We start from the raw sequence: 44795 nt of genomic DNA, 5'->3' as shown, positions 1-44795 counted from the left end.
AGATAAGTATGATTTGCGTATTTGCGCGCACCGGCGGAAACCTGAAGAATGAGCGGAGCCTTCAGTTCCTGGCAGGCTTCGGTAATTCCCTGCACAATCTCCATGTTGTTGACGTTGAACGCGCCGATCGCGTATCCGCCTTCATATGCCTTTTTGAACATCTCCCTAGTATTGACCAGTGGCATTTTTTAACCCCCAATTATAATTTTCTGCGTATATTATATCGCAATTATTTGAAAAGATAAAGATAAATAGTTAAATATATATTTCCCACGGTTGCACCTTTTTTATGAATCCTGCATAATGTTTCCTTTTTTGAAAATGTTCCCCTTCTCCACACTACTGAAAAAAGAATCTGCGATTGCCGCACTCAAAACGAAAATAGGCGCGCGGCTTAAAAGCCGGCGCTCTCTCCGAACCGGGAATCCGAACCGGATGGCATCCTGCGGAAGCGGTCGCAAAATACAACAGATTTTTACGAAAATTGCAGAAAACTCCATAATCGTATTTCTTCCTCAAGCCATCAAGCGGGTAGCCCGTCATCCTGCGTGCTGCCTTTCCTGCGCAAACAGCTCCGGGTTGCAGCGGCTGTAGTGGAAAATATACTGCTGTGCGATCCCAGCGTAGCAGCCGAACGCTTCGGGGCTTCTTCCGGGGAAAAGGGTCTGCATCGCGCGTTTCATCCACACATCCATCGGAAACGCTTCCAACCGGTGCAGGCCGTAAAGCAGGGTACAGTCCGCCACCTTCGGACCAACGCCGTGAATTTGCATGAGCTGTTCGCGTGCGTCGGAAAGCTCCGCGGTTTTCAGCCTTTCCAAATCAATCACCCCGGAGGCAACCTTCCGCGCCGCGTCCACGACATATTTGGCCCGGAAGCCACAGCGGATCTCGCAAAGGGCCTCCGGTTCCAGCGCGGCAATCCGCTCGGGAGTGGGAAACGCGAAAAAGCCGTCCCCGATCGGTTCACCGAACTGTTCGCAAAGCCGTTTCACAATTCCCCGGATGCGCGGGATATTGTTGTTCTGAGACAGGATGAAAGAGCAAAGCGCCTCCCACGGCTCCTGATTCAGGATGCGCATTCCAGGCGCGAACTGCGCCGCCCGCGCGAGCGTCCTATCCGCGGCCGACAAATCCGCGCGGATTTTTGCGTAATCCCGCTTCAGGTCAAAATAATTCCCCCAGAATTCATCCTGAGCGATCTGTGGTATATTTTCTTCCGAAATGTTTAAAATATGTCCGGAAGCCACGCCCGTATACGAACCGTCGGGCTGTCTTTCCCAACGGAAGCACTGCCCGCATTCCAGCGTCTGTTCCAAATCAAAATCTAAAATTTTCTGCATCCTTTGCCCTCTGCTTTCCGCACATTCGCCCGCTTTTCATTATCATTATTATAACATGAATCGTAAAGGTTGGAATACTGAGTGTTTTAAAAAGTTTTTACCTTCGGTTTACATAAACAAAAATATACATTTCACATGCAAAAGTGGAAAAGCCCGGTAGTTTTGCACACTTATTAACATTTTCCACAGAGTTTTCAACAGTTAAAACAGAGTATTCCACGGTGTTATGTAAACTTTTGCAAATACTAACCGTATAAATCGCTCTAAGAAAAGCGTTTTTTGGCTGTATAATTCTATAATTTCAAAAAGTTTTCCACAATCTGTATAAAATACCTTTCCACAAGATTCAACCGGCAATCTTTCCATCGTACAGCGTAATCTTACGGTTGTGGATTAAGTACGTCCCGTTTTGGACATAGGTAATTTTCGGAACACGGAAATAATGCTCCCATCCGCGCCCCCAAAGCCGGGTTTTCACCACGCCGTACGCGCTTCCTTCCGCCTCAATTACCTCATCCCCGCCAATGTATATGCCCACATGCCCGTCCTTGTGAACCCCCAGCCCTGGCGTTTCGGGCATTTCCGAAATATTCCCCTTTACCTGGGCAAGGGCGTACAGGTCGTTTGCGGTACAGTCCGGGATGGCATCCGGGCGGCCCCGGACAATCTCCCCCGTGGATTCATCCAGCCAGGAATACGCCTTGATCAGCCCGCCGCAGTCGAACGAGGGGCGCCCGCCGAAGCGAAGCAGGATGGAATCGCACTGCTCTTTTGAAAGCCCCGCCCGTTCCACCCCCGCAAAGCGGGCCTTCTGCTGCTCAAGGAAGCTCCCGTCAACGGTCTGGCCCGCCGCGCCGAAAATATATCCGCTTTTGCAGGAAAGCGCGTTCCACGCGAAGTTCACAAGGCCGATATTGTTTTTCGCCCCGTCCCCGCTTTTCAGGTTTTTCCGCAGTAGATCGGCAGCGTTTAAATACCCCGGCGCAATTTCTTTGGAAAGATTCACAATTTCCCGCCTCAGCCCGCTGTCAACGGTAACCGAAAACTCCGCCTGTATGTTGTTGAAAATTTGGTCGGTGTCGGAAACCGGAACGGGTCCGTCCTTGCCCTCCGTATAAAAGCTGCGGAGCAACCGCCGGCGCACCTCCGCCTTATCGTCGTAAGCACGGTTGTCAAATAAGGTCATGTACGCGGCATAGAGGAGCTGCGTGTTGATGGAATTCTCGGTTTTCTGCCTTTGGAGCACCGAGGTTACCAGCGGCGAAAAATCGCGCGAAACCGTATTCAGCGCGTAATCAAATCGGTTTTCGCGCCGGGCGTTGCAATTTTTTAACAATAGAAAAAGCAGAACCATGCTAAAAAATATCAGAAGAATTCTGCCATCGAAACCTCTTTTCCACCGCCTATACCCAAGCCGGGAACGAATTCGAAGCATTCGGCACACCCCCCGTTCTTACCTATTCGCCCGCGCGGCAAAATATGAACGGACCATGCAATTTTAAACCGTAGCGGTGTATTGACGGACATTCCCATATCTGCTAAAATGAAAAATGAATACATAATTTGAAATTCAAAGTGTTAAAGCCGTCCGTAAAGCCTTTGGACGGTTTCAAAATTTATATAGAGAAAAATAAGGAGACGGAAAATTGATGAACGGGGAAAAAAAACAGCGCGGAGAAGGCGTTATTGCCGGAAGAAATGCGGTAAACGAGGCTTTGCGCAGCGGCCGCGCAATCGACAGCCTTTATGTGGCGCGCGGCGAGCATACGGGAAGCCTGAGCGCGCTGATTGCCAAGGCGAAAAAGATGGGAATTTCCATCAAGGAGGCCGATGGCAGGAAGCTGGATTTCCTCTGCGGCAACGCGAATCACCAAGGCGTTGTCGCGGTCGCAGCAGTAAAGGAATACGCTGCCGTAGACGATATTTTCCGCCTTGCAGAAGAGCGCAGCGAGCCGCCGTTCATTATCATTGCAGACGGGCTGGAGGATCCCCACAACCTCGGCGCCATCCTGCGTGTGGCCGAATGTGCGGGCGCGCACGGGGTCATCATCCCCAAACGGCGCGCCGCGGGGCTTACCTACGCGGTCGGTAAGGTGAGCGCCGGCGCAGTAGAATATGTTCCCGTCGCGCGGGTGACGAACATCGCCGCCACGGTGGACGAGCTGAAAAAACGCGGCGTATGGGTTTACGCGGCCGATATGGACGGAGAAAATTGGTGCAACGTGGATTATTCCGGCCCTGCGGCTGTTGTCATCGGTTCCGAAGGCTTCGGCGTAAGCCGCCTGATAAAAGAAAAATGCGACTTTGTTATATCCCTGCCGATGAAGGGTAAAATAAATTCGCTTAATGCTTCGGTTGCCTGCGGTATCATCTGCTATGAAATCGCACGGCAACGCAGCGGTATTAAGACAAAATAATACAGGAGCGGATAGATATGGGCGACAAACAAAAAGCTCCGCGTGACCGCTTTTCCTTAGATGAAATTCTGGCGGAAGCGCGCACCTTGGATCAAGCGGAAAAGGAGCCGGCGCCCGCAAAGGCAAAAGAGAAAACGGTTCAGCAAAAAGTTCCCGTTACCCCGGAGGAAATTGCAGCTAAGGCAAAAAGCGCCCTTGACGCGCAGCTCGAATCGCAGCCGTCCCCGCCTTCCCAGGCAGAGGATCCCCCCGGGCCGTCCGAAAAGAAAAAGGGGCTCCGGGGGCTTTTCGGCCGCCGAAAAAGGGAAATCCCCGACCTTGACAATGAAAACGACATTTATTATGGGCTTCAGTTGAAATCCATTGAGGAATACCGTGAAGATTATGAAAAAGCAATGCAGGTAACGGCCGCCCGGCCGAAAAGCGGGCCGGGAAGTTCGGTTTTTTCCTACCTGTTTGAGGAAACCCCGGACAATGTGGTCGACGATGAGATTGCCGAGCATTTTGAAAAGCTGCATGACGATCGGAAAAAGCGTGTGCAGGGTATCATGAAAAAAGCCGGCCTGGAACAGGAGGAGCTGTATTCTTCGTCTGATTTTGCCGTACCGGAAGCAAAAGAGCCGGAGAAAGTGGAAGCTTCCGCTGCAACCCCCCCGGCCCCGCAGCAGGTTCCGCCCGAACCCATCCCCGAACCGAAACAGGATCCGATCCGCACACCGGAACCCGGCCCTGAAATCAATCCGGTCCCGACGGTCATACCGGAAATAACGGAACCGTATCCGGCGCCGATGACGCCGTCCACACCGCTTCAGCCGGAAATTGTCCCTCCCATCCGGGGAAGGATGTCCGAGGATCCAGTAAAGGAACCCGTTCATGAACCGAAGGTAAAAGAGGAGCTTCCGAACGCACCCGCTGTGGAGGAGCCCGTGCGTCCGGTGCCGCAGTCGGTAAAACGCCCGACTTATCGGGCGTTTGGGCCTCCTGTCCATATTCTTGCCCTCGACAACATGGAGGAAATCCTGTCCCATGCGGCAAAAAGGCTGCCGCCTGTGAATCCGAAGCCCGCTCCCCCGCCGATTCCTCTTCCGGTTGTGGATACCGGGGAACCGGCAGCAGATACAGCCGGACCGGAGGGCAGCCCCAAATCCGAACCGAACGGCATCACTTTGGCACCGGAAGAACGGAACGAAGAACAGAGCCCGGAACCGCCAATCCCCTTCCCGGAACCCGCCGCCATGGAACCGGAGCCGGAGGAAGAAGAAACGCAGAAACCGGTTAAGAAAAGGCGGTTTCATCTTTTCGGAAACGAAGAAGAAGACAATGATTCCAGCGATGACCTGCCCGAAGAGCAGGAAGAACTGGACGATTACATAAGTCCGGACGACGCAGCCTCCGTTCTGAACGAACTCAAGGGCACCATGCACCGCCTGCTCCTTCGGTTCGCCGTTACGGGAATCAGCCTCCTTCTGCTTCTGGGCTTCGGCCTGCTGCGGGAGATGTCCGGTTTCCTGCCGCCGGAGTTGTTGCTCTGGCTCACCCCGCAGGCGTATCTGATCGTGAATCTGGTATTCCTTCTGATCGCCGGGGCATTCTGTGCCGTTCCCATATCGAACGGCCTGAAAGCGCTCTTAACGTTTCAGGCAAATGCCGACAGCGCCGTAGCTGTTGCCACGGTTGCAGCCGCCGCGCAGAATATTGCGCTGCTGTTTTCCGCGCACGACGTACAGGCGGGGAATTATCATGTGTACTCCGTCCTTGTCGTGCTGGCGCTGTTTTTTAACACCTTCGGCAAAACGGTTATGACACAACGGATTCTCCGGAATTTTCGTTTCGTTTCCGCGCCGGACCAAAAGCAGGCCGTCCTGCTTTTCGACGACTACAATACCGCCCTGCAAATGGCAGACGGCTGCGTCATCGACGCGCCCGTAATTGCCTATCAGACAAAGACAAAATTCTTGAAAAATTTCCTTCGTCTATCCTACGAACCGGATCCGAGCGAGCAGGCTTCGCAGACAATGGCGCCGATCGGCTTTGTTTTGTCGCTCATTCTGTGTATCGCGTCCGTGATCCTTTATAAGGATGTCTTCAGCGCCCTGACCGCTTTTGCGGCGGCGGCCTGCATCTGTGTCCCGTTCGTCAATATGCTTAGTGTGAACCTGCCGGTCAACCGGGTGTGCCGCGTGGCCTCGCGTTGCGGCGCTATGTTGGTCGGCTATTCCGCAATCGATTATTTCAGCAATGTCAACGCCGTTATGGTGGACGCAAAAGACCTTTTCCCGAAGGGTACGGTCGTTCTGAACGCGATTAAAACCTTCGGCGGGCAACGCATCGACGACGCCATTGTGGACGCGACGGCGCTAATGTGCTGCGTAGGAGGTCCCCTGAGCGACGTTTTTGAGCAAATCATCAAGAGCAGCGGCCTGCTTCCCAAGATTGACAATCCGGTTTTCGAGGACGACAGGGGCGTTACCGGCTGGGTATCCGGCCGCCGGATTCTGGTCGGAAGCCGCAAGCTTATGGAAGCACACAGTATTCAGCCACCCTCGCGCGATTACGAGGAAAAATATATCCACACAGGAAGAAAAATCATTTATCTCGCTTCCGGCGGGGAACTCGTCGCCATGTTCGTCGTATCCTATATTTCCGACCGGCGGCGCGCCATGGAGCTTCGCCGACTGGAGGACAACGGCATCAGCCTGATCGTGCGCACCTGCGACCCGAATATCACGCCGCGCATGCTGGCCGAATGCTTCGGGCTAGACGAGCACTCCATCCGCGTCCTTCCGGAACGGCTCGGAAGCGTATATACCGATCTGACGGCCGAACCGCAGGACCGTTCGCCCGCCATGCTGGCAACAAAGGGTCGTCCGGCGGCCATGATGCGGATGCTGAGCGCGTGTGTGCGCCAGCGCAGCAATATTTCCATGGCCGTCGCCATGCAGACCGTTGCGGTCATCCTTGGGTTCCTGCTCGTTTCCTTCTTAACCTGTTATTCCGGCCTAGGGCAGCTTTCCGTTGCAGCGCTTCTCATCTATGAGCTGTTCTGGGCTGCGGCAATCTTGTTTGTTCCTAAGCTTCGCAAGCCCTGACTACATAATAGAAAGAGAAATTCGAATGGATAAAACCTTAATCAAACGGATGGCGATGGTTCTGATTGGCACGGTTATCATGACCATTTCCATCTCGCTCTCCATCTACGCCGGCTTAGGCACCGACCCGTGCACCTGCCTGGTCTTGGGCATATCCCGAAAGCTTTGCCGGGACTTCGGTTTCATGCTGCTTATTGTTAACGGAATTTTCCTTGTTCTCACGTTTTTTTTTGCAAGGAACCTCATCGGCTTCGGTACTGTCATCAATATGAGCGTCATCGGATTGCTGGTTGACCACTTCAATAGAATTCTGTCTTCCTTTCTTCCGCAGGAGCCGGAGCTTTGGCTTCGGCTCCTATGCATGGCATTGGGGGTTCTGATCCTCTCCTTTACGGCCGCCCTGTATATGTATCCACAGCTTGGCGCGTCGCCCTATGACAGCGTTACCCTGATGGTTACAAAGTATTCGAAAAAGGAATTCCGCTGGTGCCGCATTGCCTGCGATACCCTTTCCGTGCTGATCGGATGGCTCTGCGGCAGCACAGTCGGATTGGGTACGGTTATTACCGCATTCTGCCTCGGGCCTTTTATTAAATATTTTAGCGAAAAACTGAAAAAACACTTCCCCCTATCGAATATTTCCTGACGGCGATTAACAACATTTTGCGAGACGGATTCGGTAAGAGTCTATGGAACCTGTTACCGTTGATATGAATAATATAAACCAGGTAAAAGCTCTATAATTTTATAAATAGGAGTGTATTACGTGGGTTATACAAATAACGGCATTTATTACTGCGACGAAAGTAAAGACAGGGAAAAGGAGCGGGTGAAATACAAAGAGAAGGGAGAAAACTTCTGTTCTGCCCCAAAACACCCTGCGCCTAAAAAAATATTACTTGAATGCGGAAACCACCCGGAAGACGCGATATTTGAAATTGACGGCGGGCGCGTAGAAGAACATCAGTTTTTTGTTTTGGATTCCGTTCTGGTGGATACCACCTGCTTATTCCGACCCATTGTGAAAATTGAATTTTCCAGCATTATCTATCTGGATGCGGAAACGGAAAAACATTGTGGGGACAATATTGATGCAAGGCCATTCGGCCAAAAAGAGCTTGAAGCCGACTTATTGTTTGAGTTGATAAGGATTTGCGACGGCCAGAAGGAATGTGTCCAGAGCTGGAGATATTTAAAGAGATTTGAAATTGAAGGGGACGACCGGCTGGAAGTGGAATTCAGCGAACCCTTTACGGTAACATTCTGTGACAAGGTTTGTCCGGGTTGCTGTGAATATAAAATGGTCGTAAGCGGCAGAGAATTTGAAGGCGATTTTGATTCATTAAGAGTCGTTAAGCCCGATTTAAGCGCCCTTGCGCAAGGGCTGTGCGACGACTGATCCTTCCGATTCTGGCATAAACCCTATATGGAAAGCAAGCCCCTTCGTTAACTGCACCCTTTTCGTTATTTCGGTTCGGTTACTGTCTAACGAAAAGGGTGTTTTGCAGCCCGCAAACAGCCCTGTATCCGCTTTAACCCATCAAAACAAAAGGAAGAGTTCATTCCCGTGCAATATGGGATTTAAACTCTTCCGTTTTTTTATTTTATATAGCTGTCAATGATTTTCTGTGCGGTGCTGTTTTGATCAGATACGCAGAGAATCACATATTTCCCGCTGGTTACCAGAACAGGGGATTTCAACTTCTCCATTTCCTTCGGCTGATAGTCCTTAAACCCTTCCCGCTGGTTCTCAATCCGCTTTTGGGCGGCTTCCTTTACCTTTTTCGCGGTTTTTTCGTCTTTTGCTTCAAACACCGCAACCTCCTCGGCGGTTGCCCCTGTGCTTTCATATACGGCTGATTTCGCCACCGTGCTTTCGTCCAGCCCGTAAAGCTGAAGCGCGGTTTCCGATTCGATCTGCGACATCTGGTCGGCAAATGGAACGGCCGAAAGCAGCTTGTTGGCTACCTCCTGGGTATCCAGTGTTTTCACCGCTTTGGAAGCGCAGCCCGCGCACAGTAAAATCGCCGCCGACAATGCAAACAGTAAAATTCTTTTCATGTTGTTTTCCAATTCCTTTCCCCGGCGCTGGCGATTAAATACCCGCACCACTTCTTGCAATATTCCTTGTTTAGGTGTACCCCGTCGGTGGAAGCGTCCGCAGGCAGATTTCCGTTTGGGTCGCTGACCGCCGTATCCACCGCAAGATACTGTACACCCTTTTTCTTTGCCATTTCTTGAATCTGTTTATTAAAGGAAGCAATTTTCTGGTTATTATAGACCTTGTCCGAACTGGATTTTTTCTCGGAAACCGGCAGGATGGACTGAACGAATATCTCCGCCTTTGGCTGGGATTTTTTTATGGCGTCGATCAGTTTTCCATAATCGCTGATAAAGGCTGCCGAACTGCTCCAGCCAAGCTCGTTTATGCCAAACATGATGTACACTTTCCCGAACTTCTTTTTCTGGAGCGCCTGCACAACCGTCAGCTTCTTTCCGCCCACATCAATTGCCGGTTTTGTAAACGCTGTATTTACCATCAGCCCTTTTGCCGCATAATAGGTCGCGCCGTCAAGCACGTCATAGTTGCGCAGGCCTTCCGTGCGGCTGTCGCCGATCAGCACGGCGTCACGGAAATACCCGGTCGGTGCGCCGGGCGCGCTTTCGCCGGCAGCGAACGATTGCTGCCTGGAATCCGCCGCCCTGCTGCTTTCGGCGGATTCCGCCCCAGAGCTTGCCTTCCCGCCGCTTTCCGGCTTTTTGCTGGAAACCGGTCTGGAAACGCCTTCCGTTTCGGAAGAACCGGTTTGTCCGCTTTGCTGAAGCAAACTGTTGATTTTTCTAATGGAAGCTGCCGCTCCCAGCCCCACGATATAAAGAATACCCGCTAGAACGACGCAGACAATCGTCCTGCGGATAAACAGTCTTACCCGCCTTTTCCTCCTGTATACCTGCATCAAAAGAGCACCCCGTGTTATGTCCCCATTTATGTAAATACAACAAGCCGTTTATAAAATTGCTTTCTATAATAAATATATTACAGATACCTGTCTATTATAACCCCAATTGCACTCGTTTAAAAGACAAAAATAAGGGTATGACAAAACTGTCATACCCTTTTCAGACTAATTACAAATTTGTTTCATCCGGCACCGCCGGATAAATAAAATTTCACAGTCTTTTTGCTTATAAGAATTATTTTGATGCTTCGTAAACCGCAACCGCACAGGCAACTGTAGCGCCAACCATCGGGTTGTTGCCCATGCCAATCAGGCCCATCATTTCAACATGCGCAGGAACGGAAGAGGAACCCGCGAACTGCGCGTCGCCGTGTACGCGGCCCAGAGAGTCGGTCAAGCCATAGGAAGCAGGACCGGCGCCCATGTTGTCCGGATGCAGGGTACGGCCTGTTCCGCCGCCACTTGCAACGGAGAAATACTTCTTGCCGTTTTCCTGCGCCCACTTCTTGTAGGTGCCTGCAACAAGGTGCTGGAAACGGACCGGGTTGGTGGAGTTACCGGTAATGGAAACGTCAACCCCCTCGTGCTGCATGATGGCCACGCCCTCGCGGACGTCGTTTGCGCCATAGCATTTTACAGCCGCGCGCTCGCCATCGGAGAAGGCTTTCTCCTCAAGGATATTCAGCTTGTCGTTGAAGAAATCAAAATCCGTTTTAACATAAGTAAAGCCGTTAATTCTGGAAATGATATACGCCGCATCCTTGCCAAGGCCGTTCAGGATAATGCGGAGCGGCTCTTTACGGGCACGGTTCGCGGTACGGGCAATGCCGATTGCGCCTTCCGCAGCCGCGAAAGATTCGTGGCCCGCGAGGAAAGCAAAGCACCTTGTTTCATCGCGAAGAAGCATTGCGCCAAGATTGCCGTGGCCAAGGCCGACCTTTCTCTGTTCGGCAACGGAGCCGGGAACACAGAAAGCCTCCAGGCCGATTCCGATTTTCTCGGAAGCCTCTGCGGCGGACTTCACATCCGATTTTAGTGCGACGGCACAGCCAAGGGTATAAGCCCATGTCGCGTTCTCAAACGCGATCGGCTGAACGCCCTTTACGATTTTCTCTACATCTATATTTTTCGAAAGGCAAAGATCGCGTGCTTCTTCGAGGCTGGCAAGGCCATACTCGGCAAGGCACTTTTCTATTTTGGCCATTCTTCTTTCTTTACCTTCAAACTTGACATCGTTCGCCATCTAGTTTCGTCCTCCTTTATGGTCTTTTTATTCTTCACGCGGATCAATGTACTTTGCCGCGTTGTCGAAGCGGCCGTACTGACCGATGTTTTTCTTGTATGCCTCGTCGGGGCTCATGCCGTGACGAATATCTTCCATCATCTTACCAAGTTTGACAAACTGATAGCCGATAACTTCGTTATTTTCATCCAGAGCGATTTTTAAAACGTAGCCCTCCGCCATTTCCATATAGCGGACGCCCTTCTTGCCGGTGCTGTACATGGTGCCGACCTGGGAACGAAGGCCCTTGCCCAGATCTTCAAGACCTGCACCGATCGGAAGCCCGTCCTCAGAGAAAGCAGTCTGGCTGCGTCCGTAAACGATCTGCTTGAAAACTTCACGCATGGCAACGTTGATCGCGTCGCAGACAAGGTCGGTATTCAGGCACTCAAGTAGTGTTTTGCCCGGCAGGATTTCGGCGGCCATAGCGGCGGAGTGGGTCATGCCGGAGCAGCCGATCGTCTCAACCAGAGCCTCCTGTACAATACCTTCTTTTACATTTAATGTAAGCTTGCAGGCGCCCTGCTGCGGAGCGCACCAGCCAACGCCGTGGCTCAGACCGGATATGTCTTTAATTTCATAGGCTTTTACCCATTTCCCTTCTTCCGGGATCGGTGCCGGACCGTGTTTCGGGCCTTTAGTAACAGTACACATTCTTTCCACTTCTGGGGAATAATTCATATCGGTACTCCTTTCGGTTTCAGTATCCTTTGGTTAAACCAACGTATCAAGGTTTATTATAGAATATTTTCCCGCTATTAGCAATAGGAAACCCTTTAATAATTAAAAATTTAACATGCACCAAAATGTCCCGCCGGATTTAACCGGAACGCGTTCTGCGGCGTTCATTGTTCACGAAATATTCTTTCTTTTTATACTTCTCTATGCTATAATGCTTTTGTCTATGGTTTTAAATCAGAAACATTATTCTTATAAATATTGAGGTGGATTCCATGAATAATATTCTCACCGCGTTCTTTGGCAATTACAGCAAGCGCGAGATCAAGCGCATTCAACCTCTGTGCGACGCTGTACTCAAGCTGGAGGATAAGTATAAAGCAATGTCCAATGAAGAACTGAAGGCGCAGACGCCCGCCCTAAAGGAGCGGCTTGCCAACGGCGAAACCCTCGACGACATCCTGCCCGACGCGTTCGCGGTTTGCCGCGAGGCTTCCGACCGCGTCCTTGGCATGCGCCATTTCCCAGTACAGATCATCGGCGGCATCGTGCTTCATCAGGGCCGCATCAGCGAAATGAAAACCGGTGAAGGCAAAACGCTGGTCGCGACTTTGCCCGCGTACCTGAACGCGCTTTCCGGAAAGGGCGTCCACATTGTAACCGTCAACGATTACCTTGCCCGCCGCGACTCCGAATGGATGGGCAAGATTTACCGCTTCCTTGGGCTGACCGTCGGCCTGATCGTCCACGATCTAGACAACGAGGAGCGCAAGATCGCATACAACGCCGATATTACGTACGGCACGAACAATGAATTCGGATTTGACTATCTGCGCGATAACATGGTCATTTATAAGGAAAACAAGGTACAGCGCGGCCACAACTACGCCATCGTCGACGAAGTGGACTCCATCCTCATTGACGAAGCCCGTACCCCGCTGATCATTTCTGGACAGGGCGATAAGTCCACGGAACTGTACAATGTCGCCGACCGCTTCGCCCAGACCCTGCGCATGGTCAAGGTTGCGGAGCTGAACGACAAGGAGGACAATGACGAGCTCTATAAAGACGCGGATTACATCGTCGATGAAAAGGCGAAGACCGCTACCCTCACCCAATCCGGCGTAAAGAAAGCCGAAGCGTATTTCAAGATTGCAAACCTGACCGACGCCGAAAACATCACCCTCCAGCATCACATCAACCAAGCCATCAAGGCGCGCGGCGTGATGCGGAAGGATATTGACTACGTGGTCAAGGACGGCGAAGTCATTATCGTTGACGAATTCACCGGTCGCCTTATGTACGGCCGCCGCTATAACGAGGGCCTGCATCAGGCAATTGAGGCAAAGGAAGGCGTTAAGGTCGCGCACGAAAGCAAAACCCTCGCCACCATTACTTTCCAGAACTTCTTCCGCCTTTACAACAAGCTTTCCGGTATGACCGGTACCGCGATGACGGAAGAGGACGAATTCCGTGAAATCTACAAGCTCGACGTTATTGAAATTCCAACCAATAAGCCGATGATCCGGAAGGATCTCCCCGACGTGGTTTATAAAACGGAAAAGGCAAAGTTCAACGCCGTAATTGAAGATATTATCGAGCACAATAAAAAGGGACAGCCTGTTCTGGTCGGCACTATCTCCATTGAAAAATCTGAAGAGTTAAGCGCCCTTCTGCGCCGCCGCGGCATCAAGCACGAGGTGCTGAATGCGAAGTACCACGACAAGGAAGCGGAAATCGTCGCGCAGGCCGGCCGCAAAAACGCGGTAACCATCGCGACCAACATGGCCGGGCGTGGGACCGATATTGTGCTCGGCGGCAACAGCGAATATATGGCGAAAGCCGAAATGCGGCGGATGCAGTTCTCCGAAGATCTGATCAGCGAAGCCTCCGCATACTCGGAAACAAACGATGAAGAAATTCTGAACGCCCGCAAAATCTTTGCGGAACTTAATGAAAAATACAAGGAACAAACAAAGGCGGAAGCCGAAGAGGTCAAAGCCGCGGGCGGCCTTTACATTATCGGTACGGAGCGCCACGAATCCCGCCGTATCGACAATCAGCTGCGCGGCCGTTCCGGTCGTCAGGGCGACCCCGGTATGAGCCGCTTCTACATCTCACTTGAAGACGATTTAATGCGCCTGTTCGGCGGCGAACGCATCAATAACCTGATGGAACGCCTGAAAGTGGACGAGGACACGCCCATTGAAAACAAGATGCTCAGCAATACCATTGAAAGCGCACAGCGCAAGATTGAAGGGCGCAACTTTGCTATCCGCAAAAACGTTCTCCAGTTCGACGACGTTATGAACCGCCAGCGTGAAATCATTTACAGCCAGCGCGACCAGGTTCTGAACGGTGAGAATCTTAAGGATCAGATCATGAAGATGATCGAGCAGGCAATTGAGACACAGGTGCACCAGTACCTGCCGGAATCCGTACCCCGTGAGGAATGGAACCTGCAGGGACTGCGCGACCATTACATGGGCTGGTTGCTCACCCCGGAGGATCTGGCTTATACAAAAAGCGAAATTGAAGATCTGGAACCGGATTATGTAAAGGAACAAATCTTTAATAAGGCGAAAGAACTTTATGAAAAGCGGGAGGCCACGTTCGGCGAGGAAATCACCCGTGAGCTGGAGCGTGTTGTCCTTCTGAAAAACGTCGACTCCGAGTGGATGGACCACATCGACGCAATGGAAGAGCTACAAAAGGGTATCCGCCTGCGCGCCTACGGCCAGCATGACCCGGTTGTCGAGTACCGTCTGGAAGGCTTCGATATGTTCGACCAGATGATCGCCACCATCCGCGAAAACACCGCACGCATGATGCTTACCGTACAGCTCCGTACGCAGGAAGAACCCAAGCGCGAACAGGTCGCCACGCCGACCTCCACCAGCGCTTCGGACGGCTCCGAAGTGAACCGCACCATCCGCAAGGGCAAAAAGCCCGGCCGCAACGACCCCTGCCCCTGCGGCAGCGGCAAGAAATACAAGAAATGCTGCGGCAAGGACGAATAAAGGGATAAAATAACAGCGGATCGCCCGTTTTGGGTGATCCGCTGTTTTGCTTATTTTCCCGTACTCCGCGCGGCGGTCAGGGTTTTCACCAGATCGCAGACATAGTTGCTTCCGCGGCTGATTAAAATTCCGGTCAGGATGCTGCCGATATACGGGATGCCTGTTTTCATACCCAGCATGGCCAGCATATCGACCCCATACGCCACAGCCACAAACACGCCGAGCAGAATCGAAATCAGCATTTCCCATTTGAAATTCCCATTTACAAAAAACTCCTTTACATAGGTAATAACACCTTCCACAACAACTGCCAATAAAAACAAACCGAAGTATTCCATTTTTCAGCCTCCTAAAAGCATGTGCATGGCGGCGGCCACCAGCGCCCCTACCACGCCCGCAAGCGTGAAATTCACCACGGAATTCCAGCGGTCCCCCGAAACGGTTTCCAGCTTCCCGATTCTTTTGTCATGATTTAAAATTTTTTCATCATGATTTTTCAGGATTTCCCCCATTTTAATATTGAGTTCCTCCAGCTTCTGGCTCCGTCTTTCACCTTCTTCCTGCTTTGTTTCCAGCTTTTCAATATCTTTTCGCCCGCGGCGGCAGCGCTCGTCAATCATTTTCTGCCGCTGTAAACAGATTTGTTCATTCAGCATTTCCATGGCCTACCCCTTTGAAAAGCCGTTCAACCCAACTTTTCGCATCAGCTGCGGGTAATTCCGGTAGGCGATATCCATGTCTACCCATGTTTTCACTCCGTCCACCTTTCCGGCGTTGGTGTACTGCCACATTCCCGCCGTACCGGCAGCCGGTTCCCTTCCGTAACGCGCAATCCACAGGTCATACCGTGAAAGGTACTTCATGTCAAGCCGGTTCTTCATCCAATCCGGATTGGTATAAAGGCATACATAATAGCCCGCCTGCTCCATTTTCCTGCAAAACGCGTCCGCAATACCGGTCAGCGCCGTACGCCCCAGCCCCGCTTGCGTCGGATCCTCCAAATCGAACGCAGCGGGGTATTCCAGCCGGCAGCCCTTGATGATATTCAGGAAAAAATCCGCCTCCTTCTGCGCGTCGCTGATGGTTTTTGCATAGCTGTAATGATACGCCCCACAGGGCAGCCCCGCCGCCACGGCATTTTTGTAATTCCTGTAAAACATCCTGTCGGTCTGCTTCGGCCACTTCTCCCAACCGTACCCAGCGCGCAGCATGACAAACCCGATTCCGGAAGCCTTTACTTTCCGAAAATCAATGACCCCCTGATGATGGGAAACGTCAATTCCTTTCGTCCTTTGCATTTTTCTCCCCCGATGTTAATTCATTTTATGCGAGGAAACTTCCTCTCAATACACCGGTGTTCCATCCCGTAAATTTCCCTCGAAAGAGAAAATAACAAAAAAGAAAGCCCGCAAATGCGGGCTTTCCCTTTTTCGGATTATTCTCCAAACATATCTTTAATCTTATCAAAAAAGCTCTTGCGCTTTTGGTAATTCTTATCCTCAGCCACATTGTCAAAATCCTGTAACAGGGATTTCTGCCTTGGAGAAAGGTTCTTTGGAACTTCAATCGTCATACGGACATACTGGTCGCCGCGCCCGTGGCCGCCGATGCGCGGGATTCCTTTGCCTTTCAGCTTAAATACATCGCCCGGCTGGGTTCCTTCCCGTACCTGATAACTAACGCGTCCGTCGATGGTTGGTACGACGACCTCCGCGCCGAGCGCGGCCTGTGTAAAGGTAATCGGAACCTCGCACCAAACGTCGTTGCCCCGGCGCTCAAAAATCGGGTGGGGGCGGACATTCACATATACATGCAGGTCGCCGGCAGGGCCGCCGTTGCTTCCTGCGTTTCCCTGTCCGCCCACATTCAGAATCTGTTCGTTGTCAATTCCCGCCGGAATATTGATTTCAATGGTTTTGGATTTGCGCACTCTGCCTTTGCCGCCGCAGGCCGAGCAGGGGGTATCGATAACCCGGCCCGTACCACCGCACCGGTCGCAGCTCCGGCTGGTCTGCACCACACCGAACGGCGTGCGTTGGCTGATCCGCACCTGCCCGGTTCCGTTACAATTCGGGCAGGTTCTAGCGGAAGTACCCTTTTCCGCTCCGCTACCGCCGCAAATGTCGCAGGTGTCAATCTTCTGGAAAGTAATCGTTTTCTTACAGCCCTTCGCCGCTTCTTCAAAGCTTATGTTCACGGTGGTTTCGGTGTCGCTGCCGCGGCGCGGCGCGTTGGGGTTTACGGTACGCCTGCCGAATCCGCCGAATCCGCCGCCGAAAAAGCTGTCGAATATGTCGCCCAGGTCAATATCGCCGGTGAACGGGCTTCCTCCGCCCGTGCCGCCGCCAAAATTGGGGTCCACACCCGCGTGACCGAATTGGTCGTACCGGGCTCTTTTATCCTTATCGGAAAGCACTTCATATGCTTCATTTAATTCCTTAAATTTTGCTTCCGCCGCTTTATCCCCCGGGTTCAGGTCGGGGTGATATTTTTTCGCCAGTTTGCGGTACGCTTTCTTAATTTCCGCATCCGTGGCATTTTTGGGTACACCCATCACCTCATAATAATCCCTTTTATCAGCCAATCCTAATCACTCCTAAAAAAATGAAAAATGACAAATGAAGGATGACTCTGCGGCGAAAACTGCCTTTCAATCCATGATTGCCAGCTCCCCTTTCGGGAAGCTGGCTGCCACAGATTCATCAATCAAGAATCATTCTTCATTGCTAAAAAGACGATTACTTTTTATTGTCGTCATTTACATCCTTGTATTCTGCGTCGTAAACATTGTTTCCGGCTGCATCCTGTGTCGGCTGACCCTGAACCGGCTGCTGCGGCGCGGCCGTTTTGTACAGCTTTTCGCTCACCGCATACATGGCCTTTTGAAGCTCTTCGCTCTTCGACTTAATCTCCGACATATTGTTCGAGCTGATGGATTCCCTCAGGGAAGCGACCTTTGCGTTCAGGTCGGTCTTGTCGGCTTCGTCAATCTTGTCGCCGCTGTCCTTTATAAGCTTCTCAACCGAGTAGCAGAGGTTTTCCGCTTCGTTCTTCTGCTCAACCTCTTCACGGCGCTTCTTATCCTCCGCCGCATATTTTTCCGCTTCCTTAACAGCTTTATCGATATCCTCTTTGCTCATATTAGTGCTGGAAGTAATGGTAATTTTCTGCTCCTTGCCCGTACCTAAATCCTTGGCGGATACGTTTACGATACCATTCGCGTCGATATCGAAAGTAACTTCGATCTGCGGCACTCCGCGCGGCGCCGGGGCTATGCCGTCCAGCTTGAACAGACCGAGCTGCTTGTTGTCGCGGGCAAATTCACGTTCACCCTGCAAAACGTTGACTTCAACCTGTGTCTGTCCGTCCGCCGCGGTGGAGAAGATCTGGCTCTTCTTAGTGGGGATGGTGGTGTTGCGCTCAATAATCTTTGTCATAACGCCGCCCATGGTTTCAACGCCCAGCGAAAGCGGGGTAACGTCGAGAAGCAAGAGGCCTTCGACTTCGCCACCGAGCACGCCAGCCTGAATCGCTGCACCGATGGCTACGCACTCATCCGGGTTAATGCCCTTGAACGGCTCTTTGCCGGTAAAGTTTTTAACAGCTTCCTGAACCGCCGGGATTCTGGACGAACCGCCGACAAGCAGAACCTTGTTGATTTGTTCGATCTTCAAGCCGGAGTCGGAAAGCGCTTGGCGAACCGGGCCCATGGTCTTTTCCACAAGGTCGGCGGTCAGCTCGTTAAACTTCGCTCTGGTAAGGGTAAGGTCAAGGTGCTTCGGGCCGCTTGCGTCCGCTGTAATAAACGGCAGGTTGATCGCGCTGGTGGTCATGCTGGAAAGCTCGATCTTCGCCTTTTCGGCGGCCTCCTTCAACCTCTGCATCGCCATTTTATCGCCGCTGAGGTCGATCCCTGTTTCCGCCTTAAAGGAGGAAATCATCCAATCCATAATGCGCTTGTCGAAGTCATCGCCGCCCAGCCGGTTGTTGCCGGCTGTTGCCAAAACTTCTTGTACGCCGTCGCCCATTTCGATAATGGAAACATCGAACGTACCGCCGCCAAGGTCGTAAACCATGATCTTCTGGTCTTCTTCCTTGTCAACACCATAGGAAAGCGCAGCAGCCGTAGGCTCATTAATGATACGCTTTACATCAAGGCCCGCAATCTTGCCCGCGTCCTTGGTTGCCTGGCGCTGCGCGTCGGTAAAGTAAGCCGGAACAGTAATTACCGCCGAGGTGACCTTTTCGCCTAGGTAGGCTTCCGCGTCACTCTTCAGCTTTTGCAGGATCATCGCGGAGATTTCCTGCGGGGTAAAACTCTTTCCGTCAATATTCACCTTGTAGTTTGAACCCATTTCTCTTTTAATAGAAGAAATCGTGCGGTCCGGGTTGGTAATTGCCTGACGCTTTGCCACCTGACCGACCATGCGCTCGCCTGTTTTTGAAAATGCGACGACGGACGGGGTAGTTCTTGCTCCTTCCGCGTTTGCAATAACGACCGGCTCACCGCCTTCAATAACCGCAACACAGGAATTTGTAGTGCCTAAGTCAATGCCGATTGTTTTTGACATAATCATACCTCCAATGTTTCAATTCAGTTCAGTTCAATAAAAAATTCATGGAAACTTCTATATAAAAAGGTTAGTTTGCAACCTGAACCATCGCGTGGCGAATTACCTTATCGCCGATTTTATAGCCTTTCAGGAACACCTGGGTAATTGTGTTTTCCCCGGCGTTTTCATCCTCAATATGCGAAACCGCGTTGTGCAAATCGGGGTCGAATGTTTCCCCAGCCTTGCCCATCGGCTCTACACCCAGCTTGGAAAGCGCTTTTATCAACTGTGTCTGGACCATTTCAACGCCCTTGCGCAAATCCTCAACGCTGCACTCCTTTTGTTCCAGCGCCCGCTCAAGGTTGTCGGCAACCCCAAGGAATTCCGTAACCGCCGCTGCTGTCGCGTCGGTGTAAACCGCCGCTTTCTCGCGCTCCGTGCGTTTGCGGTAATTGTCGTATTCCGCGGCTGTACGCAGCAGGATTTCTTTCTGCTTTTTCAATTCTTCCTGCGCTTTTTCAAGCTGTTCCTTTGTTTCGTCCGCCGGTGCCTTTTCTTCCGGCTTACTGCCTTGCTTTTCAGACGTTTTTTCTTTCGAAGCCTTTTTTTCTGAAGCCTCTTGCGGCTGTCCGCCCTGCGTTTCAACCGTCTTTTCCTGCGAAGTATCTTTTCCTTCCTGTACCTCTGCTTCATGATTCTGCGGCTGCGCCGCTTCTTCTCGCTTATCCTTTTGGTCTATACGCTCTTTATCCAAAACCGTAGCCCCTTTCTATTCCATATCCAACAACTCCGTCAGCATTCTTCCGACAGAGCCGGAGAGATACTCTATATTGGACATGATTTTTCCGTAGTTCATGCGCGTCGGCCCGATAATTGCAATCGCGCCCGCTTCCCGGCCTGCCACGTTATACCGTGAAACGATTACGCTGGATTCGCTCAGCTCCGGGCGGTGCGTTTCTTTGCCGATTAAAACCTTTAACCCGTTTGTCTGTTGCAATAAAAGGCGGGAAAGCTCCTGCGGCCGGGAGAGAAAATCCATAATGCGCCGGATTTCCGACTGCCCAAGGTCGTTGTGGTACAGCAGATTCATTTCCCCGTCAAGGCAAACCTCGGTCTGCATTAAATCCTGCGCCACGTCCAGCACCGCCATCAGCGCGTCGCTCATCAGCATAGTCATTTCGCCGAGGGACGCCGCAAGCGACTGGATATACGCGGGCGTGACCGTTGCCACCGGAAGGCCGGCAAGCTTTTCGTTCAGCACCCGGAAGAACACGCGCAGGATATCGGGTGTAAGGTCAAAATCGCAGTGGAAAACACGGCTTTTCATGGTGCCCGTCGAAGTCATGATGATTGCCATCGCGGTGCGCCGGCTGGTCTGCACGAACTGAATCGCGCGAATATCGGCGCCGCTGCCGCCCGGCTTTGTGGAAACCGCCGCGTATTTGGTCATCCCCGCCAGCGCGCGGGCCACGCCGTCGAGCAGCTTTTCCGGGTCGTATGCGCTGGGGAGCAGCAGACTGTCAATGTAGCGCTGTTCCTCTTTTGTAACCGGACGCTTTTTCATCAACGTGTCAATGTAAACGCGGTAGCCTTTCTGGCAAGGCACCCTTCCGGCCGATGTGTGCGGCTGCTCCAGCAGCCCCATTTCGGCAAGCTCACTCATTTCGTTGCGAACCGTTGCGGAGGAAACGGTGAAATCAAGGTTGTCGCAAAGCGCCTTGGATCCAACCGGTTCCCCGGTTTCAATGTATAGTTCCACTACGGCCGCTAATATTTTTCTTTTTCGTTCGCTTAACTCCAACCTTTGCACCTCTATCCTGATTTTAGCACTCTTATGTCTTGAGTGCTAAATCTATTTTATAATTTACCATTACTTTACCCCATTGTCAATATAGTATTTGTAAACTAATTGTGAAATCACCAAATATTTTAAAAAACCACGTTTCCATAGCAAGGGATATTTTGGCAAAACGCAAGATGGCTTCCTGAATAAAAAAAGGTCGGGCTTACTCCCGGCGAATGGAAACGCCGGGATGCCGACAGATTAAATCTTCTCTCCGGGGGAAAGAAGGGGGAACGCTTATGATCAGGCGATGGGTAACGAAGCACCCAAAAAACCGTCTCGTTAAAGTGGTGAACGCCCCGCCGCCCGAAAAAGGCACAAAAAAAACGCTGTACACGGATTTTTATCCATATACAACATTACCCGCACAATGCGAATTTCGAAAATATCCCTGTACAAAAGTCGAAACAGGCGGTATAATAGAAAACGCAATGTGCTGATTTTATCAGTTGCGTATGGAGAGTTCCGTTCTCCGTATGCAGGGGGCAGGTGTTAGCGCGCCTGTTCCTGCATTGCACTTTTTATTCTTTATGCCTTTTAAGCAAATTATAGCCCTTTTATTCGAATAATTCAACAGATATTATGAAATTTTATGTCAGAATCGAATACATTATAGAACAAGCTACCGAAACCCGGGTTTGGATTTCGGTAGCTTGCTAAAAAAATCTCGTTAAAGAAATGGGTAACTTCCGTATTTGGCGCGAAGTACGAAAAATTGAACAATCCATAGGAAAATCAGAGTACCAAGCATGCAATATAAGTCTGTTCGGACATTTCGATTGTTCCAAGCAAATCTATTTTGCTCCCGGCACTCCTGTATGATATCCGCCACAAAATAGTTCTCTACCAACGGAACGGCTGCAAATGTCATCAAAAAGGGAATCCATGTATAAGGGAAAAAAAGAGATAATCCCACTCCGTACACGATTGCTCCTGCCACTGAAATGATGCCCTGTACTAGTTTCAAGTAGCCTTTCATATCTACACTTCTTCCCAATAGTGTTTCGTACTAAAAAACAACAAAGAATAAAATATAAGCATTAAAAGCAGAAACAAACATTTTTTTAGAAGATTATCACTTTTAAGAAAATTTTTTCTTCTCCTTGCACTCTTTAATAATCGATATAATAGTCGCATTGTGGAAAATTATAACTGTGATTAAAGGTAAAATATAAATTAACTGTGAATGTGACCTAATAAAAGGCATAAAAAGTACGAGAAAAAGACTTCCAGCAATATAAATGGTATTTTCTAACGCTCTAGAATTTTGCAAAGTGGATCCCCTTTCAAAGTAAACCTCTACATTTATTGTTTAGCAATCATTAAAACACTACCTTCAAAGATCTCTGTGGTTTTTCCGACATGTGATTTTTTGCCGTTATGACAATAATATGCGTCAACGGTAACTTCATTTTGATAGTATGCAAATTCTCCCCCTACGTAAACTTCTCTATAACGTTTATAGACGGTACCATAAGTGTAATCAGCCGTTGATAAATTAACATTAGCTAACGAACCGGATACGGCGGCGGCAAGAGCTCTCGCTTTAGGTTCATCCACAAACGTAACTATAGCGTCAGCAATTGCCCTTACCAATGTTATTGTAATATTATATTCATCTCTTGTACTATAGGTGTCGCTATGCCCTCCGAACCATGGTCCATATTTTTTACCACTAGCTTTTACTTCGGATTTGCTGGTAAGCGGGTTAACATTATTTTTTTGAGCTGCGAAAGCTTCAATATTACAAGAAAGGATTATTGCAATAACTAATGCAAATGACATTAACTTAATCAGGATAGACTGTCTCTTTATAATTCTCCTTTATATTTAACAGTTATATATCAAACCAATTTAAATCTGCAATGGAATCTCTTTCTTTTTTATTTCTTTATAGTAATTCTAGCCGGTAAATATTTACATGTCAAACAATATCATCAAAAAATTAATTCAATTTTCAAATTTCTGCATGATAAATGATCAAACTGTTTCCCAGCGACTTAACCATGGGTGGGAACTGGAGAACCATTATATTTGGGAAATTAAAGTTGTTGCCCTGGCAAAACACTCTCTGCTTGATTGGGATGCTTCAACACTTTGCCGTCTAGCCTAAGTTAAAATGTAGAAAAGCTGTCCAGCGAGTTTTCACCGGGCAGCTTATTTCGCAAACAAAATTTCCGAAGTCAGCATATTGGAAACCAAAAATCCCTTTGGGGTAAAGTGAAAGCCGTTTTCGTTGCAGACGGTCAGCCCGCCCTTTTCATACAGCTTTGCGGCGCGGACGATACGTTCCGGTATGCCGAACCCGAAACGCGCGCGGCACCCTTCGTGGGTCAGCCCTTCGGTAAGACGCAGGGCAAGCATGGCGTATTCTTCAAAGCCGCCGCCCTCACCGTCCTGCACCGGTGGTTCGCCCGAAAGAAAGCCCTTTAGACTTCGGTTATAATAGAACCGTTTCCCATTCAAAAAGGAATGGGCCGCCGGGCCGATCCCAAGGTATTCGCGGCAGCGCCAGTATTTCAGGTTATGCCTGCTTTCAAAACCCGGCTTCGCAAAGTTGGAGATTTCATACTGATGGAACCCATGCTTTTCCAGTTCGGCACAGGCAAGAAGATAGAAATCCGCCGCCTCCCCCTCGTCTGGCAGGGCAAGCTCGCCCTTTTTACGGCCGTAGGCCGTATACGGTTCAACTTTCAACAGATACGCCGAAACATGTTGAATTCCCGCATCCACACAAAACGCGATGGAGCGTTTCAGGCTTTCCGGAGTCTGCTTCTGGATAGCAAGCATCAGGTCGAGGGAGATATTTTCAAAGCCTGCTTTCTGCGCGTCGCACACAGCCTTTATCGCTTCCATCGCGGTGTGCCGTCGTCCCAGAAGCCGCAGCTCGCCCTCATCCGCGGACTGCAGGCCGATGGAAATCCGGTTTGCACCCGCCGCGCGCAATTCCTCAAAAAAACCGCTTAAATCCTTCGCGGGGTTTGCCTCCGCCGTAATTTCCGCGTTTTGCAGGCCAAAGCATTCCCGCGCTTTTCCGATTAAATAGGCAAGCCGTTTCCCGCCGAGCAGGCTGGGGGTTCCCCCGCCGAAATACAGCGTGTCCACCCGATGGCTTTCCTTCCGCGCAAAGGCTCCCATCTCCTCCGCCACGCGCTCGGCGTAGCGGTCCATAGTTTCCTCATCGGCAGGCAGGGAATAAAAATCACAGTACGGGCATTTCCCGTCGCAGAACGGTACATGAATATAAAGGCCGATCGGCTCCGCGTTATTCATCCAGCTTCAACACGCTCATAAACGCCTCCTGCGGCACTTCTACGGTGCCGAGCTGGCGCATGCGCTTCTTGCCTTCCTTCTGCTTTTCCAGCAGCTTCTTTTTCCGCGTGATATCGCCGCCGTAGCACTTCGCCAAAACATCCTTGCGCATCGCCCGGACGGTTTCGCGCGCAATAATCCGACCACCCACACAAGCTTGAATCGGAATTTCGAAGAGCTGGCGTGGAATTTTTTCCGCAAGCTTCTCCGCCATTTTCCGCGCCCGCGGGTAGGCCTTGTCCGAATGGATAATGAAGGACAGCGCGTCCACCACTTCGCCGTTGAGCATAATGTCCAGCTTCACAAGGCTGCTCTTTTTATAGCCGCTCAGCTCGTAGTCAAACGAGGCGTAGCCACGCGTGCGGGATTTGAGCGCGTCGAAGAAATCGTAAATGATTTCATTCAGCGGCAGCTCATAGTGGATATCCACGCGGTCGGTGTCGATATAGTTCATATTTTTAAAGGTACCGCGCCGCTCCTGGCAAAGCTCCATAATATTGCCCACGTATTCGCTCGGCGTGTAAATATGCGCGTCGGCAATCGGCTCCTCTGCCATCGAAATCAGCGAAGGGTCGGGGTAATTGGTCGGGTTGTCAATAAAAACAACCTCTCCGTTTGTTTTCGTAATGCGGTACACAACGCTCGGCGCGGTAGTAACCAGGTCGAGGTTGTATTCCCGCTCCAGCCGCTCCTGGATGATTTCCATATGCAGAAGGCCCAGAAAGCCGCAGCGGAAACCAAAGCCGAGCGCCACGGAGGTTTCCGGCTCAAACGAAAGCGCAGCGTCGTTCAGCTGAAGCTTTTCTAACGCGTCGCGCAGGTCAGAATAATGCGCGCCGTCCGCGGGATAGATGCCGCAGAAAACCATCGGTTGCACCGCGCGGTAGCCGGGCAGCGCCTGCTTCGCTGGGTTGTCCGCAAGCGTAACGGTGTCGCCCACGCGCGCATCCTTTACGGCCTTAATGGAAGCGGCAATATAGCCGACCTCGCCCGCGCTTAACCCGTCGCTCGGTTCAAAGCCGGTAGCGCGCCCGTAACCGCATTCCACAACGGTGAACCGCGCGCCCGTCGACATCATAAGGATGGTGTCGCCCGGATGCACCTGCCCGTCCATCAGGCGGACATGGATAATAACACCCTTATACGCGTCGTAATAGGAATCGAAGATCAGCGCCTTGAGCGGCGCGTTCTCGTCGCCCTGCGGCGGCGGCACGTTTTTCACAATCTGTTCCATTACCTGATCGATGTTGGTGCCCAGCTTCGCGGAAATGCAGGGCGCTTCGTCGGCAGGAATACCGATCACGTCTTCGATTTCCGTGCGCACCCGATCCGGCTGGGCGCTCGGCAGGTCGATTTTGTTGATAACCGGCACGATTTCCAGCCCCGCATCCACCGCCAGATAGGTGTTGGCAAGGGTCTGGGCCTCAATGCCCTGCGACGCATCCACAACCAGCACCGCACCCTCGCACGCAGCGAGCGAGCGGGAAACCTCGTAGTTGAAGTCAACGTGGCCGGGGGTGTCGATCAGGTTGAATACGTAATCCTGCCCGTCCGCCGCGCTGTAAACCAACGTGACCGCGTGCGCCTTAATCGTAATGCCCCTTTCGCGCTCCAGATCCATGCTGTCGAGCAGCTGATTTTCCATGTCGCGCAGCGCGACCGATTTCGTCTGCTCCAAAATGCGGTCGGCAAGCGTGCTTTTGCCGTGGTCAATATGCGCGATAATGCTGAAATTCCGAATTCTCTCGCGTGGTACCGACAAATTTATCACCTAATTCAATGGATTTTTTCTATGGATAATAAGTTATTATAGCATAGAAAACAAAAAATGAAAATCGCATTTCCCACCGGAACAAAACAAAAAAAGGATGTGCGAAAGCACATCCCTCTGCGTTTTCAATATTTCAAATCCCGATAATACTTATCGTTCAGCAAGCGCTTCTTGCGCGGTTTGGAGGGCCGGCGGTAGCGTTTGCGGCCCGGGCCTCCGCGTGGCGGACGGCGGTTGCTTAACACAACGATCAGAACAACGGCGATACCCAGCGCAATACACGCCCAGGAAAGAATCCCGAGCCAGTTCATCTTCCTGTTTGCGGCAACGTCAACGGCTGGGGAACTCAGCGGATCATTTTCTACAATGCTGTCCACGCTTGGCAGGACAATTTCGCTCGACGCTTCACTGCTTTCAAGCTCGCTGGAAATATCGCTTGAAGACATACCGGAAGGGAGGGAAGAAGGGGCGGACGAAACATATTTCTTCTTCCTCTGGGTTTTCGGTTTTGACGACGCGGACGGCAGGCTAGAGGATTTATTGCCGGAGGGGCTTTGCGAAACCAAATTGCTTGCAACCTGCTGCTGTTGCTGCTGAATCGCCTTTTCTACCTGTTCGGGCGTAATTTCGGTTGCCATTGCGGTAATAGGATAACATGAAAACATAAATGTCACAAGCAATAGCATCAGCCACGACTTTTTATGTTTTTTCATGATCCGATTCCTCCGCAGCATGTTCTTGAAATGAGAATTTGAAATTATTATACCATACTTTTGCTACATTGCAAGTCTCCTGCCACGTTTTACCAGTAATTTGGTAAAGGAGGGTTTTGTCGTCGCCAAAGCCGATACGGCGCGAATTGTAGTCCACAACGGCAAGGCCGATTAACAGTATCAGCACGTAGAGGGTGCTGAAAAACGATCCCCAAAAAATTCTTCTGTTTCTTCTTTCCATTTATTTTACACATCCTAAGAAATCTGCTTATCTATGTCAGCTTATTCAAAACGGCGGCAAGTGCCTTTCCGAACAGTTCCCCGGAATACGTCGCCTCGTCAAGCGTATTGACTTCTGTTCCGAATTCCACCAGCAGGGAACCCTTCGTTAAATTCTGGTTGTACTTCCGGTTGCAGAAGTTCAGCGGGCGCCCAAGGCCGGGGTACTGGTCGGCCATGGATTGCTGAATCCGCACCGCAAGTCGCAGATTGTATTCCCAGTTCGGGTGGTTCAACGTGCCGTCGTCGTCGCATCCGGCAATAATCATCACCTGCGCGGCCTTTTTCCCGTTCACAACTGCCGTCGGCTTAATCCGCGTACCCCCGGAAGTCCCCATCGCGTCGCGGTGAATGTCCAGCGCCACCTGGATCGAGGGGTATTTTTTCAGGTTGTTCAGCACCGTCACCTTGGAGCGTTCGTAGGAACCGTTGTAACTCGGATAATCATGCAGAGTGGCGTCGTGAATGGTGTTGATGCCCGCTGCCCGGAGTTGCGCCGCGATGCGTTCGCCGACCGCGACAACGTTTTTGGAGGCGTCCCGGCTGCGCGTATCGCCTGCGAAAGCTTCGGTGGTATGCGTATGGTAAATTAAAACCTGTGGCCCGGCATTCTTTGCGATTTTTACCGCCGGCTGCTTTTTCAGCTCGCCCGGAATGTCGATTCCATGGTTTTTGTTGGAATTTTTCACCCAGATATTTTTATATTGTACGCCGGCGTTCACAATGCTCATTTCCTTCACATCCGCCTTCTGCGTTGTGGAAACCGTCCCCTGCTGCGCGTTCGCCGCGGAACTGTTTTGGCTTTTCTGCGAAGAGTTTTCCGGCACGGACGAAACCGGCCGGCTGTCCGCGCCGGACGGCGGTTCGATATGGGACGCTCCGTCATCCTCCTCGTCCTCTTCCAGAATATCGGTCCTCAGCGCTTCGGCCGCGCCGCCCGGCATTATAAACCCTGCAGCGGTAAACGCCGCGTCCCACGGGGGCAGCACCGACAGGCGCCCCAGAACGCACACAACCGCCGCGAACGTCAGTGCAGCGGAGCATAACCCCGCCGCCTTTTGTCCCCATTTTTTCATATCCTGCCCCCATTAAAATATATTCATTCTTATGCGGGCTGGACAAATTTCATGATGACTCAGGTTAAATCTTCAAAATCGGCAATCGTCATGGAAGGGTTCAAAGCCACGTTAATGCCCATTCCCAGCACCCTTGCGCCCCTTGAAATAATCAGGTCGATTTCCCGCGGCGTAACCATCATCTGCGCGCCGCGCGGCGCAATTTTCTCCTCTTTCCCGTCCATATCGCCATCCAGCAGGTCATACGCCAGCGTGGCCGCGTCGACCACAGTCGGTATCCCCATGCTGATGACCGGCACGCCCAGCGTGCTTTGGTCGATGCGTGGGCGGGAATTCCCCACCCCCGCGCCCGGGGAAATCCCCGCCGAGCAAAGCTGAATGGTGCAGCCCAGCCGCGAAGGGCTGCGCGCCGCCAGCGCGTCAATCGCAATGACAAAATCCGGTTTCAGTTCCTTTACCAGCGCCTTTAAAAGCTCAAAGGCCTCAATGCCCGTGGAACCTAAAACGCCGGGGCTTACCACCGAAACGGGGCGCAGATCCCCCAGCCCCGTTACCCTTGCCAGCTCGCCGCGGATGTGCCGCGTGGCCATGACGCGCTCCGCGACAAGCGGGCCCAGCGCGTCCGGTGTAATGTCGCGGTTGCCCAGCCCCGCCACCAGCGCGCTCCCCTTTTCGGGAACCAGCTTTGAAAGCTCCTGCGCAGTCAGCGTTAAAAGGCTGTTGTCGCTGTCGATCCGGTCGGAAATCGATTTTACCTCCAGCGTAACATAGGTATTCTCCCCTTCTTCAATGTTTGTGATTTTGCAACCTTTTTCCTCCCTGACGATATGCCTTTCGGGATCGGTATTTTCCAGCGCCAGATCCGTGCGGAAGATCATAAGAATCAACCCCTTGTTTTATTTTTTTAAATACTTGCATTTCTTGCTTTTTGATGGTATTATTATTTGTATGTGACAACACCAAAGGAGGTGGAACGATGCCGAACATTAAATCTGCGAAAAAACGTGTGAAGGTTATTGCTACGAAAACGAATATCAACAAGTCCCGTCTTTCCCGACTGAAAACAGATATAAAGAAAGCGAACCTTGCAATCGAGTCCGGCGAGGCCAGCGCGGATGCCGTGAAGGTTGCCATTAAGAGGCTGGATCAGGCCGTCGCAAAAGGAATCCTGCACAAGAATACGGCCGCCAGAAAGAAATCCAGTCTTGTGCGCAAGCTGAACGCGGCAAATGCATAACCCTGAATAACACGGTTTAAATGCAAAAGCAGAGCCCTGTGCCCTGCTTTTTTACTTATCCGAAAGCAAACAGTTTTTTCCGCTGGATTGACTTTTTGCTAAGAAATGGGTATGATAGAAATAAGATGAATACGGAGGTGCTCGTTTTGAAAAAATGTAATACGATTACGATATTAATTACGGTCGTTTCGTCTGTAATCGCGGTTTGTGCCGCTGTTGTTGCGGTTGTCCTCTTTTTCGAAAAGAAAAAGAAGGATGAAGAAGAGCTTGAGCACTACCTGGATTGTTCCATTCAATAGGAACTTCCTCCGGCGCATAACAGGATACGGGCAGGATTGGAACCCTGCCCGTTTTTCATGTGCTGGTTTTCAAAATATTTTTCATATATTTCTTCAGATAGATACGGTAATACAGTTTCCAAAGCTCCCATAGCAGAATCCCCAGTATTTGCCCGTTTATGATCCGGAAAATGCGGTAAACAATCTTCAGCCAGTAAAAAACCTTGCTTTCGCTTACCCTAGTTCTTATCTCCCGGCTTTGAAAACAAGGCAGCGACATAGCCGAAGAATACGGCCGCCGCAATTCCCGCGGCACTAGCCGCAACGCCGCCCGAGAATACGCCGATCAGGCCCTTTTCCCTGATCGCCTCCAGCGTTCCTTTCGCCATGGTGTAGCCGAATCCCGTCAGCGGAACGGTGGCACCCGCGCCGGCAAACTGCACAAGAGGCTCATACAGCCCCAATCCCGTCAGCACAACACCCAGCGTAACAAAAGTAACGAGGATTCTGGCAGGGGTCAGTTTTGTAAAGTCGATTAAAAGCTGGCCCACCGCGCAAAGTGCGCCTCCGACTAAAAACGCCCATAGATACTCCACGATTTTCACCTCGTTTCTAGTTTCGCCGGATTTGGAAACAATATACATATTAAGAAACAAAATTGTGAATGAAAGCAAGATGTTTTTCCTTGAAGGAGGGCCATCCCAATGATCTTATCTGGGAAACAGATTCGCGAAAAATTAGGGAAGGAAATCATTATCGAACCCTTTTGCGAAAGCCAGTTAAACCCGAACAGCTACAACCTGAAACTACATAATGAGCTACTTGTGTACGACGAACCTGTTCTGGATATGAAAAAAGAAAACAAATTCCGAAAAATTCTCATCCCAGAGGAAGGCCTTGTGCTGGAACCCAATAAGCTTTATCTTGGCCGAACGCAGGAATATACCAAAACCGACAAATTCGTCCCCATGATCGAGGGCCGGTCGTCGGTCGGAAGACTGGGCTTGTTTATCCACGTAACCGCGGGCTTCGGCGACGTTGGCTTCAGCGGTTACTGGACATTGGAGATCCACTGTATCCAGCCCGTCCGCGTCTATGCGGGGGTTGAAATCTGCCAGATTTACTACCATTTGATCCAAGGCGATTATGAGCGGTATTCGAGCGGAAAATATCAGAACAACACGGGCATTCAGCCCAGCTTGCTGTTTAAGGATTTTCAGAAATAAGCAGATATTTGAAAGAATCGGAAAGCAAAATGGACAACGATATAAAGACGATAGAAGAAGCTTTGTTCAATTCCATTCCCGCGCTGCAAACGGTATTGCTGGGCGGATGGGTCATCCGGCTGAACCGGAATTACACCTACCGGGCGAACTGCGTCTGCCCGCTGTACGATACGGGCGGTAATGTCACCGAAAAAGTAAAAAAATGCGAAGAACTGTTCCGCCGCAACAAACTCCCTTCGGTTTTTAAAGTGACCCCTGCCCTGCAAAGCGGCCTTTCAGATGTTCTATTATCGTTGAATTATCAAAAGAAGAAAATCATCAAAAAGGAACCTCACCGAAAAATTCGGCGCGGTTCCTTTTTTTAGGGTTTATATCGGTGCTCAGCGGTTTTAATGCACAATCGGCATGTCGCCCGGTTCGTGCGAAGCGTTGTTAAAGTAAATATCATACCATACGAGAAAGACAAAAACCGTCCAGATTTTGCGGTTGTTGTCCCGCTTCCCGGCATAATGCTCGTCCAACAGCTTCACCAGCACGTCGGTATTAAAGAACTGCCGGGCAATCTTTCCGGTAAACGCTTCCTTGACGATTTTGTAATATTTTTCTTCCCTAAGCCAGACTCGAATCGGCACCGGGAAGCCGAGCTTCTTCTTCTGCGCCGTTGTGTCCGGAAGATGGCGCATCGCGGCCTGGCGCATCGCGTATTTTGTATTTTTCTTATTTACCCGCAGCTTCCTCGGCAGGCGTGAAGCCACCTTGAACACTTCCTTGTCAAGGAACGGCACGCGGAGCTCCAGCGAATTGGCCATGCTCATACGGTCGGCTTTCAACAGGATATCGCCAACCAGCCAAACGTTAATATCGAGGTACTGCATTTTCGTAACGTCGTCTTTGCCGCGGACGCGGTCGTAATACTTTTTGGTAATCTCCTGCGGGTGGGTTGCCGGGACATCCTTTTTCAGCAGCCTGCGTTTTTCCTCCATCGTAAACATACTGCAATTCCCGATAAAGCTTTCCTCTATCGGCAGCGCGCCGCGGATGAGGAAATTCTTGCCCTTAAAGGAGAACGGAAACGCTTTTGCAACCGAAGCCAGCGCACGGCGCAGGCCGAGCGGCAGCTTTTTGTAGGCCGCAAAGTCGTCCGGCTCATGATAAATATTGTATCCGCCGAACAGCTCGTCCGCTCCCTCGCCGGAAAGCACCACCTTCACGTATTCGCTCGCCATTTTGGAAACGAAGTACAGCGCAATGCAGGAAGCGTCGGCAAGGGGCTGGTCCATATGGTACTGCACCTTGCGGATATTGCCCCAGTATTCCTCCGGGGAAATCACCTTGTAATGATGATCCACCCCGACTTTTTCGGAAAGGCCCTTCGCCCAGTCAATTTCATTGTACTGTTCGCCGTAGTCAAAGCCGACCGTAAAGGTTTTCTGCCCCGCGAAATACGTGGAAACATAACTGGAATCCACCCCACTAGAAAGGAAGCAGCCGACTTCCACATCGCTTATTTTATGGGCGTTTACGGAATTCTCAAAGACCTTTTCAATTTCGTTAACCGCCTGTTCCTCCGTCATTCTTTCGTCCGCGTTGAACTTCGGCTCCCAGTAGCGGCACGTTTCCACCTTGCCGTCCTTGTACCAAAGGTAATGGGCAGGCATCAGGCAGTAAACCCCTTCGAAAAAGGTTTCGGGCGGCACGGAATATTCAAAGGAAATGTAATTGTCAAGCGCGCGCTTATTGAATTTCTTCTGAAAGCCCGGGAAATTGAGGATGCTCTTGATTTCGGAGCCGTAAACGAAATGATCGCCGACCATGGTGTAATGCATCGGCTTGATTCCGAAATAATCGCGCGCCAGAAACAGGCTTTTCTCAATGGTATCAAAAATAGCGAACGCAAACATGCCGCGCAGCTTTGTCAAAAGGTCTTCGTGCCACTCCTCGAAGCCGTGAATCAGCACTTCGGAATCCGTATTTGTATAAAACCGGTGTCCCTTTGCAATAAGCTCGTTGCGAAGGTCGCGGTAATTGTAAATTTCTCCGTTAAACGTAAGAACCAACGTCTTGTTTTCATTGTAAATCGGCTGATCTCCAGAGGAAGCCACGTCGATAATACTTAACCGCCGGAAGCCCATGGAAATATCGCGGTTTGTAAAAAAGCCGCTGGAATCCGGGCCCCTGTGGGTTATTTTATCCGTCATGGTTTTAATAATATCGTCGCGGTTGATAATATTTCCGGTAAATCCGCACAATCCGCACATATTGAATTATTCCTCCTCGCCGCGGTACACCCGCAAAATCTTTTCGGCGACGGCAGAATTCACCACCATAAATTCATCCTGCTCACAAACGCCGACGCTCTGTATAATCTCCAAGGATTTCCGGTAAACATCCAGGCGCGTGCCCTGCTGCACCGGTTCTTCCGCTCCCTGTAAACGGAAAGAAAAACCGATCCGGTTTTCCGCCTCGTCCGCATAACAGAAATACCCTTCGGTTACTATATTGCCGTGCTTTTTTGCGGCCACATCGGTAAGCGCTAGTTTTACCAGCTCAACCGCAAAATCATTCATCCCGGCTTCAAAAATTAAAATTTTTTCCTTCAGCTCCGCAGGGGACACAACAACCCGTTTTGTTACGCCGGAAAGCTGCGGAAACGCCTCGCTCACTTTTACCGGCTCAAGGCAGCGGCAGCCGCCGTTCGGCACAACATACACCATAAAGTTTCTGATCTTATCGTGGTAAAGGCAAGGATAAACAAGTTGCGCCTCGTAGCCGCATTCGGGACATTTCCAATCGAAAAGCGTTTCGTCCAGCACGCGCAGCCGGAGTTCCGGGTCCTCCTCCGCTTCCATCTCCGGATTTATCTGTGTATTTACTACTGCGCCGCAGTGCGGACAGCTCACATCCCGGTTGTCTTGGATCGCCATTTTTTTACATCCTCCTTAGCCTTTGCGTATTTGCACATTATATCACAATCTGATAAAAAAAGGAACAGGATTAAATAATACTGTTATTTTACGGGAATTTGCGATATAATAACTGCAAAGAGAAAATGCCCTAAATTAAGCCGTATTTTCGGCAGGAGGTAAGCTTATGAGTATTTTTAACAACGTATCAGAAAAACTTGCGAAAGCTGTCGACTATGTCGTTGAAAAAAACCGTAAAGCCGCGTTGATAAACCGGATTCGAATTGTCATTAAGAATGAAAGGGAAAATGAAGCGCGCGCATATATCGCGCTCGGTAAATATTATTTCCACAATTTGCGCGATGAGAACAACGAGGAAACGGAGCACCTGTGCCGCGCCGTGGAAGAGTCCGAGCGCCGCATGAAGAAAGCGTTTGAAAAGCTGGATGAAATCACTTCCTCTGGGGAAGAAGCCGAAGACGAATGTACGGACTGCGGCGACGACTGCTGCTGCCCCTGCGGCGTAGACGACGGAGAAGACGATATCCCAGTGCAGGAAAAAGACGAAGAAGAAGAGTTCACAAACTACCCCATGCATTTCCCCATCGTTGACAAAGCAAACGAACGAGGCTATGCAAGCGACGAGGCGGCGGAGGAAGCGGCGGAGGACTGCCCAGAAAATCCTTCGTTCCCGGATGAACCATGAAAAAAAGAGTAATGCTTGGCATGAGCGGCGGCGTGGACAGTTCCGTAGCCGCCCTTCTGCTTTTAAAGGCCGGATACGACGTAACCGGCGTCACCTTGCGCCTGCGTCCGGACAAATACATGCAGCAAAGCGCTGCGGGCGGCTGCTGTTCGCTCGACGATATCGACGACGCGCGCAGGGTCGCCTACAAGCTGGGGATTGACCATCTGGTTCTGAATTTTACCGAACTCTTCGAAAAAAATGTCATTGATTATTTCGCCGCTCAGTACGAGGCCGGGCTAACGCCCAATCCCTGCATCGCCTGTAACCGCCATATTAAATTTGACGCCATGCTCCGCCGCGCGCGAGAGCTGGATTTTGATTATATCGCCACCGGGCATTACGCCGTAATCGAGCAAAATGCCGCAGGGCGCTGGATTTTACGCAAGGCTCCCGCCAGCAAGGATCAAAGCTATGTCCTGTATTCCTTTACGCAGGACCAGCTCAGCCACACGCTGATGCCTCTGGGCCGCTACACCAAGCCGCAGGCGCGCGCACTAGCGGAGGAGGCCAGGCTGCCCGTTGCCCACAAGCCGGACAGCCAGGAAATCTGCTTTGTGGAAAACAACGATTACGCTGGATTTATTGAGCGCTATACGGGAAAAACCGCGCCGCAGGGCAACTTTGTCGACGCGGACGGTAATATCCTGGGCCGCCACCGTGGTATCACGCATTACACGATCGGCCAGCGCAAAGGGCTGGGCGTTTCCTTCGGAAAGCCGATGTACGTTACGAAAATCGACACGGTACATAACGAAGTGACGCTCGGCGAGGAAGGAAGCCAATACCGGTCTTCGCTTGTCGCCGCAGATTTGAATTTTATCCCGTTCGACACGCTGGAAACCGAGATGGACGTTACCGCGAAGGTACGGTATCAGGCCGCGCCCGCGAAGGCCCGCCTTATCCCGCTGGAGGGCGGCCGGATCCGCGTGGATTTCAAAGAAGCGCAGCGCGCGGTCACACCGGGACAGGCCGTTGTGTTTTACGACGGGGATCTTGTCGTCGGCGGCGGCACGATTCAAGCGGACGAATAGCGCCCTTTGGCTGTTTCCCGCGCACAGCGGGCGGTGCGCATTTCTGTACGATCCGAAACAGAAAACAAGGTGCAGTCCCAACCTCCGGGAACCCCGGAGGGGCGGAAACTGCACCTTGTGTTTCGAACAGGTTAAACCTAAGCTTTCTTGCCTTCCGGTCACCCGAAAGGAAGCAAAGTACGGCGGCTTAGCTCAGCCTAGGGAAAGAATACCCCATGATCTTTCCCAGCCTCGCGCGGGCTTTTTTCAGATGCTTTGAAGCGGTTGAGGGCGTAACACCCAATATTTCGGCAACTTCGCTAACGCTCTTCTCTTCAAAATACCGGAGCCGTACACAAGCCTTCTGCCTTTCCGTCAATTCCCCCTCCATCGCGCTGCGAAGAACCCGCAGCATTTTTTTGCGTTCCGCCCCGTCGTCGTCCGTCTGGATCGGAACATTCAGCCTGTCCCCAAAAAGGTCAAGGCTTAAATTGTTTTTCCTTCTCATCGTCTCGCCCCGCTTTGCGTTAAATACCGGCCGGTATGCAGACAGTCCAAGTACATATCGTTCAGCAGCGCGGCCCTGCGGTATAGCTGAGCGGCTGTTTCATGGTCCGCGGTTCGGGCCATCTTTCGCAAAGGAACCAGCCGCGCCTTCAGCTTTTCTGCTTCTTCCAAATAATTCATTCCCCACTCCTTATAATTCATAATACTCCTTTCAGTTTCCCCGGTGTGACCTAGTTGTCAACCAGTGTTCTCTAATTTTCATATTATCCAAGGAGAATCATAATTGCAATGCATTTTCTTGTGGGGATTCATTTTTCCCGGGTCGGTGTGACAAAATTGTCACACCGGTTTCTGTTTTTCCTATATTTTTGCTTTTGCGGTCTTGTTTCTTAAGAATAAAAATGGTAGAATATTGGGGAAAAACGGACGATATGGAGAAAGCGCGGAAAGGGGAAACCAGAATGGGCGGCGTGGGTTCTCTTTGCATTATAGTGGGGCTTTTGATTTTATTGCATTCCTTCGGCAGGTTTAACCGTAATCGTCAGCATTTTCGTTGATAAAAAAGAAGGGAAGTTTCCGCTTTCCCCTTTATAGAAAGAAAACCTCCGGCTACCCGGAGGTTTCTTTTTTATCTCTTAACTTTTTAAAAAAATCCCGCAGTACCTGCGCACATTCCTGTTCCAACACACCGCCTACCAGCTCGGGCCTATGGTTGTACGGCAGTTCAAACAGGTTCACAATGGAGCCGCAGGAACCGGCTTTTCCATCCTTTGCCCCGTAAACGACACGCGGAATCCGCGCGTTGATAATCGCCCCGGCGCACATGGGGCACGGCTCCAGCGTTACAAACAACTCGCACTGCCAAAGCCGCCATCCGCCCAGAAGGGTGCACGCCCTGTGAATTGCCTCCAGCTCGGCATGACACAGCGCGTTTTTCCCGTTTTCGCGGCGGTTGCGCCCCGCGGCGATAATCTGGTCATCCTTCACAATCACCGCGCCGACCGGGACCTCGCCTTCCTCTGCCGCCGCGTATGCGTATTTTAAAGCCTCCCGCATAAAGGCTTCGTCCCTGCCCGTCATTGTGTCAGCGTATATACGGAGGACAGAAAAGCGTAAATCAGCAGGACGATTCCTCCGAAATTCAAGAACAGCGTCTTTATCTTTTCCGGCGTGCGGAACACCGGGTTCACCGCGCCGCCCTGAAAGAAGTTGCGATCCTTCGCCCAAAGATAGACCAGCGAACCGATTCCCAAAAGCACGGCCGCGCCGAACACCACATTATTTACATAGCCCATCGTAGTTTCCCCGTAAAGCCGTTGGACAACGGTGAGCACAAAGGAAATCGCATTGTTGCAGAAATGAATCAGTATGGACGGCAGAAGGGAATCCGTGCGCACATCCACCAAAGCCATCACCAGTCCGGCGATAAACGCAAACACAATCTGCACCAAATTCCCGTGGAACAGGCCGAACAGCAGAGCGGAACCCACAATGGCGAAACCGTCGCCGAATTTCCGCAGGCTTTGCAGGACAATTCCCCGGAAGATCAGCTCCTCAACAATCGGAGGGGCGACCGCTATGGTAATGAAGAACAGAACCAGTACCGCCGGGTCGTCCGTCAACGGCATGGAGAGATCGGTGTCAAATCCAAACATATTTTCAATATTAGAAATAATACTGGCGGGTATGTTCGCAAGCATGCATACTGCCACGCCGAAAAGGACACACGCGCCGGTTTTCAGAAAGCCGTTTTTTTGAAACGGGAGCACCTCCGCAGGCGGAATGCGGAAAATGGATAAATACAAGAATGCGGGGATCGCCAGCCCGGCTGAATACGTTACGCCGTTCAACAGATAATACAATACCGGCGTAAAGCCGTGGAAATCCGGGTTGGTGTAATCGGCCGTATAGCCGACCGCATTTAAATACACCCTGCCGACGATGGAAATCGCATAGAGAAAAACTGTCGATGCGATCAGCATCCAGCACAGGGCGTTCGATGTTCGTTTTAACTGACGCTTTTCATCCTGCGCCATCATATACAGCGAAGGGTCGAAATATGGATTGTACGGACCGTAAGGTGAACCAATCATAAAATACTCCTTTATGTTATCCCTATGTTATCCCTGTTTCCACACATTTGCCGCTATAAAGCAGACCGCGCTCGGAAAACTCCGGGCGCGGACTCATACCCAGCGGGTGCCCCCTTTTTTCGGACTACCCGCGTTTTGGCGTCCCCGGCGCGATTCGAACGCGCGGCCTTTCGCTTAGGAGGCGAACGCTCTATCCTGCTGAGCTACGGAGACATATCAGAATTTCGGGTGGGGCAACGCGCCGGCTCCCCTTGTAAAAGCGGCGCTTTTGGAAAGGGGGACAAGCAAATAACTTATTTATTATAAAATATCGCAGCGGGTTTGTCAATTCTTCCTTTTCGCGGCACCCTCTGGGGTATCCATAAAAAAGCCCCGGATCAGCATGACTAAGGAAAGGAGGGACACCAGAATGATCAGATTCGGAAGAATCGTCATGGTCGCATAATCGACCATCTTTGTTTTCGCCGCAGAGTAAAAACACGCGGAAGCCGTCGCATAAAACGCACTTAAGATAATCCCGGCCTCAAAGTTTTTCCGCTCCTTCAGCACCAGAAGCAAAACGATAACCGCCGCCGGGAAAAGGCCGGCAAAAATCATATAAAACCGCGCGTCGTCGGCAAATCCCATCCCCGCGTAGCGATCCATCATGCGGAACACGCTCAGCGTTGCGTCGTCCTGGTTCTTCGCGCTCCCAATGATGGTACCCGCCGGAAGGAACAGCGCCCCGATTAAAAACAATTGCAGCAGGATAACAATTCCCTTGACCTGTTTCTTACTCATAGCGTACACCATCCCATAAAAATTCCGAAAATCAAAATTTTAATCATTCTAACATTCCTTTTAAATAAGGAACCAAGCAAAGACAGAGGCCCCATTCCGTGCTTCGCAGCACTTTTTTGGATCCTTTTTATAAGCTTATTTGTATTCATTAGCATATTCCATGTTCTTCTATTTGTCAAGCAGCGGATTTTCCCGCATACGCTCCGTCGAAGCGTGCAGTAAGCCTAAAACAAAGCGCCGGCAGGTAAAGGAGTAAAGGGGGGCGTTTGAGCATGTTAAAGAGGAAGTCCTCGTTATCAATACAGAACCCCCAGCCACAGGAAATCCCGCGGTTGGGGGTTCTTCATTCCTGCCCGCTGAGCAGGCAGGGCGTATTTCAATTTAAGAAACGAGAAACTTATTTTGCTCTCTTTTCTTTAACAGCAGCCTGTGCAGCGGCCAAACGTGCGATCGGCACGCGGAACGGTGAGCAGGAAACATAATCGAGGCCGGCCTGATGGCAGAACTCGACGGAAGTCGGGTCGCCGCCGTGTTCGCCGCAGATGCCCAGGTGGATTTCGGGTCTTGTCTTGCGGCCGAGTTCAACAGCCATCTTAACAAGCTTGCCAACGCCATTCTGGTCAAGGTGTGCAAACGGATCGGACTCGTAAATCTTGTTCTCATAGTAGTAGTCGAGGAACTTGCCGGCATCGTCACGGCTGAAGCCAAAGGTCATCTGGGTCAGGTCGTTGGTGCCGAAGCTGAAGAATTCGGCTTCCTTGGCAATTTCGTCAGCGGTCAGAGCGGCGCGCGGAATTTCGATCATGGTACCGACCTGATATTTCAGATCAACGCCGGCCTCCTTAATGATCTTGTCCGCTGTCTCGGTAACAACATCCTTAACAAACTTCAGTTCCTTTTCCTCGCCTACGAGCGGAATCATAATGCGTGGCTCAGTCTTGAATTCCGGATGCTTCTTATTCACAGCAATTGCTGCGTTAATAACCGCCGCTGTCTGCATCCTTGCAATTTCCGGATAGGAAACGGCAAGACGGCAGCCGCGATGACCCATCATCGGGTTAAACTCATGCAGGCTTGCGATAACATTCTTAAGGTCTGCGACGGTGATATTCAGCTCGCCGGCGATCTCCTTAATGTCCTCTTCCTTGGTCGGGAGGAACTCGTGAAGCGGCGGATCGAGGAAGCGGATAATAACCGGACGGCCCTCCATGACTTCGTAGATGCCCTCAAAGTCGCCCTGCTGATACGGCAGGATGCGTGCAAGCGCCTTTTCGCGCTCTTCCGTCGTCTTCGCAACGATCATCTCGCGCATTGCCTTAATGCGCTGGCCCTCAAAGAACATATGCTCGGTACGGCAAAGGCCTATGCCCTGCGCGCCGAATTCCTTGCCCTGCTTTGCGTCTCTCGGGGTGTCCGCATTGGTGTAAACTTCAAGCCTGCGGACAGAGTCGGCCCACTTCATAAAGCGGCCGAAATCGCCGGAAATGGAAGCTGCAACCGTCGGGATTGCTTCCGCGTAAATATTGCCGGTGGAACCGTCAATGGAAATATAGTCGCCCTCTTTAATGGTCTGGCCTGCGAGGGTGAATTTCTTTGCGTCGTAATCAACAACGATTTCGCCGCAGCCGGATACACAGCAGGTGCCCATGCCGCGCGCAACAACAGCCGCGTGGGAGGTCATGCCGCCGCGAACGGTCAGGATACCCTCTGCAACTGCCATACCTTCAATGTCTTCCGGAGAAGTTTCCAAACGGACGAGAACAACCTTCTCGCCTCTTTCATGCCATTCTTTTGCGTCTTCCGCAGAGAAGACAACCTTTCCGCAGGCAGCTCCCGGGGAAGCAGCAAGGCCCTTGCCGATTGCCTTGGCCTTCTTCAGAGCCTCGGCATCAAACTGCGGATGGAGCAGAGCGTCGAGCTGCTTCGGCTCAACTCTCAAAACAGCCTCTTCCTCGTCAATCATGCCTTCGTCAACAAGGTCAACGGCGATTTTCAGAGCAGCGGCAGCTGTTCTCTTGCCGTTTCTGGTCTGAAGCATATAGAGCTTGCCGTTTTCAATGGTGAACTCCATATCCTGCATGTCTTTATAGTGCTTTTCAAGTTTATCTGCAATTTCAGCAAACTGATTATAGACTTCCGGCATATCCTGCTTGAGGTGGCTGATCGGGAAAGGTGTGCGGATACCCGCAACAACGTCTTCACCCTGCGCGTTAATGAGGTACTCGCCGAACAGAGCTTTTTCACCGGTGGCCGGGTTGCGGGTAAACGCAACGCCTGTGCCGGACTTCTCGCCGGAGTTGCCGAAAACCATCGCCTGTACGTTAACGGCGGTGCCCCAATCGTAGGGGATTTCGTTCATGCGGCGGTATACGTTTGCACGGGGGTTGTCCCATGAACGGAAAACAGCTTTTACAGCTTCCATAAGCTGAACCTTCGGATCGCTCGGGAACTCCTCGCCCTTCTTCTCCTTATAGAACGCCTTAAACTTCTGAACGAGTTCCTTCATGTCGTTCTCGTCCAATTCAATATCCTGTTTTACGCCCTTCTTTGCCTTCTGCTCGTCGATGATTTTTTCAAACTCCGACTTCGGCAGTTCCATAACAACGTCAGAGAACATCTGGATGAAACGGCGGTAGGAGTCGTATGCGAAACGCGGGCTGTTTGTAATTTTCGCAAGACCCTCGACAACGGTATCGTTCAAGCCGAGGTTCAAAATAGTGTCCATCATGCCCGGCATGGACGCACGCGCGCCGGAACGGACGGAAACAAGAAGCGGGTTCTTCGGATCGGCAAATTTCTTGCCGCAGATCGCTTCCATTTTTTCAAGGTATTCATAAATTTGAGCCTGGATTTCCGCGTTGATTTCGCGGCCATCTTTGTAATACTGGGTACAGGCCTCTGTGGTAATTGTAAATCCCTGGGGGACAGGCATGCCGAGAACGGTCATCTCAGCTAAGTTTGCACCTTTTCCGCCTAAAAGCTCTCTCATTTTGCCGTTGCCTTCGGAGAAAAGGTAGACATACTTGTGGCTCATGAAAAGTACCTCCTATAATCAGTTGTAATATCGAGCTATTTTAATATAATAATTCTTTAACAATCGCTCAAAGTGTATTATAGCAAAAACATTTGAAAATTACCATATGTTTTCTTAGAAAACCAACTGATATTTTAAATAAAATTAAACAAAATCCCAGTAACTTTCACAAATCCTGGACAAAACTTAAATTTTTCCTTGAAAATTCTATTTCTTATGAGATAATAGAGATAATAGATAGATTAAGTTAAAATGTTATTATTATGCTCTGATGCATCGCAATATATTCACGGAGGAAAGAACATGCCAGAACAATGCTGCGCTGTCATTCTTGCCGCCGGCGAGGGGAAACGGATGAAATCCAGCCGTCCCAAGGTGCTTTCGCCGGTACTTTTCAAACCCATGCTGCAATGGGTTATCGATTCCGCCGAAGAAGCCGGTGTTTCCAGCATCTGCGTCATCACCGGCTATATGCACGAAAAGGTGGAACAATACCTTTCCAGTCTTGACAATACCGGCGTAAAAATCAGCCATGCTTTTCAGGCTGAGCGCAAGGGCACCGGCCACGCCGTCATGATGGCGGAAGAGTTCCTGCGCGCACACCACGGGAAAAGCGTATTGATTTTAAACGGCGACGCGCCGTTTGTAAACGCAAAGGTTATTGAGGAAGCGCGCCGGGCCCATACGGAGAACAGCAACGCGGTTACCGTGATTTCCGCCGTGTTGGACGACCCGACCGGCTACGGCCGCATTGTACGCGATCCCCAAACCCACCTGCTCCGCGCCATTGTGGAACAAAAGGACGCGGACCGCGAAACCCTGTCCATCTGTGAAATCAATTCGGGCGCCTACTGGTTTCAGGTAGACGACCTTCTAAGTATCTTAAATAAAATTCAAAATAACAACGCCCAGGGGGAATACTACCTTCCCGACGCGGTCAAGCTATTGATCGAAAGCGGCAAAAGGGTCGCGGCGCACACCACCAGCGAAGCCAACGCCGTACTGGGCGCAAATGACTGCCTTCAATTAAACGCCTTGAATTCCATCGCGCGCGAAGAAATTCTTTCCCGGCACATGAAAAACGGAATCGAAATTCCCTGCCGCGACGGCGTCATGATCGGCCCGGACGTAAAAATCGGCAGCGATACCTGCATTTTACCCGGCACCATTCTGCGCGGCAAAACCGTTATCGGTTGCGGCTGCACGGTGGGGCCGAATTCTTTTGTCTCAGACTGTACTGTGGGCGACGGCGTATGCCTGCGTTATGTGCAGTGTGAAAACAGCGTAATTGAGCCAAATCAGGCGGTAGCGCCTTTTTCGGTTATAAACCACTGAGAGAATATTTAGGGGGATATGCAAATGAATTTTCACGGCAAGGATATTAAAATTTTTGCTGCAAATGCGAGCCAGCGCGTGGCAAAACAGATTTCGGAGTGTTTGGGGCTTCCGATGGGAAAAAGCGACGTTAGCACCTTCAGCGACGGCGAAATTTCTCTTTCCCTATTTGAATCGGTTCGAGGCTCAGACTGCTTTATCGTTCAGTCCACATGCGCCCCGGTCAACAACAACCTGATGGAGCTTCTCATCATGATTGACGCGATGAAACGTGCTTCTGCCGCCCGTATCACGGCCGTTATGCCGTATTTCGGCTATGCGCGCCAAGACCGCAAAGCCAAGGCCCGCGACCCGATTTCAGCAAAGCTCTGCGCCGATCTGATCACGACTGCGGGTGCAGACCGTGTGCTGACCATGGATTTGCACGCACCCCAGATACAGGGCTTCTTCAACATACCTGTTGACCACCTTCTCGGCGCGCCCATCCTTTCTTCTTTCCTGAAGGAACGCATCGGCGACAAAACCGACGAATACGTCATTGTTTCCCCCGACCTCGGCTCCGTTACCCGCGCCCGCAATTTTGCAGCGCGCATCGGCTGCCCGCTTGCCATCGTGGACAAGCGCCGCCAAAAGGCCAATGTATGCGAAGTCATGAACATTATCGGGGACGTAAAGGATAAAAGGGTTATCCTTGTCGACGACATGATCGATACCGCGGGAACGCTCTGCAACGCCGCCTGCGCGATCATGGAAAAAGGTGCGAAAGAAGTCATCGCCTGCGCGACCCACGCCGTTCTTTCCGGTCCAGCCATCGATCGCATCAAAGAAAGCGTGATCAAGGAGTTTATCCTGCTCGATACGATTCCGCTGCCACCCGAAAAGCAGCTCGACAACTTCACGATCCTGCCCGTCGCCCCGCTGTTCGCAGAAGCGATCGAGCGCATCTACGAGGACAAACCGGTTTCCCCCATGTTTGTCTGATAAATAAAAAAATATAATTTTAAAAATTGAATGGTGGGGTGGATTTTCCATCCCGCCCTATTCTTATCCCTGCGCGTTCCATCGCGCACCGCCGAAGGCGCATCCCGGCCGTCGGGAATCTCCTTTCCGCCGGCGGTTCCCTCGTCGCAAAGCGAAAAGTAGAAAGGAGCTTCCTTTTCAACCCGTCTAGGAAAGCGGCGGAACGCACGCTACTGCGTATACTGTGCGCCCGGCTCGAGGGCAAAATGAGGTGATAGCAATGTTTCCGAATCTGTTTGCAGCAAAATCCGAACCCGCCGGCCAGATCGAATACCTTATTGTAGGCCT

The 44795-nt window shown here is 51.1% G+C and carries 45 protein-coding genes and 1 tRNA gene (1 of these 46 cut by a window edge); 14 read left to right on the top strand and 32 right to left on the bottom strand.

Going from position 1 to position 44795, the window contains the following annotated elements:
• The 4 genes from CAGA_RS05715 to CAGA_RS05700 all read right to left on the bottom strand — a co-directional run.
• Positions 1–185, bottom strand: a 185-nt coding sequence (locus tag CAGA_RS05715; RefSeq protein ID WP_207669552.1) for a class II fructose-bisphosphate aldolase, incomplete at its 3' end; no start/stop codon positions are given.
• 102 nt (positions 186–287) lie between these two features.
• Positions 288–500: a hypothetical protein gene (locus CAGA_RS05710; RefSeq protein WP_135658752.1), complete on the bottom strand. Its 213-nt coding sequence runs from the start codon at positions 498–500 to the stop codon at positions 288–290.
• A gap of 39 nt (positions 501–539) precedes the next feature.
• Entirely contained in the window at positions 540–1343 is an 804-nt protein-coding gene (locus CAGA_RS05705) for a DNA-3-methyladenine glycosylase family protein (protein WP_135658749.1), read from the bottom strand.
• 346 nt (positions 1344–1689) lie between these two features.
• Entirely contained in the window at positions 1690–2778 is a 1089-nt protein-coding gene (locus CAGA_RS05700; RefSeq protein WP_135658746.1) for a C40 family peptidase, read from the bottom strand.
• Between the two features lie 214 nt (positions 2779–2992).
• Here CAGA_RS05700 and rlmB point away from each other — a divergent pair, with 214 nt between their 5' ends.
• The 4 genes from rlmB to CAGA_RS05680 all read left to right on the top strand — a co-directional run bounded on the left by rlmB (position 2993) and on the right by CAGA_RS05680 (position 8248).
• Positions 2993–3760 (top strand): 23S rRNA (guanosine(2251)-2'-O)-methyltransferase RlmB, encoded by a 768-nt coding sequence (gene rlmB, locus CAGA_RS05695; RefSeq protein WP_135658772.1) that lies wholly within the window; start codon positions 2993–2995, stop codon positions 3758–3760.
• Between the two features lie 17 nt (positions 3761–3777).
• On the top strand, positions 3778–6849 hold the full coding sequence (locus CAGA_RS05690; RefSeq protein WP_135658744.1) for a hypothetical protein: 3072 nt from the start codon (positions 3778–3780) through the stop codon (positions 6847–6849).
• Positions 6850–6874: 25 nt separating this feature from the next.
• The gene (locus tag CAGA_RS05685) at positions 6875–7495 is read left to right on the top strand and encodes a YczE/YyaS/YitT family protein (RefSeq protein WP_135658741.1); all 621 of its coding nucleotides are present in this window, start codon (positions 6875–6877) and stop codon (positions 7493–7495) included.
• A 120-nt stretch (positions 7496–7615) separates the two neighbouring features.
• Positions 7616–8248 (top strand): DUF4489 domain-containing protein, encoded by a 633-nt coding sequence (locus CAGA_RS05680; protein ID WP_167875168.1) that lies wholly within the window; start codon positions 7616–7618, stop codon positions 8246–8248.
• A 200-nt stretch (positions 8249–8448) separates the two neighbouring features.
• Here the strand turns inward: CAGA_RS05680 and CAGA_RS05675 are convergent, their stop codons facing one another.
• The 4 genes from CAGA_RS05675 to CAGA_RS05660 all read right to left on the bottom strand — a co-directional run bounded on the left by CAGA_RS05675 (position 8449) and on the right by CAGA_RS05660 (position 11772).
• The gene (locus CAGA_RS05675; RefSeq protein WP_135658735.1) at positions 8449–8910 is read right to left on the bottom strand and encodes a DUF4358 domain-containing protein; all 462 of its coding nucleotides are present in this window, start codon (positions 8908–8910) and stop codon (positions 8449–8451) included.
• Positions 8907–9806, bottom strand: a complete 900-nt coding sequence (locus CAGA_RS05670; protein ID WP_135658732.1) for a GDSL-type esterase/lipase family protein — start codon at positions 9804–9806, stop codon at positions 8907–8909. The genes CAGA_RS05675 and CAGA_RS05670 overlap by 4 nt, the downstream gene beginning before the upstream one ends.
• Before the next feature lie 238 nt (positions 9807–10044).
• A complete protein-coding gene (locus tag CAGA_RS05665) occupies positions 10045–11052 on the bottom strand; it encodes a GGGtGRT protein (RefSeq protein ID WP_135658728.1) in 1008 nt (335 codons plus the stop codon).
• Between the two features lie 27 nt (positions 11053–11079).
• Entirely contained in the window at positions 11080–11772 is a 693-nt protein-coding gene (locus CAGA_RS05660) for an iron-sulfur cluster assembly scaffold protein (RefSeq protein WP_135658724.1), read from the bottom strand.
• A gap of 272 nt (positions 11773–12044) precedes the next feature.
• Between CAGA_RS05660 and secA the strand changes: the two genes are divergently transcribed.
• Positions 12045–14789 (top strand): preprotein translocase subunit SecA, encoded by a 2745-nt coding sequence (gene secA, locus CAGA_RS05655; RefSeq protein ID WP_135658721.1) that lies wholly within the window; start codon positions 12045–12047, stop codon positions 14787–14789.
• Between the two features lie 50 nt (positions 14790–14839).
• On the opposite strand, the gene CAGA_RS05650 is transcribed toward secA, so the two are convergent.
• From CAGA_RS05650 to gpr, 14 genes are all read right to left on the bottom strand, one after another.
• Positions 14840–15127 (bottom strand): hypothetical protein, encoded by a 288-nt coding sequence (locus CAGA_RS05650; RefSeq protein WP_135658718.1) that lies wholly within the window; start codon positions 15125–15127, stop codon positions 14840–14842.
• A gap of 3 nt (positions 15128–15130) precedes the next feature.
• Positions 15131–15451 (bottom strand): hypothetical protein, encoded by a 321-nt coding sequence (locus CAGA_RS05645; RefSeq protein WP_135658717.1) that lies wholly within the window; start codon positions 15449–15451, stop codon positions 15131–15133.
• Between the two features lie 3 nt (positions 15452–15454).
• The gene (locus CAGA_RS05640) at positions 15455–16087 is read right to left on the bottom strand and encodes a glycoside hydrolase family 25 protein (RefSeq protein WP_135658714.1); all 633 of its coding nucleotides are present in this window, start codon (positions 16085–16087) and stop codon (positions 15455–15457) included.
• Positions 16088–16224: 137 nt separating this feature from the next.
• On the bottom strand, positions 16225–17373 hold the full coding sequence (dnaJ, locus tag CAGA_RS05635) for a molecular chaperone DnaJ (protein ID WP_135658711.1): 1149 nt from the start codon (positions 17371–17373) through the stop codon (positions 16225–16227).
• Between the two features lie 154 nt (positions 17374–17527).
• Positions 17528–19360: a molecular chaperone DnaK gene (dnaK, locus tag CAGA_RS05630; protein WP_135658709.1), complete on the bottom strand. Its 1833-nt coding sequence runs from the start codon at positions 19358–19360 to the stop codon at positions 17528–17530.
• A gap of 70 nt (positions 19361–19430) precedes the next feature.
• Positions 19431–20096 (bottom strand): nucleotide exchange factor GrpE, encoded by a 666-nt coding sequence (gene grpE / locus CAGA_RS05625; protein WP_243112954.1) that lies wholly within the window; start codon positions 20094–20096, stop codon positions 19431–19433.
• A gap of 15 nt (positions 20097–20111) precedes the next feature.
• On the bottom strand, positions 20112–21152 hold the full coding sequence (gene hrcA / locus CAGA_RS05620; protein WP_243112953.1) for a heat-inducible transcriptional repressor HrcA: 1041 nt from the start codon (positions 21150–21152) through the stop codon (positions 20112–20114).
• A gap of 1338 nt (positions 21153–22490) precedes the next feature.
• Entirely contained in the window at positions 22491–22970 is a 480-nt protein-coding gene (locus CAGA_RS05615; protein ID WP_135658704.1) for a hypothetical protein, read from the bottom strand.
• A gap of 372 nt (positions 22971–23342) precedes the next feature.
• Positions 23343–24458: a radical SAM family heme chaperone HemW gene (hemW, locus tag CAGA_RS05610; protein ID WP_135658701.1), complete on the bottom strand. Its 1116-nt coding sequence runs from the start codon at positions 24456–24458 to the stop codon at positions 23343–23345.
• Positions 24451–26259 carry a translation elongation factor 4 gene (gene lepA / locus CAGA_RS05605; protein WP_135658698.1) on the bottom strand — a complete coding sequence of 603 codons (1809 nt, stop codon included), beginning with the start codon at positions 26257–26259 and terminating at the stop codon, positions 24451–24453. Before lepA ends, hemW begins: the two co-directional genes overlap by 8 nt.
• 134 nt (positions 26260–26393) lie before the next feature.
• Entirely contained in the window at positions 26394–26981 is a 588-nt protein-coding gene (locus CAGA_RS05600) for a hypothetical protein (protein WP_135658695.1), read from the bottom strand.
• Positions 26968–27222, bottom strand: coding sequence for a hypothetical protein (locus tag CAGA_RS05595; RefSeq protein WP_135658692.1), 255 nt, complete (start codon positions 27220–27222; stop codon positions 26968–26970). The genes CAGA_RS05600 and CAGA_RS05595 overlap by 14 nt, the downstream gene beginning before the upstream one ends.
• A 31-nt stretch (positions 27223–27253) precedes the next feature.
• Entirely contained in the window at positions 27254–28336 is a 1083-nt protein-coding gene (gene spoIIP, locus CAGA_RS05590) for a stage II sporulation protein P (RefSeq protein ID WP_135658690.1), read from the bottom strand.
• A 59-nt stretch (positions 28337–28395) separates the two neighbouring features.
• A complete protein-coding gene (gene gpr / locus CAGA_RS05585; protein WP_135658687.1) occupies positions 28396–29214 on the bottom strand; it encodes a GPR endopeptidase in 819 nt (272 codons plus the stop codon).
• Between the two features lie 98 nt (positions 29215–29312).
• On the opposite strand from gpr, the gene rpsT reads away from it, so the two are divergent.
• On the top strand, positions 29313–29573 hold the full coding sequence (rpsT, locus tag CAGA_RS05580; protein WP_135658685.1) for a 30S ribosomal protein S20: 261 nt from the start codon (positions 29313–29315) through the stop codon (positions 29571–29573).
• Positions 29574–29719: 146 nt separating this feature from the next.
• Entirely contained in the window at positions 29720–29872 is a 153-nt protein-coding gene (locus CAGA_RS12635) for a hypothetical protein (RefSeq protein WP_167875167.1), read from the top strand.
• Between the two features lie 218 nt (positions 29873–30090).
• Here CAGA_RS12635 and spoVAE read toward each other — a convergent pair whose 3' ends face one another.
• On the bottom strand, positions 30091–30447 hold the full coding sequence (gene spoVAE, locus CAGA_RS05575) for a stage V sporulation protein AE (protein WP_135658682.1): 357 nt from the start codon (positions 30445–30447) through the stop codon (positions 30091–30093).
• 108 nt (positions 30448–30555) lie between these two features.
• Here spoVAE and dcd point away from each other — a divergent pair, with 108 nt between their 5' ends.
• Together dcd and CAGA_RS05565 are read left to right on the top strand one after the other, a co-directional pair.
• Positions 30556–31077 (top strand): dCTP deaminase, encoded by a 522-nt coding sequence (dcd, locus tag CAGA_RS05570; RefSeq protein ID WP_135658678.1) that lies wholly within the window; start codon positions 30556–30558, stop codon positions 31075–31077.
• A gap of 29 nt (positions 31078–31106) precedes the next feature.
• A complete protein-coding gene (locus tag CAGA_RS05565; RefSeq protein ID WP_135658673.1) occupies positions 31107–31442 on the top strand; it encodes a hypothetical protein in 336 nt (111 codons plus the stop codon).
• A gap of 24 nt (positions 31443–31466) precedes the next feature.
• On the opposite strand, the gene asnB is transcribed toward CAGA_RS05565, so the two are convergent.
• Together asnB and CAGA_RS05555 are read right to left on the bottom strand one after the other, a co-directional pair.
• Positions 31467–33335 carry an asparagine synthase (glutamine-hydrolyzing) gene (asnB, locus tag CAGA_RS05560; RefSeq protein ID WP_135658671.1) on the bottom strand — a complete coding sequence of 623 codons (1869 nt, stop codon included), beginning with the start codon at positions 33333–33335 and terminating at the stop codon, positions 31467–31469.
• Positions 33336–33341: 6 nt separating this feature from the next.
• A complete protein-coding gene (locus tag CAGA_RS05555) occupies positions 33342–34001 on the bottom strand; it encodes a CpXC domain-containing protein (protein ID WP_135658668.1) in 660 nt (219 codons plus the stop codon).
• Between the two features lie 166 nt (positions 34002–34167).
• Here CAGA_RS05555 and CAGA_RS05550 point away from each other — a divergent pair, with 166 nt between their 5' ends.
• Positions 34168–34686 (top strand): hypothetical protein, encoded by a 519-nt coding sequence (locus CAGA_RS05550; protein ID WP_135658665.1) that lies wholly within the window; start codon positions 34168–34170, stop codon positions 34684–34686.
• Positions 34683–35759, top strand: a complete 1077-nt coding sequence (gene mnmA, locus CAGA_RS05545) for a tRNA 2-thiouridine(34) synthase MnmA (RefSeq protein ID WP_135658662.1) — start codon at positions 34683–34685, stop codon at positions 35757–35759. Before CAGA_RS05550 ends, mnmA begins: the two co-directional genes overlap by 4 nt.
• Before the next feature lie 187 nt (positions 35760–35946).
• On the opposite strand, the gene CAGA_RS05540 is transcribed toward mnmA, so the two are convergent.
• From CAGA_RS05540 to ppdK, 7 genes are all read right to left on the bottom strand, one after another.
• Positions 35947–36246, bottom strand: coding sequence for an RNA polymerase sigma factor (locus CAGA_RS05540; RefSeq protein ID WP_135658659.1), 300 nt, complete (start codon positions 36244–36246; stop codon positions 35947–35949).
• A complete protein-coding gene (locus CAGA_RS05535) occupies positions 36243–36425 on the bottom strand; it encodes a hypothetical protein (RefSeq protein WP_243112952.1) in 183 nt (60 codons plus the stop codon). The genes CAGA_RS05540 and CAGA_RS05535 overlap by 4 nt, the downstream gene beginning before the upstream one ends.
• A 429-nt stretch (positions 36426–36854) precedes the next feature.
• Positions 36855–37325, bottom strand: a complete 471-nt coding sequence (tadA, locus tag CAGA_RS05530; RefSeq protein ID WP_135658655.1) for a tRNA adenosine(34) deaminase TadA — start codon at positions 37323–37325, stop codon at positions 36855–36857.
• On the bottom strand, positions 37322–38338 hold the full coding sequence (locus CAGA_RS05525) for a CPBP family intramembrane glutamic endopeptidase (RefSeq protein ID WP_135658652.1): 1017 nt from the start codon (positions 38336–38338) through the stop codon (positions 37322–37324). The genes tadA and CAGA_RS05525 overlap by 4 nt, the downstream gene beginning before the upstream one ends.
• 136 nt (positions 38339–38474) lie before the next feature.
• Positions 38475–38551: transfer RNA gene (locus CAGA_RS05520), tRNA-Arg, on the bottom strand.
• A 111-nt stretch (positions 38552–38662) separates the two neighbouring features.
• Positions 38663–39118: a hypothetical protein gene (locus tag CAGA_RS05515; RefSeq protein ID WP_135658650.1), complete on the bottom strand. Its 456-nt coding sequence runs from the start codon at positions 39116–39118 to the stop codon at positions 38663–38665.
• 397 nt (positions 39119–39515) lie between these two features.
• The gene (ppdK, locus tag CAGA_RS05510; RefSeq protein ID WP_135658647.1) at positions 39516–42152 is read right to left on the bottom strand and encodes a pyruvate, phosphate dikinase; all 2637 of its coding nucleotides are present in this window, start codon (positions 42150–42152) and stop codon (positions 39516–39518) included.
• 303 nt (positions 42153–42455) lie between these two features.
• Here ppdK and CAGA_RS05505 point away from each other — a divergent pair, with 303 nt between their 5' ends.
• From CAGA_RS05505 to pth, 3 genes are all read left to right on the top strand, one after another.
• A complete protein-coding gene (locus CAGA_RS05505) occupies positions 42456–43487 on the top strand; it encodes a sugar phosphate nucleotidyltransferase (RefSeq protein WP_135658644.1) in 1032 nt (343 codons plus the stop codon).
• 24 nt (positions 43488–43511) lie between these two features.
• Positions 43512–44468 (top strand): ribose-phosphate diphosphokinase, encoded by a 957-nt coding sequence (locus CAGA_RS05500; RefSeq protein WP_135658642.1) that lies wholly within the window; start codon positions 43512–43514, stop codon positions 44466–44468.
• A gap of 259 nt (positions 44469–44727) precedes the next feature.
• A protein-coding gene (pth, locus tag CAGA_RS05495; RefSeq protein ID WP_135658639.1) for an aminoacyl-tRNA hydrolase crosses the window boundary here: on the top strand, positions 44728–44795 show its start. Its footprint extends 544 nt past the window's final position; only the first 68 of its 612 coding nucleotides appear in the window; its start codon is at positions 44728–44730; its stop codon lies beyond the right edge, outside the window.

The organism is Caproiciproducens galactitolivorans (genome assembly GCF_004768785.1).
GTDB classification, from domain to species: domain Bacteria; phylum Bacillota; class Clostridia; order Oscillospirales; family Acutalibacteraceae; genus Caproiciproducens; species Caproiciproducens galactitolivorans.
This window is presented reverse-complemented; position numbering and strand designations above follow the sequence as displayed.

What these genes read in the sequence shown, in the direction of transcription:
- CAGA_RS05710 (WP_135658752.1), bottom strand. Translation starts at nt 500, where the DNA reads ATGGAGTTTTCTGCAATTTTCGTAAAAATCTGTTGTATTTTGCGACCG.
- CAGA_RS05705 (WP_135658749.1), bottom strand. Translation starts at nt 1,343, where the DNA reads ATGCAGAAAATTTTAGATTTTGATTTGGAACAGACGCTGGAATGCGGG.
- CAGA_RS05700 (WP_135658746.1), bottom strand. Translation starts at nt 2,778, where the DNA reads ATGCTTCGAATTCGTTCCCGGCTTGGGTATAGGCGGTGGAAAAGAGGT.
- rlmB (WP_135658772.1), top strand. Translation starts at nt 2,993, where the DNA reads ATGAACGGGGAAAAAAAACAGCGCGGAGAAGGCGTTATTGCCGGAAGA.
- CAGA_RS05690 (WP_135658744.1), top strand. Translation starts at nt 3,778, where the DNA reads ATGGGCGACAAACAAAAAGCTCCGCGTGACCGCTTTTCCTTAGATGAA.
- CAGA_RS05685 (WP_135658741.1), top strand. Translation starts at nt 6,875, where the DNA reads ATGGATAAAACCTTAATCAAACGGATGGCGATGGTTCTGATTGGCACG.
- CAGA_RS05675 (WP_135658735.1), bottom strand. Translation starts at nt 8,910, where the DNA reads ATGAAAAGAATTTTACTGTTTGCATTGTCGGCGGCGATTTTACTGTGC.
- CAGA_RS05670 (WP_135658732.1), bottom strand. Translation starts at nt 9,806, where the DNA reads ATGCAGGTATACAGGAGGAAAAGGCGGGTAAGACTGTTTATCCGCAGG.
- CAGA_RS05665 (WP_135658728.1), bottom strand. Translation starts at nt 11,052, where the DNA reads ATGGCGAACGATGTCAAGTTTGAAGGTAAAGAAAGAAGAATGGCCAAA.
- CAGA_RS05660 (WP_135658724.1), bottom strand. Translation starts at nt 11,772, where the DNA reads ATGAATTATTCCCCAGAAGTGGAAAGAATGTGTACTGTTACTAAAGGC.
- secA (WP_135658721.1), top strand. Translation starts at nt 12,045, where the DNA reads ATGAATAATATTCTCACCGCGTTCTTTGGCAATTACAGCAAGCGCGAG.
- CAGA_RS05650 (WP_135658718.1), bottom strand. Translation starts at nt 15,127, where the DNA reads ATGGAATACTTCGGTTTGTTTTTATTGGCAGTTGTTGTGGAAGGTGTT.
- CAGA_RS05645 (WP_135658717.1), bottom strand. Translation starts at nt 15,451, where the DNA reads ATGGAAATGCTGAATGAACAAATCTGTTTACAGCGGCAGAAAATGATT.
- CAGA_RS05640 (WP_135658714.1), bottom strand. Translation starts at nt 16,087, where the DNA reads ATGCAAAGGACGAAAGGAATTGACGTTTCCCATCATCAGGGGGTCATT.
- dnaK (WP_135658709.1), bottom strand. Translation starts at nt 19,360, where the DNA reads ATGTCAAAAACAATCGGCATTGACTTAGGCACTACAAATTCCTGTGTT.
- CAGA_RS05615 (WP_135658704.1), bottom strand. Translation starts at nt 22,970, where the DNA reads ATGTCATTTGCATTAGTTATTGCAATAATCCTTTCTTGTAATATTGAA.
- hemW (WP_135658701.1), bottom strand. Translation starts at nt 24,458, where the DNA reads ATGAATAACGCGGAGCCGATCGGCCTTTATATTCATGTACCGTTCTGC.
- CAGA_RS05600 (WP_135658695.1), bottom strand. Translation starts at nt 26,981, where the DNA reads ATGAAAAAACATAAAAAGTCGTGGCTGATGCTATTGCTTGTGACATTT.
- CAGA_RS05595 (WP_135658692.1), bottom strand. Translation starts at nt 27,222, where the DNA reads ATGGAAAGAAGAAACAGAAGAATTTTTTGGGGATCGTTTTTCAGCACC.
- spoIIP (WP_135658690.1), bottom strand. Translation starts at nt 28,336, where the DNA reads ATGAAAAAATGGGGACAAAAGGCGGCGGGGTTATGCTCCGCTGCACTG.
- gpr (WP_135658687.1), bottom strand. Translation starts at nt 29,214, where the DNA reads ATGATCTTCCGCACGGATCTGGCGCTGGAAAATACCGATCCCGAAAGG.
- rpsT (WP_135658685.1), top strand. Translation starts at nt 29,313, where the DNA reads ATGCCGAACATTAAATCTGCGAAAAAACGTGTGAAGGTTATTGCTACG.
- dcd (WP_135658678.1), top strand. Translation starts at nt 30,556, where the DNA reads ATGATCTTATCTGGGAAACAGATTCGCGAAAAATTAGGGAAGGAAATC.
- CAGA_RS05565 (WP_135658673.1), top strand. Translation starts at nt 31,107, where the DNA reads ATGGACAACGATATAAAGACGATAGAAGAAGCTTTGTTCAATTCCATT.
- asnB (WP_135658671.1), bottom strand. Translation starts at nt 33,335, where the DNA reads ATGTGCGGATTGTGCGGATTTACCGGAAATATTATCAACCGCGACGAT.
- CAGA_RS05555 (WP_135658668.1), bottom strand. Translation starts at nt 34,001, where the DNA reads ATGGCGATCCAAGACAACCGGGATGTGAGCTGTCCGCACTGCGGCGCA.
- CAGA_RS05550 (WP_135658665.1), top strand. Translation starts at nt 34,168, where the DNA reads ATGAGTATTTTTAACAACGTATCAGAAAAACTTGCGAAAGCTGTCGAC.
- mnmA (WP_135658662.1), top strand. Translation starts at nt 34,683, where the DNA reads ATGAAAAAAAGAGTAATGCTTGGCATGAGCGGCGGCGTGGACAGTTCC.
- CAGA_RS05540 (WP_135658659.1), bottom strand. Translation starts at nt 36,246, where the DNA reads ATGAGAAGGAAAAACAATTTAAGCCTTGACCTTTTTGGGGACAGGCTG.
- CAGA_RS05535 (WP_243112952.1), bottom strand. Translation starts at nt 36,425, where the DNA reads ATGAATTATTTGGAAGAAGCAGAAAAGCTGAAGGCGCGGCTGGTTCCT.
- tadA (WP_135658655.1), bottom strand. Translation starts at nt 37,325, where the DNA reads ATGACGGGCAGGGACGAAGCCTTTATGCGGGAGGCTTTAAAATACGCA.
- CAGA_RS05525 (WP_135658652.1), bottom strand. Translation starts at nt 38,338, where the DNA reads ATGATTGGTTCACCTTACGGTCCGTACAATCCATATTTCGACCCTTCG.
- CAGA_RS05515 (WP_135658650.1), bottom strand. Translation starts at nt 39,118, where the DNA reads ATGAGTAAGAAACAGGTCAAGGGAATTGTTATCCTGCTGCAATTGTTT.
- ppdK (WP_135658647.1), bottom strand. Translation starts at nt 42,152, where the DNA reads ATGAGCCACAAGTATGTCTACCTTTTCTCCGAAGGCAACGGCAAAATG.
- CAGA_RS05505 (WP_135658644.1), top strand. Translation starts at nt 42,456, where the DNA reads ATGCCAGAACAATGCTGCGCTGTCATTCTTGCCGCCGGCGAGGGGAAA.
- CAGA_RS05500 (WP_135658642.1), top strand. Translation starts at nt 43,512, where the DNA reads ATGAATTTTCACGGCAAGGATATTAAAATTTTTGCTGCAAATGCGAGC.